The organism is Pseudomonas sp. GOM7 (assembly GCF_026723825.1).
Taxonomy (GTDB): Bacteria; Pseudomonadota; Gammaproteobacteria; order Pseudomonadales; family Pseudomonadaceae; genus Aquipseudomonas.
In genome coordinates, this window is the sequence record NZ_CP113519.1 from 5361590 (window position 1) to 5419260 (window position 57671).

Consider the following 57671-nt stretch of genomic DNA (forward strand, 5'->3'; position numbering starts at 1 on the left):
CACCACCGGCGAAGGCCGGCTTGTAGCCGAAGCGCTTCATCAGCGGGATGGTGAACTGGCCGGTGGTGACCACGTTAGCCACGCCAGAGCCGGTGATGGTGCCCATCAGCGCCGAGGACACCACCGACACCTTGGCCGGGCCGCCCAGCTTGTGGCCGAACAGGCCCATGGCGAAATCGGTGAACAGCTTGATCATCCCGGCCTGCTCGAGGAAGGCGCCAAACAGGATGAACAGGAAGATGTAGGTGGCCGACACGTAGGTCGGTGTGCCGTACAGGCCTTCAGTGCCGAACGATAGCTGGTTGACGATCTGGTCGAGGCCATAACCACGGTGCATCAGGTCGCCCGGCAGGTATTGGCCAAGCAAGCCATAGGCGAGAAACAGCGCGCAGATGATCGGCAGGGCGATGCCCATGACCCGGCGCGCCGCCTCGAATACCAGCACGATCAGGGTCAGGCCAACGATCATGTCGGTGCTGGTCATGTCACCGGAACGCTGGATCAGATCCGCCTCGAAGTACCACTGGTAGAGGGCCGTGGCCATGCCCGCCAGGCCCAGCAGCCAGGCCAGCGGCTGCCACGGCCGGCCCTTGCCGAGCGCGGGGAAACTGATGAACACCAACAGCAGCAAGAAACCAACGTGCACGGCGCGCAACACCTGAGTCGACACCGGGTGAAAGGCGGCGGTGACGATCTGGAAGATGGAAAACAGCAACGCGACTGCAAAGAGTGCCTTGGGCCAGTGAGAAGGGCTGGCGGCCAATTCGTTGTTCTGATCACTCATGGAATGCGAACCTCATGACTACATCGATGCGAGGCAGAGTCGCCAACAAAACCCACCGTCTGTGAGCGACGGTTTTATTCGCGATTCTGCACCGAGCTGAAGAGCCGGCAGGCACAGAGCTTTTACTCCCCTCTCCCATTCATGGGAGAGGGACGGGGGGTGAGGGCAAGCGGCAAAGCACCATCCCCCTCTCCCTAACCCCCTCCCCCAGAGAGGAGAGGGAACAGCTCGTCGTTCTACCGGCAAGCAAGCATTACAGCGCGCCGACTTCCTTGTAGTAACGCTCGGCACCCGGGTGCAGCGGGATCGGCAGGTTCTTGGCGGCGTTTTCCAGCTTGATGTCCTTGGCTGCGGAGTGGGCGTTGCCCAGGCGGTCGAGGTTGTCGAACATCAGCTTGGTCATCTGGTAGGCCACCTCGTCGGACACGCCTTCATGGCTCACCAGGATGTTGGTGATGGCCACGGTGGGCACGTCGGCGTCCTGGCCGTCATAGGTGCCGGCCGGAATGGTGGCAGCCTGGTAGGCGGCGTTGCCGATCTTGGCGGTGACGTCAGCCGGAATCGAAACGAAGTTGATCTTCATGGTCGAGGCCAGATCACGAATGGCCGCCATGCCCAGGCCGGAAGACTGCAGGGTGGCGTCTAGCTGGCGGTTCTTGATCAGCTCCACCGACTCGGCGTAGGGCAGGAACTCGACGGTGCCCATGTCCTTGTAGGTCAGGCCGGCGGCGGCGAAGATGGCGCGGGCGTTGAGTTCGGTACCGGACTTCGGCGCGCCCACGGAGATGCGCTTGCCTTTGAGATCAGCCAGGGTCTTGATGCCGGAATCGGCGCTGGCGACGATCTGGATGTAGTTCGGGTAGGTACCGGCGATGGCGCGGATCTTCTTCAGCGGGGTCTTGAAGCCGGCGTCTTCCACGCCGTTCCAGGCGTCAGCGACCGAATCACCGAGGGCGAAGGCCAGTTCACCACGGCCAGCCTGCAGCAGGTTGAGGTTTTCCACCGAGGCCTTGGTGGCCTGCACCGAGGTCTTGGCGCCGTCGATGCCGGTGCTGTAGAGCTGCGACAGGGCAACGCCGATCGGGTAGTACACGCCGCTGGTACCGCCAGTGAGCACGTTGATGAAGGTGGGCGCGGCGAGCACGGCAGTGCTGGCAGTCAGCGCCGCAGCGGCGGCGAAAAGGCCGAGTTTCTTGGTCAGTCGCATGGAAGTATCTCCGTCGTTGTTATGGCTTTATGCAGAGGTTGACTCTAGACGATGCCCACTGCGGCCTGCGGCAGGCACCATCACACCGCGCAATCAGCGGCGCAGGGTGCAGCGTCGGACAATGGCGGTCGGATGGCAGCCCATGCACGGCAATACGGGCATGGTGCGAGGGGCATGGCAGTTCATGGGCTGACCTCTTGTCGTTCTTATGGTCGCCACGTCGGCATGATGCAGCGCGGCTGACCTGGCTATAGCAGTTGCCGTGCCAGGGCCTGAAATGCCCGAGATAGAGGGGTTTTATCGAAAAACCAAGGGGTCGCTGAGCGGGAAACCGCTTACATTCGTGACAGAGTCGGCAAAAATCCGCTTATCGAGTAACCCGGATGCAATCCGGGAAATCGGTGCGAAACCAGCCCCGGATTGCATCCGGGCTACGACGGGTCGCCAGCCCCTGGGGTGCGCCCGCTACTCCTCGCCGGCGGGCAGATAGTCGCTGCGTGACAGGCCATGGCGCTGCATCTTCTCGTTGAGGGTGCGGCGCGGCAGTTGCAGCATCTCCATCACGGCGGCAATGTTGCCCTGGCACTGCAACAGGGCGTTGTGCAGGCAACGCGCCTCGAAGGCTTCCATCTGCTCGGCCAGCGCCTGAGCGGCGAAACGCTCGTCCGGCGAAGGGCTGGACAGGCCCAGGGCATGACGCTCGGCGGCGTTGATCAGCTCACGCACGTTACCCGGCCAGTCGTGGCCGAGCAGATGGGCCAGCTCGCTGGGCGCCAGCGGCGGCGCCTCGCGGCCATGACGATGCGCCGCTTCCTGGGCAAAGTGCTCGAACAGCAGCGGGATGTCCTCACGGCGTTCGCGCAGCGGCGGAATGTGCAGGGTGGCGACGTTGAGGCGATACACCAGGTCTTCGCGGAAACGCCCGGCCTTGACCTCGTCGAGCAGATCCGGCTTGGCCGCGCTGATCACGCGCAGATCCACCTTGATGCTCTTGTTCGAGCCCAGACGCTCCAGGGTCTTCTCCTGCAGCACGCGCAGCAGCTTGACCTGCTGCGCCAACGGCATGCTCTCCACCTCGTCGAGGAACAGGGTACCGCCGTCGGCATGTTCGATACGGCCGATGCGTCGCGCCTGGGCGCCGGTGAAGGCGCCGCTCTCGTGGCCGAACAGCTCGCTCTCGAAGATGGTCTCGGGAATCGCCGCGCAGTTGAGCGCGGCGAAGGCCTTGCTGGCCCGCGGGCTGAAGTCGTGCAGGCAGCGCGCCACGCGCTCCTTGCCACTGCCGGTTTCCCCCCGGATCAGCACATTGACCGAGGTGCCGGCCAGTTCGAGGATCTGCCGGCGCAGGTTCTCCATCGGGCGCGAGATGCCGATCAACTGGCTCTCGATGCGCCCCTTGTCCGCCACCTGACGACGCAGCTCGCGGTTCTCGCAGACCAGGCGGCGCTTGTCCAACGCCCGGCGCACGCTGTCGAGCAGGCGCTCGGGGGCGAAAGGCTTCTCGATGAAGTCATAGGCGCCATTGCGCAGCGCCTGCACGGCCATGGGCACGTCGCCATGGCCGGTAATGAGGATCACCGGCAGGTCGTGGTCGAGCTGCAGCAGCTTGTCGAGCAGTTGCAGGCCATCGCTGCCGGGCATGCGCACATCGCTGACGACGATACCGGGATAATCCCGATCCACTGCCGCCAGGGCCTCGGCAGCGCTGGCGCAGGTGCGCACGGTGAAGCCGGACAGTTCCAGCCATTGCTGCACCGCCTCGCGAATCGCCACTTCGTCGTCGACCACTATGACCTGATCGCTCATGCCAACTCCTTTTCGAGAATGGCGGGCAGTGTAGCCCGGATGAAATCCACGGGAACAACCGTCGATGCACGCCATATCGTAGGGTGCGCTGCGCGCACCAGTCGCATCGATGGCTGTGGTGCGCACGGTGCACCCTACGGCGCGGCCGGCAGGCGCAGGGTGAAGACCGCGCCCAACTCGCCATTGTGTGCCTCCAGGCTGCCACCCAGATCACGGACGATGCCATAGGACACCGCCAGGCCAAGCCCCAGGCCCTGGCCAACCGGCTTGGTGGTGAAGAAGGGCTCGAAGACGCGGGCCAGTGCCTCTTCAGCAATGCCTCCACCACTGTCCTCGACGCTCAGCATGCAGTCGTCGCCGTCGCGGGCGATGCGTACCAGCAGGATGCGCGGCTCGCATCCGGCCATGGCATCAAGGGCGTTGTGCAACAGGTTGAGGATCACCTGTTCGAGGCGGATGGCATCGCCTAGCACCTGCGCCTCGGCATCGATCCGGCTGCGCAGTTCTACTTGCTCGCTGCGCATGCGCGGCGCCAGCAGTTGCAGGGCCTGCTCCAGCACCTCGGCCAGGCTCAGGCGTTCGCTCAAGCCCGCCGGGCTCTTGCGGGCGAAGGTCTTGAGATGGCTGGTAAGCGCGGCCATGCGTTGCAGCAGGCTGTCGACGCGTTGCAGGCCCTCGCGAACCGCGTCCGCCTTACCGCTGTCGAGCAGCAGGCGCAGGCTGCCGAGCTGCATTTGCAGAGCGGTCAGCGGCTGGTTGATCTCGTGCGCCAGGGCCGCCGACATCTGCCCCAGTGCGGCCATCCTGGCGGCATGCACCAGACCTTCCTGGGCTTCGCGCAGCTCAGAGGTGCGCAGCTCCACCTCGCGCTCCAGGCGCTCGCGGATATCGGCCTGCAAGCGCAGGTTCTTGCGCCGCTGGGCCAGGAACAACAGGAGGAAGGCCAGGGTCGTCCACACCCCGGCAGCAGCCAGACGATAGCTACGCACGCTGTCGGCCAGGCCGGACGGCTCGCTGAGCAGGTGCAGGGTCCAGCCTTCCTCGGGCATCACCAGGCGCTGCCAGAGGTAGTCGTTGTTGCCGTCCGGGCCATTGACCCGCGCCCACTCGGCATCCTCGTCGATGCGCCGATGCAACTGACGGGTCAGCGGTTGCAGCGACTGTTCGGCGTACTTGCGCACCTCCACCAGCTCGGCGCGCGCGGCCTCGTTCAGCGGCTGCAGGGCGCGGAAGCGCCAGGCCGGGCGATTGCTCAGGATCACCACCTGGTAGCTGTCGGCGACCAGCAGCACGCCAGGCTGAGCGACCCATTCACGCTGCAGCTCCTCCAGCTCCAGCTTGACCACCAGCACACCGAGCAGGCGGCCATCGTCGTCACGCACCACATGGGAGAGGAAATAGCCGGGGATGCCGGTGGTCACCCCCACCGCGAAGTAGCGCGCCCCTTCGTTGCGCAGGGCATCCTGGAAATAGGGGCGGAATGCATAGTTGTTGCCGACGAAGCTGCTCCAGTCGCGCCAGTTGCTCGCCACCAGGGTGTCGCCGTGCCGGTCGAGCAGGTACAGCACGGTGGAGCCGGCCGCCGCATTGAGTTGCTCCAGGCGCAGGTTCAGGGCCTGGCGCAACTGCCGGTCATGCGGCGTGCGCAGCAGCGCCCTGATGTCACTGTCCAGCGCCAGCACCTCGGGCACCGAACTGAAGCGCTCGACCAGGGTGCGTATCGACTGCGCATAGAGCTGCAACTGCCCGCGCGCCTCGTCGCTGCGCTCGGCCCAGGTGTGCCGCTCGGCATAGCGCCCGCCCAGCCAGACACTCAGCAGCAAGCCGACGAGGATCGCCAGAACGATGAACGGGACGCGGTAACGTTGGCGTTGCGGGAGGAGCATTGAGCGGCTCGCGGAGTGGGCACGAGCCGCATGTTACTGCATCAGGCGTAAAGGTCGGCGCGCGTCCAGGGCAGATCATGGCTGCCATCCTCGTGTGGCTTCACCGCGAGGATCTGGTGCAGGTTCATCCAGCCATGCTGAAAGCCGTAGGCGCAGCCGGCCAGGTACAGGCGCCAGATGCGCAGGGCTTTTGCCGGCACCCATTGCGTGGCCTTGTCCAGTTGCTGCTCCAGGCCCTGGCTCCAGAGCTGCAAGGTGCGTGCGTAGTGCATGCGCAGGCTCTCGACGTCGACCACCTCCAGCCCGGCCTCGCTGATCGCCTGGGCGATGGTCACCAGATGCGGCAGTTCGCCCTGTGGGAACACGTAGCGGTCGATGAACTCACCGGCGCCACGGCCGACCGGGCGACCATCGGTGAAGCGCGCGGTGATGCCGTGGTTCATCACCAGGCCGCCGGCCTTGACCGCGCCGAACAGGCGCTGGCAATACAGCGCCAGGTTGGCGTGGCCGACATGCTCGAACATGCCGACGCTGACCACCTTGTCGAAGCGGCCATCCTGCGGCAGATCGCGGTAATCCAGCAGCTCCAGGGTCACCCGTTCGCTCAGGCCCTCCTCGGCTACACGCTGCAGGCCCAGCTCCAGTTGCGCCTTGCTCAGGGTGATGCCGTAGACCTCGGCCTCGAACTCGCGCGCGGCGAAACGCGCCAGGCCGCCCCAGCCACAACCGACGTCGAGCAGCTTGTCGCCCGGCTGCAGCCGCAGCTTGCGGCACAGGTGGCGCATCTTCGCCTGCTGAGCCTGGTCGAGGCTTTCCTCACCGGTCTCGAAATAGGCACAGGAGTAAACCATGTCGCGATCCAGCCACAGCCGGTAGAACTCGTTGGACAGGTCATAGTGGTAGCGGATGGCCTCAGCGTCGCTGTGCTTGTCGTGGGCCGTGTGCAGCTCCACCGGCGCGCTTTCGTCACCCAACAGCGCGGTGCTCAGCGCATCGCCCAGCTCAATGGCCGCATCGATGGGGCCTTCCAGCTCCACCCGGCCTTCGACATAGGCCGCGCCCAGGGCATCCAGGCTGGGGTGAGCCAGTTGGCTGACCAGGCTGGGATCCTTGACCACCAGCGTCACCCGAGGTTTCGGCCCCAGATCCACCTGCTTGCCGTCCCACAGTTTCAGACGCAGCGGCAGTCGCAGATCACGAAGTGCGGTAGGCAGTTGCGCGAGCATGGTCATCCCTCCTCCTGGCCAGTGTCATGGAACCTGAAGCAGATGACCGGGCCTGCCTGGCCAGGTTCGATCCCGGCGACTAGCGGCGGCGCAGCAGAGCCACGAAAAACACCCCGCCGATGGCCGCGGTGACGATGCCGATGGGCAGATCTTGCGGCGCCTGCCAGGTGCGCGCCGCCACATCGACCCAGATCAGGAACAACGCCCCCAGCAGCGCCGCCACCGGCAGTACGCGGCGGTGCTCGGCGCCGACCAGGAAACGCGCTACGTGCGGCAGCATCAGGCCGACGAAGCCGATGGCGCCGGACAGCGAGACCAGCACGCCGGTGAGCAACGAAGCCACCACGAACACCAGCAGGCGCACGCGGCGCGGCTCCAGGCCCAGGCTCACCGCGCTCTGCTCGCCGGCCATCAGCGCGTTCAGTGCGCGGCCCAGGCCGAGCAGCACGACCAGTGCCAGCGCCAGGCACAGCGCCGGCAGCCAGAGCAGCTCCCAGCGCGCCAGGCCCAGGCCACCGAGCATCCAGAACAGCACCGAACTGGCCGCATGCGGATTGCCCAGATACAGCAGCAGGTTGCTCGCCGCCATCATCACGAAGGACACCGCCACCCCGGCCAGCAACAGGCGGTCGCTCTCCAGGCGCCCGCCCCGGCTGGCAATGGCCAGCACCAGCAGCATGCTCGTCAACGCGCCGACGAAGGCCGCCAGCGGCAGGCTGAGCAACCCGGCGAACTCGCCCAGGTAGAGCACCACGATCACCGCGCCGAAGGCCGCGCCGGAGCTGACCCCGAGCAGGTGCGGATCGGCCAGCGGGTTACGCGTCACCGCCTGCAACACCGTACCCACCAGCGCCAGCCCGGCGCCCACCAGCGCGCCGAGCAGCACCCGTGGCGCGCGCAGTTGCCAGACGATGCTGTCCTGGCCGCTGTTGATGGGCACCTCGGGCACGATGCCGAACAGGTGCTGGCCAAGGATCGCCCACACCCGCTCGAGCGGCACCTGCGCCGCGCCAAAGGCCAGCGACCAGGCGCAGGACAGCGCCAGCAGCACGGCCAGCCCGAGCAACAACAGGCGATAACGACTCACCGGGCGAAGGCCTCCGGGTGCAGCGCCGCGGCCAGGGTCTCGATGGCGGCGGCGTTATCCAGGCTTGGTGTGACCGCCAGGTAGGGCAGCACCACGAAGCGTTTTTCACGGATCGCGGTGACGCCCTGCAGCGCCGGGTGCTGCAGGAGGAAGTCGCGCTTCTGCGCCGCCGTGCGCTCGCCGTAGTCGACGATCAGGATCACTTCGGGGTCTTCCTCGACCACCGCCTCCCAGCCCACCTTGATCCAACTGCCGGCCACGCCATCCATCACGTTGCGCCCGCCGGACGCCTCGATCAGCGGCTGCGGCATGCCCTGGCGCCCGGCGCTGAAAGGCAGGTCTTCACCGCTGTCGTAGACGAACACCCGCGGGCGCGTCGGCTGCTCGCCCAGGCGTGCCTGCACCGCCGCCACCCGCGCCTGCATGCCCTGCACCAGCGCGTCGGCACGATCCTCGACGGCGAAGATGCGGCCCAGGTTGCGCAAGTCGGTGTAGACATCGTCGAGGCTGGCGACGCGGCCCGGCATGACGTGGGCGCAGGACTCGCTCAGTTCGTACACCGGGATACCGAAGCGCGCCAGGCTGGCCGGCGTGACCTCGCCGCCGATGCGCATGCCGTAGTTCCAGCCGGCAAAGACGAAATCGGTGCCGGCACCCAGCAGGTTTTCCAACGAGGGGTAGCGCGCGGCCAGCTCGGGCAGGCCTTCGAGCTGCGCGCGCATGCTCGCATCGAGGGTCTTCCAGCCGCTGATGCCGGTATAGCCGGCCATGCGCTCCTTCAGGCCAAGGGCCAGGAGCATGGCGGTCATATTGACGTCATGGCTGACCGCGCGTTGCGGCGGCTGGTCGATGCTCACCTGACGGTCGCAGCTAGTGACGGTGACGGCCCAGGCGGGGCTGGCCAGCAGCAGCGACGAGAGCACAAGCGTAGGTAGGAGCGGCTTCAGCCGCGAATGGCACAGACTCATCAGACTATCCAGGTAATACGCGGATAACCCGCCAGTGGATGGGTGTCGACCAGCGCCTGCACACCGAACACCTGCTGCAGCAGCTCGGCGCTGAGCACCTCGGCGGGCGTGCCAACGGCCACCAGGCGGCCCTGATCGATCACACACAGGCGGTCGCAGAAGGCCGCCGCCAGGTTGAGATCGTGAAAGCTGGCCAAGGTCGCCAGCCCCAGCGATTTGATCTGCCGTAGCAGCTCGATCTGGTAGCGCGGGTCGAGGTGATTGGTCGGCTCGTCGAGGATCAGCAGTTGCGGCTGCTGCACCAGGGCGCGGGCGAGCAAGGCGCGCTGCTTCTCGCCGCCGGACAGGCGGGCGAAATCCTGCTGCGCGTGCTCACTCAGGCCCACGCGTGCCAGCGCTTCATCAACCAGGCGTCGATCCTCGCCATCGTCGCCGTCAAACAGCCCCTTGTGTGGCGTGCGGCCCATGGCCGTCACCTCATGTACGCGCAGACCGAAGTCCTGGGGGAATTCCTGCAGCACCACCGCCACGCGCTGCGCGCTCCAGCGCGGCGGACGTTGCCACAGCGCTTCCCCGCCCAGCTCGACGCTGCCGCTGCACGGTCGCTGGAAGCGATAGGCGCAGCGCAGCAGGCTGGTCTTGCCGCTGCCGTTGGGGCCGATCAGGCCGAGCAGTTCACCGTCGCCGATCTCCAGGTCGATGGCCTCGAGCAAGGCGCGCTGGCCGTCCGGCGACCAGGCCAGGTCTCGGATGCGCAAGCGCGGCTCGGGTGCCGCCGTGCGCTGGCTCGGCGGCGTCGAGAACAGACTGAAAGACCAGTCAGAGGTGCTAGTCACTGACACGGAAACTCTCCACGCGCGACGCGCCGGCACAGGCACGCGCGCTTCAAAAGCGGTAATCCGCCGTGACGAACAGCGAACGCGGCGCGCCAAGGAACCATTGCTCGCCGTCACTGCTGGCGCTGGTGGCGTACTGGCGGTCGAACAGGTTATTCAACTCCAGACCCAGGCGCACGTCAGACAGCACCTGCCAGCCGATATTGGCATCGACCACGGTATAACCCGGCACCTTGGCGGTATTGGCCGTATCCACATAACGCGCATCGACGTAGCGCGCGCCAATGCCCGCCTCCACTCCACGGCCGAAATCCTTGTTCAACCACAGGTTGGCCGTACGCTTGGGCACGTCGACCGGGCGATTGCCGCTACGGTCGCCACCGCCCTCGACGAAGTTGTCGTACTCGGCACGGACGAAGGCAGCATTGGCCGACACCTGCCAGCCACGCCCCAGCGCCAGTTCCAGGCTGGCTTCCAGGCCATCGGAGGATTGCTGGCCAATCTGCTCGGTGGGCGCAGTCGGCGTGGCGCGGCTGAGCAGCTTCTCCTTGACGATGTGGTAGGCGGCCAGCGTCCACTCGCCCTGCCCGTCCCAGAACAGTTGCTTGAGGCCGATCTCGGTCTGCTTCGCTTCACTCAGATCGAACTGCTGCTGGCTCGGGTTGAGGGTTAGCAGGTTGCTTATCCCTTCGGTGCTGGTGGCGTACTGGCCATACAGCGACAGTTCCGGGGTCAGGGCGAAGACCAGCCCGGCGCGCCAGTTGTCACCCGTGAGGCTGCGGTCGACGCGGCTGTCGTCGACCAGGTTGCTGCGCTCGAGGTGCACCTGATCGCGGCGCACGCCAGTAACCAGCGCCAGGCGTTCGGTGAGCTGAGTACGGTTCTCGGCGAACAGCGAGAACTGCCGGGCCAGGTTCAGCTCGCGCGGGCGGTAGCTGTCGGTGCTCTGGTAACTGCCGCCGCCGGACTGGCCGAGCGGCACGCTGTCGCTGAAGGTATTGCCGAAGTCATGGTGACGGGCGAAGCGGATATGGTTGTAGTCGACGCCGACCAGGGTGCGGCTATCGAGGCCGAACAGGGCGTGATCGAGGCTGAAGCTCTGGCGGTCGCCGAGCTGCTCCTGGTTGTGCTTGATGCGCCAGAAATCACCGCGCTCGACCCTATCGCCCGGCTGCCAGCGATAGGCCTCGCTGTTGCGCCAGTAGCGCCGGGTCTTGATGTAGTAGAGCTGGTTGTTGGCCGTCAGCGCCTCGTTGATACGCCAGTCAGTCACCAGGCGGGTGATCTGGTCGTTGTAGTGGATATCGGCGTTGGCGACGTTGTAGTTACGCTCGCGCAGGCTCTCGCGGAACTTGCCATCGACCAGCGGCGTGCCGAGGTAGCGCTCCGGGTGCTGCTCGCCCTGGTCATGGGACAGGGTGAAGCTCAGGTCTTCGCTGGCATCCCAGCGCAGTGCGGCGCTCAGCGCCAGGCTGTCGGAGTCGCCGCGGTCGACCCAACCGTTGCTAGCCTGCTGGTTGAGGTTGAAGCGATAGCTCAGCGCGTCGCTCAGCGAGCCGCCGCTGTCCAGCGCGGCCTGGCGGCGGTCGTCGCTGCCGTAGCCGAGGCGCAGGTGATTCTCCACCGGCCCAGCGAACGGTTTTTTCGGCACCACGTTGATCACCGCGCCGGTGGCGCCTTCGCCATATAGCACCGAAGCCGGGCCACGCAGTACGTCGATGCGTGCCACCGACCAGGTGTCCACCGGGAAGGTCACGGTGCCGGCACCCACGTATTGGCGGGTGCCGTCGTAGAGCTGCATGGTCGCCGAGTGGCCGGTGAAGCCACGCGCCGACAGCGCCGTGCCGCCATTGCCGGGGCTACCGATAAAGGTGATGCCGGGGGTGCGGGTAACCGCGTCCTGCACGCTGCGGTTGTTGCGCCCGCGCACTTCGGTGCCGCTCAGGCTGCTGGTGCTGGCCGGGGTTTGCAGGGCCGAAAGTTCCAGGCGCGAACCGCTGGTGGTGGGCGTGCGCAGATCGCTCTCGCCCTCCTCGGCGGCCTTGGCCTGGACATCGAGTTCGGGCAGATCGACAGCCTTGTCGGCCAGAGCCAGGCCGCTGAACAGCAGGGCCAGTGGCCAGGTGCAATGAAGAGCGGGGTTTCGCACGGCAGAGCTTCCGTTGTTGCGCGGGGGATCGAGGCTTGAAATGCAAGTGTTATAACATAACATTATCGATCCCCGCAGCCTGGGATACAGTCGAACGGGGCCCGTGGCCGAACCGGCCAGAAAGGTTTTTTTGATGCGGAAATGGCGCGCCATATTGCTTCCATCGCAAAGAGAAAAGGCACGGCAATCCGATGGAAATGCGCAACAGCAGACAGGAGCGCGAACGCGCCCTACTGGAGTCAACGCCCGCCCACCGCGGGTTGCCAGACATAACGACTCCAGGCCGGTCTCCGGGCTTGCGAGGGTCATGAGCGCATCACCTTCCCATGCGCGGGGCGCACAGTGGCGTATCGATACGGTCGCTCGCTTACCGTTGCGGGGGCAGCGTCGGACTTCAACCGACTTCCCGTTTCACCTTGCGCGCGGCGGCGCAAGACACCTGAAGCGGGGCGGATATGACCACCCGCCTCCGTTCAAGTCAAGGCGCGGGGGCAATTGTGGGTTGGACTCAGACGTAGGGTGGACAACGCGCAGCTTGTCCACCATGGCGGCTAGTTGCCGCCCTGCTCATCGATCCGCAACTCCGGCAATGCCCTGCCCGCCACCAACCGCTCATCGACCAGGCGAATCACCGCCGCCTCGTCCTTGATGCCATACCACTCACCCTGTGGATAAAGGCTCGCGGTCGGCCCCAGGTCGCAGGGGAACTGGCACTGGCTGCGGGTGATATGTACCCCACCCGCGCATTCCAGCTTGCCGGCGGCCTTGAGCCGCTGGCGCAGGGTTTTCCACAGGCCCAGCGCGCCCTTGCGCGTGCAGCGTGGGCCGTTGCACAGCAGCAGGCGCTGCGCATGCGGCGGAATCTGCGACCAGGCGTGGTGCTCAGGCACGGGCGGCACGTCGCTACAGGGCAGATGCGTTTCGCGATGCTCCAGCAGCACGCTGAGGCCATCGAGCCATGCATCTTCCATGGCCGTGCAGACCACGAACACCTGCGCCCCGTCACCGCGCTCGGCGATGCGTTCGCGCAGCCAGTCGCGGTGAGCGGCATCGGCGCGCGGCTCCAGATCCACCACCAGCACGGGCCGTGGCGCATCGATGATGGCCTGCCAGAAACCCTCCTGCTCCGTGTCGTGCAGATGTGCTTCACCCAGCAGCGCGGCGATGCGTGCCTGCAAGCGCTCGGACGTGGCGCCACGCCCCAGGCCGGGGCCGATGAACAGGATGCGGGCGTAGGGGGCTTGGCTCATGAGGGTCTCCAAAAGGGCCGGCAGTCTAGCAGCGCGTGTAGCGTGTAGGGTGGACGTCGCTTTTCACGTCCACCAAAGCGGTGGATCGATAAAGCGCGATCCACCCTACGCGGCTAATTCGACTAGCGCCTCCCACAGGGAATCCAGTTCCGCGAACTGGCGCGTGACCACCGGCAACTCGGGCCGACGCAGCAGCAGCACCGGCAAGCCCAGCTCGCGCGCCACCTGCAGCTTGGGTTCGGTGGAAGCGCTGCCGCTGTTCTTGCTCACCAGCACGTCGCAGCGGATGCGGGCGAACAGCGCGCGTTCCTCGTCCAGGGAGAACGGCCCGCGCGCACCGATGATCTCGGCGCGCGGTGGTGCCGGCTCGGTCTGCAGGCAGCGCACCGTCCAGTGCTGGTGTTCGGGGATCTCGTGCAAGTGCGCCAGCGGCTCGCGCCCGGAGGTGAAGAATGGCCGTTGGAACGGCACCAGCGCGCGGGTCAACTCACCCCAGCCGTCCACCTCGCGCCAGTCGTCATCCGCGCCGGGCTGCCAGCCAGGGCGACGCAGCGCCCAGCAGGGCACGCCCGCCACTTCTGCAGCGCGGGCGGCGTTATGGCTGATCTGTGCGGCGTAGGGGTGGGTCAGATCCAGCAGCAGCTCGATGCCTTCATCGGCGATAAAGGCGGCCAGCCCTTCGGCGCCGCCGAAACCGCCGACGCGCACGCGGCAGGCCAGGTCATCCGGCACGCGTCCCAGACCGGCCAGGCTGTACACCGTCTCCGGCCCCAGCCGACGCGCCAGGCGCAGCGCCTCGGTGGTGCCACCGAGCAACAGGATGCGCACACTCACGGCTTGCGCACCATCAGCAGGGTGATCGGCAGCGCCGCACGCCAGGTGTCGAAGCCGCCCAGAGGCTGCGCCTGCGCCACGCTCAAGCGCAACAGTTCACCACCCTGGCGTTCACGGAAGGCCACCAGCGCCGCCTCGCTCTGAAGGGTCACGGCATTGGCCAGCAGGCGCCCACCCGGCTTGAGCGCGGCCCAGCAGTCATCCAGCACGCCGGGCACGGTAACGCCACCGCCGATAAAGATGGCATCCGGCGCCGGCAGCCCGACCAGCGCCTCGGGCGCATGCCCGGCGACCAGTTGCAGCCCGGGTACGCCAAGGGTGTCGCGGTTATGGCGGATATGCGCCTGGCGCCCTTCATTGGCCTCGATGGCGATGGCGCGGCAGGCCGGGTGCGCGCGCATCCATTCGATGCCGATGGAGCCACAACCGGCGCCGACGTCCCAGAGCAACTGGCCGGGCAGCGGCGCCAGGCGCGCCAGGGTGACCGCGCGCACGTCACGCTTGGTCAGTTGCCCGTCGTGGCGGTAGGCCTCGTCCGGCAGGCCGCAGGTCGGCGGCAGCAGTTGCGCACCGGCGTCGGCCAGGCATTCCACGGCCAGCAGATTGAGGTCGGCGCCGCGCGGCAGGCTCCAGCTTTCGGCCAGGCCCTCGATGCGCCGCTCATCCGGCCCACCGAGGTGTTCCAGCAGGCTCAGGCGACTGGCGCCGAAACCGCGCGCACGCAGTGCTTCAGCGACCTGCGCGGGCGTCTCGCCATCGGCGCTCAATACCAGCAGACGCACGCCGGGAAACAGCTTGCCGTTAAGCGTGGCCAGCGGCCGCCCCACCAGCGACAGCACCTCCACCTCCTGCAGCGGCCAACCCAGGCGCGCCACAGCCAGTGACACAGAAGAAGGAGCCGGCAGCACCAACAGCTCATCGGCCGGCACCTGACGCGCCAGACTGGCGCCGACGCCGTAGAACATCGGGTCGCCACTGGCCAGCACGCAAACCGCCTCACCACGCCGCGTCAGTAGCGGCTCAAGGTCGAAGGGGCTGGGCCAGGTTTCCCGCGCACCGCTGATGCACGGCGGCAGCAGCGCCAGTTGCCGTGGCGCACCGACAATGCGCGTGGCTGCCAGCAGGGCACGGCGCGCGGCCTTGCCGAGGCCGGGATAGCCGTCTTCGCCGATGCCCACCAGGGTCAACCAGGGTTTCATCCGATGTCCTCGCACAGGCCCGACGGAGCGCCTGTCCGCGCTCCGGGCAAAGCGGGCATAATACAGCCTTCGTCGGTGCCCTTGAGTCCATACGACTCAGCAGCGGGCCTAAGAGGGAACACGGTAAAACCGTGGCTGCCCCCGCAACTGTAAACAGCGAGTCTGCCGCAACCGCGCCACTGGATTCCCGGGAAGGCCGCGACGGACCAAGACCTGTCAGCCAGGAGACCTGCCGACGAACGCTGGTCGCGAGTGCCAACATCGGGCGGGGTGTACCGATGCCATGGAATCCCCCCGTGGGTGGATTTCGCTGGTTCGGTCGCCGCGTCGTTAGCCACAGGTGACCCTTTGCCCACATCCGTCCGCCCTTCCGCCTGCCCTGGCCTGCTGCGCATCGTCCCCGCGCTGGATGGCGGCATCTGCCGCATCAAGCTGCCCGGCGGTGTGCTGCGCAGCGCCCAGGCGCGGGCAATTGCCCAGGCGGCACGGCAGTGCGCCAGCGGCGTGCTGGAGCTGACCAATCGCAGCAACCTGCAGATCCGTGGCGTGCTGCCCGGCCAGGAAAGCGCGCTGATCGATGCCCTACTCGGTGCCGGGCTCGGCCCGCGGGTGGCAGCCGCCGATGATGTGCGCAACCTGCTGCTAAGCCCCGCCGCTGGCCTCGACCCGCACATGCGGATGGACGTGCGCCCGCTGGCTGGCCAGTTGCTCGACCTGCTGCAGGACACCCCGGCGCTGCATGCCCTGTCGCCCAAGTTCGCCCTGCAACTGGACGGCGGCGAAGCCCTGGCCATGCGCGAACACCCGCACGACCTATGGCTGGCCGCCGAAGGCGACCAGCATCTGCTGCTGGGTCTGGCCGGTTGCCCTGTCGACCACCCTCTGGCGCGCTTCGAGGCGAGCCAGGCGGTCGAGCTGGTGCGCCAGCTTCTGCTGCTGTTTCTCGAACTGGCCACGCCCGAGCAGTCACGCATGCGCCAGTTACTGGCACAGATCCCGGCCAGCGGGCTGTTGCAACGCCTGCAGACGCGTCTGGATTTTCCCCTGCAGCTAGCACCGACCAATTGGCAGCCTGCCGCGACGATCAGCCGCTCGCCGGCAGGTATTTATCCACAGGCGCAGAGCGGCCTGTGTATGGTCGCCGCTGGCGCGCAACTGGGGCGGCTGCATGCCGAACAACTGCTGGCGCTGGCCCAACTGAGCGAACAACAGGGTGATGGCGAACTGCGCCTGACGCCCTGGCAGGGTGTGCTGCTAGGCAATGTTACGGAGGAAAACTCCGACGAATTGCTGGCCGCACTAGGCGATCTGGGCTTGCTGATTCACGGCGACGAGCCGCTGCTAGGCCTGGTCGCCTGCACCGGCTCGGTCGCCTGCGCACGCGGCCTAGCCGACAGCAAGCACCACGCTCTGCACCTGGCCGAGCTGCTACGCGCAAGCAGCGCCCGCCCACAGGTGCACCTCAGCGCCTGCCCACGCAGTTGCGCCAGCGCCCGCGTGCAGCCCTACACCCTGCTGGCCAGCACGCCCGACCATTACCAGCTCTACCAACGCACGCCCGAGGCGCCCGGTTTCGGCCGCCTGCTGGCGCCGGCCATGACCATCGACGAGGCCGGCGCCTGGCTCGCCCGCCACCACCCCGCAGGAACACCCGATGCTTGATTACATCCGCGACGGCCAGGAAATCTACCGCCGCTCCTTCGCCACCATCCGCGCCGAGGCCAACCTGGCTGGCATCCCCGCCGATCTGGAAAAGCTCGCCGTGCGGGTGATCCACGCCTGCGGCATGGTGGATGTGGTGGAGGATCTGCGCTTCTCCCCCGGCGCGGGCGCCGCTGGCCGCGCCGCCCTGCTGGCCGGCGCGCCGATCCTCTGCGATGCGCGCATGGTCGCCGAGGGCATCACCCGCCCGCGCCTGCCGGCGAACAACCAGGTGATCTGCACCCTGCATGACGCTGGCGTGCCGGAGCTGGCCCGCGAAGTCGGCAACACCCGCTCGGCGGTAGCCCTGGAGCACTGGCGCGAACACCTGGAAGGCAGCGTGGTGGTGATCGGCAATGCCCCTACCGCGCTGTTCTACCTGCTGGAGATGCTCGACGCCGGCGCGCCCAAACCAGCGCTGATCATCGGCATGCCGGTGGGCTTTATCGGCGCGGCGGAATCCAAGGACGCCCTGGCCGCAGACAGCCGCGGCGTGCCCTACGTGATCGTGCGGGGCCGGCGCGGCGGCAGCGCCATGGCGGTGGCGGCGGTCAACGCCCTCGCCTCGGAGGTGGAATGATGGCTGGCCGTCTGCTCGGTCTCGGCGTCGGCCCCGGCGACCCTGAGCTGCTTACCCTCAAGGCCCTGCGCCTGCTCAAAAGCGCGCCAGTGGTGGCCTATTTCGTGGCCAAGGCCAAGCACAACGCCGGCCAGGGCGGTAACGCCTTCGGCATCATCGAGGCGCACCTGGACGCCGCCCAGCAACGTCTGCCGCTGGTCTACCCGGTGACCACCGAAAAGCTCGCCCCGCCGCTGTCCTACGAGGATGTGATCGCCGACTTCTACGACACCTGCGCCGAGCAGATCGCCCGGTTGCTGGATGCCGGCCAGGACGTGGCGGTGATCTGCGAAGGCGATCCGTTCTTCTACGGCTCCTACATGTACCTGCACGACCGCCTGGCCGACCGCTACCAGGTGGAGGTGGTACCGGGCGTGTGCTCCATGCTCGGCTGCGCCTCGGTGCTCGGCACGCCGCTGGTATACCGCAACCAGAGCTTGAGCGTGCTGTCCGGCGTGCTGCCGGAAGAGGAGCTGGAGCAGCGCCTGCGCGATGCCGAGGCAGCCGTGGTGATGAAACTGGGGCGCAACTTCGACAAGGTACGCCGCGTGCTGCGCAAGCTCGGCCTGGATGGCCGCGCCCATTACGTCGAGCGCGCCACCATGGCCAGCCAGAAGATCGTGCCGTTGGATGAGGTGGAGCCGATGGATTCGCCTTATTTCTCTATGATTCTGGTGCCTGGGCAGAAATGGCGGGGCTGAACCCCTAGGGTGGATCGGGGCACGTAGCTGACGCTTCACCCATCCACCGCCACGATGGTGGATGAAAAAAGCGTCATCCACCCTACGCACTGTAGGAGCCGGCTTGCCGGCGATCCATTGCAGGCGCATCGCCCGCAAGTGGGCTCCTACGGAAATACCTCGAAGCTCGTAGCCCGGATGCAATCCGGGAAACCCATTCCCCGGATTGCATCCGGGCTACAGGATTTGCCGCATGAATATCGTCATCCTCGGCGCCAGCGCGCTGGCCACTGCACAACGCCTCAAGGCGCTTTATCCACAGGCGATGATCCATGGTCTGCGCGGGCGCGCTGACGGTGCCGAGCGCCATTACGAGGACTTCGGCGAGCACCTGCGCGCGCTGTATCGCCAAGGCCAGCCGCTGCTGGCGCTGTGCGCCGCCGGCATCGTCATCCGCAGCCTGGCCGCGCTGCTGGCGGAGAAGGGCGCCGAACCGCCGGTGCTGGCCCTGGCCGAGGACGGCAGCGCCGTGGTGCCACTGCTCGGCGGCCTGGCCGGGGTCAATCGCTTGGCCCGCGAGATCGCCGTGCACCTGGGTGTAACACCAGCCATCACCACCAGCGGCGAGCTGCGCTTCGGCACCTGCCTGCTGGAGCCGCCAGCCGGCTATGCCCTGGCCGACCTGCAGCAGGGCAAGCGCTTCGTCAGCGATCTGCTCGGCGGCGAGACGGTGCGCATCGAAGGCCAGGCGCCTTGGCTGGAGGCGGCGCAACTGCCTGTGGACAAGGACGCCAGTCGGGTTATCCATATCACCACACAGGCGCGCCCGGCCCAGGCTGACGAATTGCTGATCCACCCACGCAGCGCCGCCGCACTTGTCGAACGCCCAGGCGCCGATCTGCCGGCACGGCTGCAACAGGCGCTGACCGCCGCCAAGCTGGCGCCCCAGGCGCTGGCCCTGCTGCTCGCGGACAAAGCCTGGATGGCCAATACCGAGCTGCACACCGCAGCAGCCGAGTTGAAACTGCCGCTGCGCTTTATCCACAGCACAACCGAGTTGCCGCCCGAGCACCATGCCGTCGATGGCCTGCGCCTGCTGCTAGGTGAACGACCGCTGGATATCGAGCGCCTCGGCCAGCGCCGGGGCCGCCTCAGTGTGGTCGGCCTCGGCCCAGGCGCTGCCGAGCATATGACCCCCGCCGTGCGCCGCGCCCTGGACGAGGCCGAAGACCTGCTCGGCTACGACACCTACGTGAAGATGGCCGGCCCGCTGCGCGCCGATCAGTGCCTGCACCCCAGCGACAACCGCGAGGAGCTGCAGCGCGCCGCCCATGCCTTCGAGCTGGCCGCCACGGGCCGCCGGGTGGTGATGATCTCCTCCGGCGACCCCGGCGTGTTCGCCATGGCGGCCGCCGTGATGGAGGCGCTGGAAAACCCACAGAACGAAGCCTGGCACGGCGTCGAACTGGAAGTGCTACCGGGCGTCTCCGCCGCCCTGGCCACCGCTGCCAAGGCCGGCGCGCCGTTGGGCCACGACTTCTGCCTGATCTCGCTTTCCGACAACCTCAAGCCCTGGGCAGTGATCGAAAAACGCCTGCAGCACGCCGCCGCCGCCGACCTGGCCATGGCTTTCTACAACCCGATCTCCAAGGCTCGTCCCTGGCAGCTCGGCCGCGCGCTGGAGCTGCTGCGCCAGCACCGCGCACCGCAAACCCTGGTGGTGCTCGGCCGCGATATCGGTCGCCCCGCCGAAGCCCTGCGCAGCCTGACCCTAGGCGAGCTGACCCCGGAGATGGTCGATATGCGCACCCTGGTGATCATCGGCTCCAGCCAGACCCGCCGCTTCCCCCGCGCCGATGGCGGCGAATGGGTCTACACCCCGCGCTGGTATCCGCAGCTTTAGCTTCAACAGCTCACAGGAACCCCCACCATGGCCCTCGAACTCTGGCTCGTCTACTTCGTCGCCACCCTTGGCCTGGCGCTGACGCCCGGCCCCAACAGCCTGCTGGCGCTGACCCACGGCGGGTTGTACGGTGCGCGCATGACACTGGCCACCATCCTCGGCGGCGTGGTCGGTTTCAGCACACTGATCGCCCTGGCCATGTTCGGCCTTGGCGCCCTGCTCAAGGCCGCGCCCAGTGCGCTTATGGCACTCAAGTGGATCGGCGGTGCCTACCTGATCTGGCTGGGCATACAACTGTGGCGCGCCCCGCCGATGAACCTGACGCTGGCCGACAGCGGCGTACGCCCCAGCGCTACCCGTCTGTTTCGCCAGGGCCTGCTGTCGGCATTGTCTAATCCCAAGGTGATCCTGTTCTACGGCGCCTTCCTGCCGCAGTTCGTCGACCCGCAGCGCGGCCTGGCCATGCAGTTCGTGGTAATGGCGGCCACCTTCGCCGTGGTCGAGTTTCTCGTCGAGCTGCTGCTGGCACTGCTGGCCTTCCGCGTGCGGCCCTGGCTGCTGCGCGGTGGCCGCGCCTTCAACCGCAGTTGCGGCGTGCTCTTCGTGCTGATCGGCGTGGCGCTGCCGCTGGCGCGTTGAGCAAGCGCTCGCCCCACCTACTGAGGCAGGTGGCAGACCACGCAGAGCTTGTTGCCATCGAGGTCGCGGAAATAGGCGCCGTAATAATCAGGGTGATAGTGCACACGCAGCCCCGGAGCGCCCTCGCAACGCCCACCCTGGGCGAGCGCCAGCCGGTGGGCCTGATCGACCTGTGCCCGGGTCTGCGCCAGCAGCGCCACCATCTGACCATTACCGGGATGGTGCTCGGTGCCGTCGTAAGGCGTACTGATCAGCAACAGAGGTCGGGGCTCCGGGCTCGACTGCCAGGCCGCCCAGGGCTTGTCCGCGTCGAGAAAACGCAACTCGACACCCAGCAGATCCAACAACGGCTGGTAGAACCTCAGGGCGCGAGGAAAGTCGCTCACACCGATGCAGATATGGGAAAACATGTGGCCCCCTTGCTCCGTTAAACGAAAACGGCAACTGCATCCTGGTCTAGTTCAGACCGGTATCGCAAGCGCCTGGAAAAGAACGAACCTGGCGAGGACGTATCAGCCGCGCCTGCTTCTGCGACCTGGCGCGTTTCCCCCGGGTTTGAGGTCGCTCACGGCAACGTATCCGTCGTCTGCATGGCGTTCAGCCCTGCTACCGCTCCGTAACCTGGCAGGATGCCATCCAACTCAGGGATCAGGAGCCTCGCATGAATGCCATCCACAGCAGTCAGCAGGTGAGCCCGGCCACCTTGCACAAGGTGATCGCCGCCTCCGCCATCGGCAACTTCGTCGAATGGTTCGACTTCGCCGTCTACGGCTTTCTCGCCGTGACCATCGCCTCGCTGTTCTTCCCGCCAGGCAACCCGACCCTGGCACTGCTGCAGACCTTCGCGGTGTTCGCCGTGTCCTTCGCCCTGCGGCCGCTGGGCGGCATCTTCTTCGGCATTCTCGGCGACCGCATCGGGCGCAAGCGCGTGCTGTCGATCACCGTGCTGATGATGGCCGGCTCCACCACGTTGATCGGCCTGCTGCCCACCTACGCCAGCATCGGCCTGATCGCCCCGCTGCTGCTGGCAATGGCGCGCTGCCTGCAGGGCTTCTCCGCCGGTGGCGAGTATGCCGGCGCCTGCGCCTTCGTCATGGAACACGCGCCCACCGAGCGCAAGGCCCGTTATGGCAGCTTCGTACCGGTTTCGACCTTCCTCGCCTTCGCCTCGGCGGCCGGCCTGGTGTTCGGCCTCGATCAATTCATCAGCAGCGAGCAGATGCAGGCCTGGGGCTGGCGCCTGCCCTTTCTGATCGCCGCCCCGCTGGGCCTGGTGGGCCTGTACATGCGCCTGCGCCTGGACGAGTCGCCGGCCTTCAAGGCGATGGCCGCCGAGCCTGCACCGGAGCACTCGCCGCTGGTGGAGACCTTGCGCCAACATGGCGCGACCATCGCCTGCCTGGGCGCATTCATCTCCGCCACGGCGTTGTCGTTCTACATGTTCACTACCTACCTGACCACCTACATGCAGGTGGTTGGCGGTGCCACGCGGCCGACCGCCTTGCTGGCAAGCCTGCTGGCGCTGGTGTTCGCCGGGCTGCTGTGCCCCGTCATCGGGCGCTATTCGGATCACGTCGGCCGTCGCCGTACCATTCTCACCGCCGGGGTGGCGCTGATCGTCGCGGTGTACCCGGCCTTCACCCTGGCCACTTCCGGCGCCCTGCTGCCTTCGGCGCTGGGCGCCATGCTGCTGGCGGTCGGCGCGGTGATCTGCGGCGTGGTCACCGCGGTGCTGCTCTCCGAGCAGTTCCCCACCCGGGTGCGCTACACCGCCTCGGCCTTCACCTACAACCTGGCCTACACGATCTTCGGCGGCACCGCACCGCTGGTGGCCACCTGGCTGATCGAGCAGACCGGCGACCGCATGGCGCCGGCCTATTACCTGATCGTCATCGCGCTGATCGCCCTGGCTGGCGGCCTGGCCCTGCCGGAGTCGTCGAAACGGCCACTGAACTACCGGGCAAGCTGAACATCAGACAGGGCCTGGCCCGATTTCACGCTTGCGGCTCCCGCGCCTTACCCCCCGTTTGCCGGCCACCTCCACCAAGCGCCGGAAGGTGGGGCATTCCAGGTGCGAGGGCGCCGGGCAATCGGCGACATGCCGCAGCGTGTCGCGCAGCGCGCTCAGTTCGCGGATCTGCCGATCGATGGCATCGGCCCTCGCGTGAATCCGCTCGCGTGGCAGCTCCGGCACGCCGTTGGCGCCGAACATGGCGGCGATCTCATCCAGCGAGAAGCCTGCCGACTTGCCCATGACGATCAGCTTCAGTTGCAGCAGCACCTCGGCCGGATACTGACGGCGCAAGCCCACGCGTCCAACCGACTTGATCAGCCCGGTGTCTTCGTAATAACGCAGCGCCGAGGGTTTGAATCCGCTACGTGACGCCACCTCTCCGATATCCAGAAATTTCATGCTTGACCTCAAGCTGGCTTGAAGTTGCAAGCTTCTCACGAACGCTGATTTCGGCAAGAGGGCACGGCAATGAATACGATGAAATCATGGTTATCGAGGCAACCGCAGACCGTCATCACGGCAACCCTGGCCCTGTCGATGCTGCTGGCATCGATCGGCACCAGCATCGCCAACATCGCGCTACCGCAAGTAGCCGAAGCCTTCCCCGCCCCCTTCGCGCAGATCCAGGCCGTGGTGGTGGCCTATCTCGCGACGCTGACGCTAACGGTGGTCGGCGCCGGCCGGCTGGCTGACCGCCACGGCGCGAAGCCCATGCTGGTGCTGGGGCTCGCCCTCTTCGCCGGCTCCTCGCTGTTCTGTGCCCTGGCCCCGCACCTGTGGCTGCTGGTGGCCGCACGGGCGCTGCAAGGCGTTGGCGCGGCCTTTCTGATGACGCTGGCCATGACCCTGATGCGGCAGAACGCGAGCGAGGAAAGTGTCGGCCGGGCCATGGGCCTGCTCGGCACCGTATCAGCTTTGGGAACGGCACTCGGGCCGGCGCTGGGCGGGCTGTTGATCCCTCTGGGAGGATGGCGCGCCCTGTTCTGGGTGCAGGTGCCGCTGGCGCTGCTGGCCCTGATCCTGGCCGTGTCGCGGCTGCCAAACGACCCACGCAGGCACGAGGCCGCGCCGGCCAGCCTCTGGTCGATGCTGAACCGAGAGCTGCTGCCCAATCTGCTGAGCAACCTGCTGGTGGCCACGGTGATGATGACGACGCTGGTGGTCGGCCCCTTCTACCTTGGCTTCGGGCTCGGCCTGACGCCGACACAGGTGGGCTTCGTCATGGCGGTCGGGCCGCTGATCTCGATTTTCAGTGGCGTGCCCAGCGGCCATCTGGTCGATGCCTGGGGCAGCCGCCGCGTGCTCGCCATCGGTATCGGCCTGTTGAGCACAGGGTCGTTGCTGCTGGCGCTGCTGCCCAACGCCATAGGCGTCGCCGGCTACGTTCTGGCGATCATCGTCCTGACACCGGGCTACCAGCTCTTCCAGGCGGCCAACAATACCGCCACGCTCGCACAGGTTCCGCCAGCGCAACGCGGCACGGTCTCCGGCCTGCTCGGCCTGTCACGCAATCTCGGCCTGATCGCCGGCGCAGCAGTGATGGGAGCGGTGTTCGCAGCCGCAGCGGGAACGGATGCATTCGCGCTCGCACCGGCCTCGGCCATGGCGCAGGGGATGCAGCAGACCTTTGCGCTGGCCACCGTGATGATGCTCGGCGCGGCTGGAATCGCGTTCTGCCAGCGCACGGCCATTGCACGCACTCAGTAGGTCTGAACTGGGCCTCTGGTCGTTCGGTTTACATCCTTGCGCCCGATGAAGGCAGCAGCCGCATCTGACTGCCGAACCGGGCGAACCATTGGACATTCTTGCGCCAGCAAGATCGAGCATATCGTCCGGCCGCGTGCAGCAAGCGCGGCCACAGACTATTGTTCTTGTAGCCCCCTAAGTCATCTGTGATGATAACATATAGCCACTACGTCAGCAGACCTCGCCGTGCGCATCCCGCTTCCCACTCCGAGCAACGAGCCGGAACGTCAGGCCCTGATCGATGATTTACGCTGCTTTGAAGGCATCGAAGATCCGGTCTTCGAGCACATCACCTCATTGGGGGCGCATTATTTCAATCTGCCCATCGCCCTGATTTCCATCATCGACGAGAACCGCCAGTGGTTCTGGTCGAGAAAGGGGCTCGAAGTTTGCCAAACGCCACGTGATGACGCCTTTTGCGCCTTCGCCATCCTCGAAGGAGAACTCTTCGAGATCTGCGATGCCACCCTCGATTCCTGCTTCCAGGACAATCCGCTGGTCACCGGAGAGCCCGGTATCCGTTATTACGCCGGCTGCCCCCTGATTACCCAGAACGGCCTGGCCCTAGGTAGCTTCTGCGTGATCGACACCCAACCCAGGCCGCCGATGTCGATGGCTGCACGGGACATGCTCCGGCAACTGGCGGCCATGGTGATGGCGCGCATCGAGGAGCTGCACCGCAGCAACTATATCGACACTCCTAGCGGCCTGTTCAATCGTGAACGCTTCGAGCAGGACGTGCGCAATCACCAGCAACGTCAGAGCAGCACCCTGGTGGTCGCCGCCGATGTCATCGCACCGAGCCTGCTCAACCGTATCGTCAAGGCCCTGGGTTATCCCTTCTCCAACCAGTTGATGGAGGGTATCAAGGAGCGCCTGGACGCACTGCACGGCTCGCCCCTGTACAAACTCAGCCAGACCCGCTTCGGCTTGATCCTCCCAGGTGCCACCGATATCGAACGACTGGCGGCATCCGTGGCACGCCAGTTCGAGCGCCCCATCGACTGCCGAGGCATCCCCATACAGATATCGCCAGGCCTGGGCGTGCGCCATCTGCGGGCAGACGACCGCAACGAAGACTGGCTGCGTCTGCTGATCAGCAGCGCCGACCATGCCCGCGAGAACGGCAAACGCTGGAGCCTCTACGAGCCACTGCAAGATGCGGCGCAGCAACGCGCCCTGCTGCTGCTCACTTCCCTCAGCATGGCGACGGGCCATGGCCAATTGCACCTGGAGTACCAGCCCAAGGCCGAGCTTGCCGGTGGCCAGGTGACCGGGGTCGAAGCACTGCTGCGCTGGGTACACCCGACGCTGGGGCCAATCAGCCCGGCAGAATTCATTCCCTTGGCGGAAAAGACCGCCCTGATGGGCCCCTTGAGCCTCTGGGTGGCTCGCCACACCATCGAGCAGACCGCCATCTGGTGGCAGCAGGGTCTGACCTGGCGCGTGTCCTTCAACGTCTGCGCCGCTGATCTGGAAGACGTCGAGTTCGTCGATCAGCTCATCGCCCTGCTCCAGACCAGCGACCTGCCCGCCGAAGCCATCGAACTGGAGTTCACCGAAAGCGCCCTGATGACCCGCCCCGAGGATGCTCGACGCAACCTGCTGCGTCTACGCGAACTGGGCATCGGCCTGGCCATCGACGACTTCGGTACCGGCTACAGCAACTGGACCTACCTGCGCGAGCTGCCGGCCACCTGCCTGAAACTCGACCGCTCGCTGACCTTCGACCTGCTGTGCGACGAACGCGCGCAATGGGTGGTGCAATCGATCACCCAACTGGCGAAGAAGCTCGGTTACCGCGTCGTCGCCGAAGGGGTGGAAACGGCGCAGATGCAGGACTTACTGCAACACCTGGGTTGCGACGAAATACAGGGCTTCCACCTGGCCCGCCCCATGCGCCCCGAGGCGCTGGCTGACTGGCTCAGGTTGCGCCAACGGCTGCCCGTCCACGCGACCTGAGGGTGCATGCATGGTGGGGTGCGGGTGACGAATTGCCCGGCGCCGTCATCAGACAGGTTCGCCCCAGCCCAACGGATCCCCGCATGCTGCTTCTGTCGCCCACCCCCGCAACCGCCCGCCTCGGCCTGCTGGCCCTGGCTTGCGTGGCCAGCCGCATCAGCCTCGCCGCCGACCCCGTGCAACTCGACCCGCTGCAGATCAGCGGAGTGCAGACGAGCGAAATCGAGGCCGCGCACGAAGCGCTCGAGCAGGTGCCCGGCGCCAGCAACCTGGTGGACATGAGCAAGGTCGAGCAAGGCCGCGTGGCCGGCGTCGCCGACGTGCTGGCCTACCAGCCCGGGGTCTATGCGCAGTCGCCCGGCAACGAAGGCGTGAAGATCAGCGTGCGTGGCTCGGGTATCAACCGTGGCCCCGGCTCGCACGCCTCCGGCACCCATATCCTGCTCGACGGCCTGCCGCTGACCGGCTCCGGCGGCACGCCCTACGAACTGCTGGAGCCGCTGTGGGCAAGTCGCGCCGAGGTGCTGCGTGGCGCCAACGGCTTCGACCGTGGCTCGCTGGCTCTGGGCGGCGCCATCGACTACATCACCCACACCGGCTACACCGCGCCCAAGCTGCAACTGCGCTATGAAACCGGTAGCCATGGCTACCAGAAACGCAACATCGCCTCCGGCCAGGTGCTGGGCGATTTCGACTACTACCTGGCGCTGACCGACAGCTACACCGATGGCTATCAGGATCACTCATCGGGCAAGGGCAAAGGCATCGCCGCCAACTTCGGCTATCGCCTCAATGAGAATCTGGAAACGCGCTTCTACCTGCGCTACCGCGAAACCGAGCACGAAACGCCCGGCCGCCTGACCAAGGCCCAGCTCGAGGACGATCCGCGCCAGGCCGCCGCCGACAACCTGCGCATCGACGCGCACCGCGACCAACCCGGCAGCACCTGGCTGGCGAACAAGACCACCTGGCAGATTGATGACGACTCCACCCTGGTCGCCGGCCTGGCCTACCACCACTACCCCATGGACATCACCGAGACCGCCTATCGCGGCGGCGCCTACCGTATCCGCGTGGACTACAGCGATATCAGCGGCACTCTGAACTACACGCGCCGGCATACCCTGTTTGGGCTCAATAGCAGCACCACCATCGGCCTGCGCAGCACCACCAACCTGCCGAGCAGCAAATCCAGGGAAACTGCGGCGCTGCCGATCACCGTCAACGGCACCCCCTATCCCGCCGGCACCCGGATGCGCGACTACGAGCACCTCGGCTCGGACAACGTGCTGCACCTCAGCAACGACACGGAGCTGGCCCCCGACCTGTGGCTGACCAGCGGCCTGGCGCTTATCTACACCCGCCGCAAAGCCGAAGTGACCTGGCCGGCCACCGACGACAGACTCAGCCAACACACCTGGGACTACGCACCGCGTCTGGGTCTGCGCTATCAGCTCAACCCCGAGGTGCAGCTATTCGGCAATATCAGCCGCTCGGTGGAACCGCCGCATGCCTGGTCGATGCTCTGGAGTTCGCCGCTACGCTTCTCCAGCACCACCACCCAACCCTATGCCGCGCGCCAGCGCGCCGCCATCAGCCTGGACAACCAGACCGCCACCACCTTCGAGGTCGGCGGCCGTGGTGACTCCACGCTGGGCCAATGGGAGCTGACCTACTACTACTCGCAGGTGCGCCACGAACTGCTTACCGTCGAGATCGAGCCCAACGTCTTCGCCGAATCCAACGCCAGCCCCACCGTGCACCAAGGCATCGAAGCCGGCCTGGTCAGCCCGCTGTGGCAAGGCGGCGCGGCCGGTGCCCTGAGCCTGCGCCAGGCCTACACCTTCAGCGACTTCCACTACCGCGACGACGACACCTTCGGCGACAACCGCCTGCCCGGCCTGCCGCGCCACCACTACCAGGCCGAGCTGCGCTACGACCACCCGAGCGGCTTCTACGCCGGCCTCAACAGCCAGTACGCCTCCAAGGTCGCGGTGGATTACGCCAACTCCTACCATGCCGACGCCTACGCCACCTTCGGCGCCACCCTCGGCTACGCCTCGCCGAAAGACGACTGGCAAGCCTGGCTCGACTTGCGCAACCTGACCGACAAACGCTATGCCGCCACCGTGACGCCGGGCTATAACGACAACGGCGCGGACGCAGCGCGCTCCACGCCTGGGGAAGGGTTTGGGGTGTATACAGGGGTTTCTTGGAGTTGGTTGTAAGGCAGGGAGAAAACCGATGAAGAAGTTCCTGTATGCAACGCTGGCATTTTCTTCATTGGCGGCTGGCAACGAACTGCCAGCAGGCATTATCGAGAGTATTCCTGCCGATTATTCGGTATGGGTTTACGAGTCTGGCGAATTGGATGGCGACACGCTGACCGATTACCTCGTCGTTCTGCATAAGCCTGAAGAAACGACGCTGGCCAAAGAGCAGGAAGCACCACCAAGGCCTCTCCTGCTCTTCACCCAAACTGTCGATGGCGCTTACGCGCTGCGTGCTCGCAATGACCAAGTGGTGTTCAAGATAAATGAGGGCGGTCAATGCGACCCGTTTGATGCCGATACCCAGGGGCTAGCCATCAAACATCGGTACTTCACCATCGAAAATGGTGTTGCCTGCGGTCAGCACTGGACGGACTACATCACCTTCCGCTACGACCCGGCCTTAAAGGACTGGGTATTTCACAAACGAATCTTTGAAAACTGGGTTCTGAATGAGAGCCAGGATCCGGATGCCGAAGCGCTGGTTCTCGATGTACACGAAGTCACGACCGCAAAACGCGAAGCTCCCGTTCGGTTCGAGGCTTATCGTCCTTAGCACGTAGGGTGGACAACGCTCTTCTTGTCCACCGTTTCAGCCCTCGGCCCTACGCCATACCTTCTTTACGCAGCAGATAACTATCCATGATCCAGCCATTGCGCTCCCTTGCCTCGGCGCGGGTGGCGGCGATGCGTTCGGCCACTTCATCAAGCGGGCCGGCAACGAGGATTTCATCGGTAGTGCCGACATAGGCGCCCCAGTAAATATGCAGCCCCTGACCGACGAAGCGGCGGTAGGTGTCCTTGGCGTCGAGCATCACCGCCACGCTGTCCACGCCCTGCGGCCAGCCTTCAGCGAGCAGGCGGCCGGTGGTGATTTCCACGGCGCGGCCAATGCTGTTGAGCGGGATGCGGTGGCGCGCGGTCAGCGCCTGCAGGCTGGTAATGCCGGGGATCACGTCATAAGCAAAGTCGCTACGCCGCGCGGCGATGGCCTCGATGATGCGGATACTGCTGTCGTACAGCGACGGGTCGCCCCAGACCATAAAGGCCGCCGTCTCGCCATCGGCCATCTGCTCGTCAATAAGCTGCTCGAACACCGCCTGCTTGTCGCGGTTGAGCTCGTCGACGCTGGCGCGATAGTCGGCGGCTTCGCGTTCGCGCTCCGGTTGCAGGCCTTCGGCGAAGCGCGGCGTGTAGCCTTCTAGAAAGCGCGCACAGATTTCCCGGCGCAGGGCGTTGAGCTTGTGCTTGGCCGCACCCTTGTCCATCAGGAAGATCACGTCGCTACGGCGCAGCGCCTTGATCGCCTGGTAGGTGATGTAGTCCGGGTCGCCGGCACCGATTCCGACCAGCAGCAGGGTTTTCATGGGGTTCTCCAGGTGCGCCCTGGCACGCCGGGCGCCAGGTCGTCGATATGGTGGTAGTCGGCCTGTAACGCCTGCGCCAGCTGGCGGGCACGGCCCAGGCGGATGGGCGCACGCTCGGTGTCGAGCAGCAGGCTCGGACATGGCAGCGGCAGCAACGCAGGCAGATCACGCAGGCGGCCATCGGTCAGGATCAGCAGGCGCTGGCGTTCGTTCGGTTTCAGACGCTGACGGCGCAGCAGCCAATCGCCGGCCTGTTGCAGGGCATCGAGCAGCGGCGTACCACCACCAGCGCCCAATTCGTGCAGCCAGCGATGCAGCTCGGCGCTGGCCTTGCGCCCCTGCCACAGCCATTGCGCTTCGCGGCCACCGGCCTGCAGCACGGCCAGGCACGCGCGCTGGCGATAGGCGCTGTCGAAGACTTCATCGAGCACGCCCTTGGCACGACTCAATGCACCGTGGCGACGGGTCGAGGCGGAGGCATCGACCAGCACCAACCACAGCTCGTCGGCCTGCTGACTGCGCGGGCGCAGCACCAATTGTTCGCGGCGTTGCGGCCGGCCCTGGCGCAGAGTGGCCGCCCAGTCGATACGACCTTGCGAGCCGCTGCGGGCGGCGCCACGCAGGCCGCCGCCGAGTCGTCCGGGCCGGTTACGGGCATCCGCGCCTGTGGCTGTGCGCGGGCGGATGCTCAGGGCTTTTTTGGCCAGCGCGGCGGCACGCGCCGCTCGCCCATGGCCTGTGGCTGCGCCGGCAGCTCGCCCCACTGGCCTTCGCCCTGACTTTGTTCCTGCGCCGGCTGCGGCGCCTGGCGCTGCTCGGGCGGCGTGGCAGCCGGCGGCTGTTGCTGGCGACGACGGTGGCGCAGGACGAAGTCCTCCACCGCGTCGATATCCACAGGCTCGATGCCTACCGCGCCACGCCAGGCCGCATGAGCACGGGCGGCGCGCAGCCAGACCAGATCGGCGCGCAGGCCATCGACGCCGGCAGCGAAGCAGCGCTGGCTGATCTCGCCCAGCACCGCGTCATCCAGCGGGATATCGGCCAGGCGCTGGCGGGCATTGCGGCAGCGCTCGGCGAGAGCTTCCTGCTCGCTCTGCCAGCGTTGCAGGAAGGCTGTGGGATCGGCATCGAAGGCCAGGCGTCGGCGGACGATCTCGGCGCGCTCGGCCGGCTGCGGCTGGCCATCGAGGGCCAGGTTGAGGCCGAAACGGTCGAGCAGTTGCGGGCGCAGCTCGCCCTCCTCGGCATTCATGGTGCCAATCAGCACGAAGCGCGCGGCATGCCGATGGGAGATGCCGTCACGCTCGACATGGTTGACCCCGCTGGCAGCGGCATCGAGCAGCAGATCGACCAGATGGTCGGGCAACAGGTTGACCTCATCGACATAGAGCACGCCGCCGTCGGCACGGGCTAGCAGGCCGGGGGAAAACTGCGCGCGGCCTTCACCCAGCGCCGCGTCCAGATCCAGGGTACCGACGATACGCTCCTCACTGGCACCCAACGGCAGGGTGACGAAGCGCCCGCCCTCCAGCAGACCAGCCAGGCCACGGGCCAGTGTGGACTTGGCCATGCCACGCGGGCCTTCGATCAGCACGCCGCCGACGGCCGGATCGATGGCCGCCAGGCATAGCGCCAGCTTCAGCGAATCAGCGCCGACTACGGCGGCGAGGGGGAAGTGATGTTCGATCATGAAGGCATTCACGGGCGGCAAAGATCGGCATTGTAGACCAGAGCCCTCGGGCGTTTCACAACGCCTCGTGCAACCAGCCACTGGCCGTCCACTGCAACCTGTCGGTCAACGCCAGCGTGTCGAGAAAGGCACTATCGTGGGAAATCACCAGCAACGCCCCTCGATACGCCCGCAGAAAACGCTCCAGCTCAAGACGCGAGTCGAGATCGATATGGTTGTCCGGCTCGTCCAAAAGCAACAATTGCGGCGGCGGATCGCTCGCCAGCACACCCGCCAGTGCCACCTTCAGACGCTGACCACCGCTAAGCCTGGAGCTGGGCAGCAACGCCGCCTCGGCATCCACACCCAGGTGCACCAGACGTGTGCGCAACAGACTCTCGGCGCTACCCGGCGCCAACCGCTGCAGATGTTCCAGGGCCGACGCCTGCGCATCCAGCCCATGCAGATGCTGGTCGAGCAAGGCCCAGGGCACCTCGATTCGGCACTGACCCGCCAGCGGCGTCAGGCGACCGGCAAGCACCGCCAGCAGGCTGGACTTGCCACAGCCATTGGGCCCGAGCACGGCAACCCGGCGCGAGCCGAACAGCTCGAAATCCGGCAACGGCGCCGTACCAAACGGCAGACGCAGATCACGCCAGTAGAGCACCCGGCGCCCTGACGGCAGGTGCTCGGTCTGTCCATGCAGGATCACTGGCTGTTCTTCTACCACTGCTGCGGCGGCTTCCTGCACCTGCTTATCGAGCTGCTGGCGACGCGCTTCCAGGCGTTTGGCAGTGCGCCCGGCGCTGCTTTCACTGCGGCCCTTCTGCATGTCGAGCAGGATTTTCGCCTGGTTGCTGTCCTTGCCCTGGCGACGCCCACTGGCACTGCGCTGCTGCTGGCGTTCCTGCTGCTGGCGCAATTCACGCTCGCCACGCTTGCGCTCGACACGAGCGCTGTCCAGCATCTGCCGCGCGGCCTCGCGCTCCTGCTCGCGGCTCGCCTGGTAAAAGGCATAGCCACCGCCATAGCTGCGCAAGCCGGCCGCTGACAGCTCGACGATGCGCTGCATGCCGGCCAGCAGCTCACGGTCATGGCTGATCAGCACCAGGCCGCCGCGCCAACTCGCCAGGCGCTGGCCCAGACGCTTACGGCTGGGCAGATCGAGGTGGTTGCCAGGCTCGTCGAGAATCAGTAGATCAGCCTCCGCCAGCAAGGCCCCGAGCAGGGCAACGCGACTGCACTCGCCACCACTCAATTGCATCGCAGGTGTCTGCGGGTCGAGATGACCAAGGCCTTCTTCCTGCAGCGCACGTTGCAGCCGCTCGATCACATCCCACTGGCCATCGAGGCACTCGATGTCATCGGCTCGCGGCTCACCGGCCATGACCCGCTGCAAGGCATCGAACCACGGCGCACATCCCGCCAGGTCGACGACCCTGGCGCCGGGCGCAGCCACGATACGTTGCGGCAGATAGGCGATGCGCCCCTGGCGCAGAATGCGCCCATCACTGGGCTGCAGCTCACCAGCCAGCAAACGGCCGAGGATGCTTTTACCAACGCCATTGCGCCCCACCAGGCCGGTGTGGCGGTTATCGAAAACGTCGCTGAGCCCGTCGAACAGCATGACGCCATCGGCAAAGCGGAAAGAAACGCGCTCGAGCGCGATATGCGGGGAATCGGTCATCCATGCCTCCAGGCAATGCCGTGAATACGCGCGGACTGAGGCCGCGATCGATCACTGGTCGTGCGAACACGACGGCATTACTGACGCATTGGACGAGACTCCGGAAAAGACATGAGCGTCCAGGGTAAAAGCCAGGGAAGGTGGAGACAAGTGCATTAGGCTCACCCGGTTCTGTGGGAGGGGCTTCAGCCGCGAGTTTTTCGCCGCTAAAGCGCCTCCCACGGCATCCCCTGAAACCGTAGGGTGAGTTAGCGGCGCAAAGCGCAAATCTTAAAGCCACGCCAGAAAGTCGCGCGCCGCGTAACCCACCGGGCGATGCATGGCGTGGCACCTATGGTGGGTTACGCCGCACTCAGTTCGGTGAGCCGGCCAGACACTGCGACAGGCGGCTGACCCTCCCTACGAACTCGGCGGTGCCGGATGACCCCCTCTCCCCCAGCCCCTCTCCCATAAATGGGAGAGGGGCTCGCATCAGCTTTCCTCGCTATCGAGCAGCAGATTCTCCAGTGCCTCGCGGTATTCGCCAGGGTTCTCCCACAGGCCACGCTGCTGGGCTTCCAGCAAACGTTCGAGGATGTCGTTGAGCGCGCCAGGGTTGTGCTGCTGGATAAAGTCGCGGGTGTCCTTGTCCAGCAAATAGGCATCGGTGAGCAGCGCGTATTGGTGGTCGTCGACCAGCTCGCTGGTGGCGTCGAAGGCGAACAGGTAGTCGATGGTCGCGGCCAGCTCGAAAGCGCCCTTGTAGCCGTGACGCTTCATGCCCGCGATCCACTTGGGATTGGCAGCACGGGCGCGCACCACGCGGTTAAGCTCTTCCTTGAGGCTGCGAATACGCGGGATATCCGGCTGACTGTTGTCGCCAAAGTAGCTGGCCACCTTGAGCCCGCGCAGGGTTTCCACCGCCGCCAGCATGCCGCCCTGGAACTGGTAGTAATCGTTGGAATCGAGGATGTCGTGCTCGCGGTTGTCCTGGTTATGCAGCACCGCCTGCATCTGCTCCAGGCGCTCGACGAAGCGCTGTCGCGCCGGCGCGCCCTCCGCGCCGCTGCCGTAGGCGTAGCCACCCCAGTTCAGATACACCTCGGCCAGATCCGCGCGGCTCTGCCATAGGCGTTCCTCGATGGCGTTCTGCACCCCGGCGCCATAAGCCCCTGGTTTGGCGCCGAACACCCGCCAGCCGGCCTGCCGGCGCGCTTCGGCTTCATCCAGGCCGCCGTCCTCGAGCGCCAGCGATTCGCGCCAGACCCGCGCCGACAGCGGGTTCATGTCTTCCGGCTCGTCCAGCTCGATCACCGCTTGCACGGCCTCGTCGAACAGGCGAATCAGGTTGCTGAAGGCATCGCGGAAGAAGCCCGACACGCGCAGGGTGACGTCCACCCGTGGGCGACCGAGTTGTTCCAGCGGCAGCACCTCGAAACGCTCGACGCGCTGGCTGCCCGGCTGCCATACCGGGCGCACGCCCATCAGCGCCAGCGCCTGGGCGATATCGTCGCCGCCGGTGCGCATGGTCGCCGTGCCCCATACCGACAGGCCGAGCTGGCGCAGGTGATCGCCCTCGTCCTGCAGGTGGCGCTCCAGCAGGCGATCCGCTGCCTGCACGCCGAGGCGCCAGGCAGTGGGCGTGGGCAGGTGGCGCACGTCGACAGTGAAGAAGTTGCGCCCGGTGGGCAGTACATCGAGGCGCCCGCGACTGGGCGCGCCACTCGGCCCAGCAGGCACGAAACGCCCTTGCAGCGCCGCCAGCAGGCCGCCCATTTCGGCATCGCCGCATGCATCAAGCAAGGGCGCGATATGTTCGGCCAGGCCGTCTAGGATAAGTGCCACCTCGGCGCCAAAGGCGCCGATGCGCTCACCACCGAGACGCTGCTCGATCAGCCTTAGCGCCAGCAGTTCCAGACGCTCGCGGGTATCGCCGACGCTGCGCCACAGGCTGTTATCCACAGCCTGCAACGCCTGTGGACGCAGCCCTTCCCAAGGCTGGCCCATAGCACAATCTAGCGGATCTAGGCCCAGTTCCAGGCCACGGGCCAGCGCGCGCAGCAGGCTGGCATTGGCGCCCTGGCCATCGCCACGGGGGATGCGCAGCAGCGCCAGCAGGGTGTCACGGCGCAGTTGCCCGGCCGGCGACTCGCCGAATACGTGCAGGCCATCGCGGATCTGCGATTCCTTGAGGTCACAGAGGTAGGCGTCGAGCTGCGGCAGCCAGCTATCGCCGTCATCGTTGAGTTGCAGGCCCAGTTCGCGGTCGAGGCTGGCCTCGCGCACCTTGGCCAGAATCTCGCCGCGCAGCTCCACGGCGCGGCGCTGGTCGAGCTGGCTGGCGTCGTAATACTCGTCGGCCAGGCGCTCCAGATCGCGCAACGGGCCGTAGCTCTCGGCACGGGTCAAAGGCGGCATCAGGTGGTCGATGATCACCGCCTGGGTGCGGCGCTTGGCCTGCGCGCCCTCGCCCGGATCGTTGACGATAAAGGGATAGACGTTGGGCAGCGGGCCGATCAGCGCCTGCGGCCAGCAGCCTTCGGAGAGGCCGACGCTCTTGCCCGGCAGCCATTCCAGGTTGCCGTGCTTGCCGACGTGGATCAGCGCATCGGCGGCGAAGGCCGTGCGCAGCCAGGCATAGAAGGCGATATAGCCGTGCGGCGGCACCAGATCCGGGTCGTGATACACCGCCGCAGGGTCGAGCTGGTAGCCACGTGCAGGTTGGATACCAACGAAGGTCAGGCCGAAACGTAGGCCGGCAACCATCATCCGCCCGCTGCGGAACATGGGATCGTTCTGCGGCTCGCCCCAGCGCTCGCGCACGGCCTGCTGATTGGCCGGCGGCAGGCTGTGGAAAAACGCCAGGTAGTCGTCCAGTGCCAGGCTTTGCGCACAGGGACGTGAATCCAGGCCGTCGAGATCGTTGGTGACGCCACCGAGCAGGCTGTGGACAAGTGCGGTGCCGCCGTCTGGCAAGTTATCCACAGGGTACCCCTGAGCCTGCAGGGCGCGGAGGATATTCAGCGCAGCAGCCGGCGTATCCAAGCCGACGCCGTTGCCGATGCGGCCATCGCGGGTCGGGTAGTTGGCCAGGATCAAGCCTATTCGCTTCTGATCGTTGCTTTTGATCGCCAACTGGCACCAATTATGCGCCAGTTCGGCGACGTAGGCCATACCCGACTCATGCGCCTGATAGCACACCACGTCGCACTGGCTGCGTTCGCTGCGCCAGGCCAGCCCCTTGAAGCTGATGGCAGTGCCGATCAGCCGGCCATCCAATTCGGGCAATACCACGTGCATGGCCAGATCGCGCGAGCCCAGGCCCTGGGCGCTGGTCTGCCATTGCGCCTGGTTGTCCAGCGAGCAGATGGCCTGCAGTACCGGGATATCACGGCGGAACACCCGCGCCTGCGGCGCCTCGGGGTTGGACAGTGCGAAGCCGGTGGTGTTGATGATCAGTGCGGCGCAGGTTTCGTCCAGCCAGGCTTGTACCTGATCCAGGCAGGCCGGCTCCTTGAGGCTAGCCACGGCAATCGGCAGCGGGTTGAGGCCCTGACCAAGCAGGTGCTCGCAGAAGGTCTCGACGAAGGCGGTGTTCGCCGACTGCACATGGTTGCGGTAGAACAGCAGCGCCACAACAGGCGCAGCCGGCTGCCACTGCGCCTGCCAGTCAGCCAGCGCCGCCAGGCTACGCTGGGGGTGATAAAGACCGACACGTGGCAACGGCTGCGGCTCCTGCCAAGGGTCATCGCGGCCCAGCCAACGGCTGCCGATGCAGCGAAATAGCTGGCGGGCATTGTCCAAGCCGCCCTGGCGCAGGTACTGCCAGAGGCGCTGGCTGTCTTCTTCAGCAACGTTGCCGAGGGCATTCAGCTCCGGGTCGGGCTTGTCGTCGCCCGGCACCATGATCACCGTGGCGCCCCGCCCCCCCAGCTCCACCAGGCGCTCGACGCCATAGCGCCAATAGCTCACCCCGCCATGCACCGAGATCAGGATGACCCTGGCATGCTGCAGCACCTGTTCGACGTAGTAGTCCACCGAGGCGTTGTTGCTCAGTTGCGCCGGGCTGGCCAGGCGCAGACTGGGGTAGTCGTCCGGCAGTTGCCGGGCGGCTTCGGCCAACAGCGACAGGTGCGAATCTCCTGTGCACAGGATCACCAGTTCGGCCGGGGTCTGGCCGAGGTCGGCGATGCTGTCGGCCGGCAACTGGGCGCCGGGCTGGGTGCGCAGGAGGTGCATTTAAGCGAGCCGCAAGCTGCAAGCCGCAAGCTGCAAGTGGAAGCAAACGCTGCACGCAGTAGTGCTTACTTGCGGCTTGCAGCTCGCCACTTGCCGCTTCATCAAACCGCCGCCTTCAGCTCGGCCTCGATGGCCGCGCGGTCGAGCTGCTGGCCGATCACCACCAGGCGGCTCAAGCGTGGCTCGTCGGCCTGCCAGGCACGGTCGAAATGGCGGTCGAAGCGCTGACCGACACCCTGCACCAGCAGGCGCATGGGTTTGCCGGGGATCGCTGCGAAGCCTTTCACCCGCAGAATGCCGTATTTCGCCACTGCGTCCTTCAGCGCAGCCAACAGGCGTGCCTCCTCGGCTTCCGGTAGTTCCACGTGGAACGAGTCGAATTCCTCATGATCGTGGTCTTCGTCTTCATCGTCGTGGTGGGTGCGGCGGTTGTCGATATGCAGCTCGGTTTCGCTGTTCAGGCCCAGCAGCACGCTGATCGGCAGATCACCACCATGCGCCTCGATCACCTTCACCGCTGGCGGCAGCTCCTCGGCCACCTCGGCGCGCACGGCAGCCAGTGCCTCGGCATCGATCAGATCGGCCTTGTTGAGAATCACCAGGTCGGCGCTGGCCAGTTGGTCGGCGAACAGTTCGTGCAGCGGCGACTCATGGTCGAGGTTGGGGTCGAGCTTGCGCTGCTCGTCCACCTGATCGGGGAAGGCAGCGAAGGTACCGGCGGCAACGGCCGGGCTGTCGACCACGGTGATCACCGCATCGACCGTGCAAGCATTGCGGATTTCCGGCCAGTTGAAGGCCTGCACCAGCGGTTTTGGCAGGGCCAGGCCGCTAGTCTCGATGAGGATATGGTCGAGGTCGCCACGGCGCGCCACCAGCTCGCGCATCACCGGGAAGAACTCTTCCTGCACGGTGCAGCACAGGCAACCGTTGGCCAGCTCGAAGACGCGGCCGTTGGCCTCTTCCTCGCTGCAGCCGATGGAGCACTGCTTGAGGATCTCGCCATCGATGCCCAGCTCGCCGAACTCATTGACGATAACCGCGATGCGGCGGCCGCCGGCATTGGCCAGCAGGTGGCGCAGCAGGGTGGTCTTACCGGCACCGAGAAATCCGGTGACGATGGTGACGGGCAGTTTGGCGAGGGTTTTCATGAAGGATCCCGTGGCGTCGATAAGTTCGGCGGACGGGTACGCGCAGGCGGGCACGCAGGAGCGTGCTGGCCGCATCGGATCACCCCGTCCGAGCAGATGGCTGGTCAGTCGAGGCAGGTCTCCTGGCTCACGGCTTGCGCGGCGCGCATCCCTTCACCTTCCCGCCGGTTGGCAGTGGTCTAACGAAGGGCATAACCGTTCACAGTTGCGGGGGCAGCCAGGGCATCGACCCTGCTCCCTCTTAGCTCCCCGACCGCTGGCCGGGAAGAACCTCGAAAACAAGAAGGCTACGCAGGCCGCGACGGCCGGTCAATCGCGGTTGACCATCCGCAGGTGCCATGATGAGCTACGCCACCGCTCAAACCAAATGCCGCTCATGTTGCCAACCGCTGATCGCTCATCCACCTCACCGATACAGGTCGTCGCTGGATTGGGGTGTCGCCGTGGCTGTAGCCTGGACGAGCTACTCGACCTGCTTATCCACAGCCTGGCTCGGCATGGACTGACGGCGGACAACCTGGCGGGCCTGGCCAGCATCGCCCACAAGCGCGACGAAGCCGGCCTGCACGCCCTGGCTGAACACCTGGGACTTGAGCTGTCTTTCTTCTCGCCCGAGCAACTAAGCGCCTACCTGGCAAAGACAGGCGGCAACCCCCTCAGCCAAGCCACCACTGGCAGCCCAGCCGTAGCCGAGCCCTGCGCACTGGCGTTGGCAGCGCGCATGGGCATATCGCCCTGCCAGCTCGGCGAGAAAACCCGCAGCGCCAGCGCCACCTGTGCGCTGGCCACCTTCACCGATACGAGCATCTAGCTGTGGACTACTTCGAGAACGTGATCAAGACCTTGCTTGAGGGCGAAGGATATTGGGTGCGCCAATCCTTCAAGGTCAATCTCACCAAGGAAGAGAAAAGGGAAGTTGGCAAACACTCTATCCCTCGCCCCGAAATCGATCTACTGGCTTACAAGCCAAACGAAAACAGGTTGCTGGCCTTTGAAGCAAAGTCCTTTCTGGACTCGCCCGGCGTCAGGCTCTCATGCCTCAGCGAAAGCCATGATGTTCCTGAGGGCAAATACAAGTTATTTACCTGCGAGAATTACAGAAAGATCGTTTTTCAACGACTCAAGCAAGACCTGATTGACTGCGGAATGGGTAATGCCAGCACCGAGATCGTTTTAGGGCTTGCTGCCGGCAAGGTCTATCAGTCGAAGAACTCCGAAATCAAAGAACTGTTTTCCCGCAACGGCTGGCTGTTCTGGTCACCGGAGGACATCCGTAACAAAGTGATCGATCTCGCTAAGCGCGGCTACGAAAACGAGCCAGCCATCATCACTGCCAAAATTCTGATGCGCCAACCGTGAAAAGCCATGAACTCCTTGAGCACAATACATGACCGTCTACTTTATCGGCGCCGGCCCCGGCGACCCCGAGCTGATCACCGTCAAGGGCCAGCGGCTTATCCACAAATGCCCAGTCATCCTCTATGCAGGGTCGCTGGTTCCCGAAGCCGTGTTACAGGGCCACAGCGCCGAACAGGTGGTGAACACCGCCGAACTGAATCTGGGCGAGATCATCACACTACTGCATGAGGCCCATAAGCGCGGCCAGGACGTCGCCCGCGTGCACTCCGGCGACCCGTCGCTGTACGGCGCCATAGGCGAGCAGATTCGCGAACTGCGTGCGCTGGGTATTCCCTTCGAGATCATCCCCGGCGTCACCGCCACCGCCGCCTGTGCGGCGCTGCTGGAATCAGAGCTGACCCTGCCCGGCATCGCCCAGACCGTGATCCTCACCCGCTACGGCACCACCTCGCCCATGCCCCAGGGCGAGCAATTGCAGGATCTGGCCCAGCACCGCGCGACCCTGGCCATCCACCTGGGGGTGCGCCATCTGCCGGCCATAGTCGACGAACTGCTGCCGCACTATGGCGCCGACTGCCCCATCGCGGTTATCCACAGGGCGAGCTGGCCGGATCAGGACTGGGTGTTGGGCACACTCGCCGATATCGAGGAAAAGGTCGCCGCCAAGGACTTTCGCCGCACGGCGTTGATCCTGGTCGGGCGCGTGCTGGATCCAGGTGCCTTCGCGGAATCTGCACTGTATGACGCAGCGCATCGGCACCTCTACCGTCCCGGCACTGATTGAACCTTGGCGAGAAACCGCACAAAGCGCTGAAAACCTTTAATGGCAAGGCTTTCAGAACTTTATCAACAGGATAGGAAGCGACTTATCCAAGAACCCTGTGGATATTGGACAAGCCGGCGATCACTTTCTGTACAACTGGCTGTAAAGCCCTATTTGCAAGGGCTTCAGCCAACTGTCACGATGATATCCACAGCTTGATCCACGCCAACTGTGAGCAACTGCTCAGAGCTGTACTTCCACCCGCTTGATACCCAAGCCGCGCAGCTCGACCATCAACGCATCCAGACTGGTGAAGGTCTGCACCTGCTCGGCATCATCCACAAGAAAGAAACTGCGCCCGGCATCCTTGTTGAAGAACACGATCCATTCGCTGATATTGGCCGGGTTGACCATGACCTGGGTGTGGAACACCACGCCATCGGCCAACCGCTTGATTACGTCTTCGCGCTTCACTCGACAGTCACACTCTTGGCCAGGTTGCGCGGCTGGTCGACGTCGGTGCCCTTGAGCACCGCGACGTAGTACGACAGCAATTGCAGCGGCACGGTGTAGAGGATCGGCGCGAGCAAGTCGTGGATATGCGGCATGGCCACCACATGGGTGCCCTCGCCGTTGCTCATACCGGCCTGCTGGTCGGCGAAGACGATCAGCTCGCCGCCACGGGCCCGCACTTCCTGCAGGTTGGACTTGAGCTTTTCCAGCAGCTCGTTGTTCGGCGCCACGGTGACCACCGGCATATCGGCATCCACCAGGGCCAGCGGGCCGTGCTTGAGCTCACCGGCCGGGTAGGCCTCGGCGTGGATGTAGGAGATTTCCTTGAGCTTGAGCGCCCCTTCCATGGCCACCGGGTACTGCGCGCCACGGCCAAGGAACAGGCTGTGGTGCTTCTCGGCGAACAGCTCGGAAATCTTCTCCACGGTCTTGTCCATGGCCAGGGCTTCGCCCAGGCGGGTCGGCAGGCGGCGCAGCTCTTCCACCAGCTCGGCGCTCAGCGCCTTGTCCAGAGTGCCGTGCACCTGGCCGAGAGCCAGGGTCAGCAGCATCAGGCCGACCAGCTGGGTGGTGAAAGCCTTGGTGGAAGCCACGCCGATTTCCGGGCCGGCCTGGGTCAGCAGGCACAGGTCGGATTCGCGCACCAGCGAGCTGGTGCCAACATTGCAGATCACCAGGCTAGCCAGGTAGCCGCCCTGCCCAGGCGCCTTCTCCTTGGCGTTGCGCAGCGCGGCCAGGGTGTCGGCGGTTTCGCCGGACTGCGAGACACTGACGAACAGGGTATCCGGCTGCACCACCACCTTGCGGTAGCGGAATTCGCTGGCCACCTCGACCTGGCAGGGAATGCCGGCCAGCTCTTCCAGCCAGTAACGGGCGACCATACCGGCGTGGTAGCTGGTGCCGCAGGCGACGATCTGCACGTTCCTGACCTTGGCGAACAGCTCGGCGGCCTGCGGGCCGAAGGCCTGCACCAGCACATGATCGCTGCCCAGACGGCCTTCCAGGGTGCGCTGCACAACCTTGGGCTGCTCGTGGATTTCCTTGAGCATGAAGTGGCGGTATTCGCCCTTGTCGGCGGCCTCGGCACCTTCGTGGTACTGCACGGCTTCGCGCTGTACCAGCTGACCGGCGGCATCCCAGATCTGCACGCCGTCGCGACGGATCTCGGCGATATCGCCTTCTTCCAGGTACATGAAGCGATCGGTGACCTGGCGCAGGGCCAACTGGTCGGAAGCGAGGAAGTTCTCGCCCAAGCCCAGACCGATCACCAGCGGGCTGCCGCTGCGCGCGGCGAGCAGGCGATCCGGCTGCTTGGCACTGATCACCGCCAGGCCATAGGCGCCGTGTAGTTCCGGGATGGCGGCCTTGAGCGCGGCGGTGAGGTCGCCGAGCTGCTGCAGTTTGTGCTCGAGCAGGTGGACGATAGTTTCGGTGTCGGTATCGGAGGTGAAGACGTAACCCAGGCCCTTGAGGCGCTCGCGCAATTCCTCGTGGTTCTCGATGATGCCATTGTGCACCACGGCCAGCTCGTGCCCGGAGAAGTGTGGATGGGCATTGCGCTCGCTGGGCGCGCCATGGGTGGCCCAGCGGGTGTGGGCGATGCCCAGACGCCCGGCCAGCGGTTCGGCCTGCAGCGCAGCCTGCAGCTCGCTGACCTTGCCGACGCGGCGGCGGCGGTCGAGTATGCCCTGCTCGGTCAGCAGCGCCACGCCGGCGCTGTCATAGCCGCGGTATTCCAGGCGCTTGAGGCCTTCGACCAGAACCGGGGTGATATTGCGCTCTGCGATGGCGCCTACGATTCCGCACATGGTGCTCTCCTTTTAGTTTTCCAGCGGCGCGAGGATTAGCTGGATGCCGCGCGCGCGTATCTGTTCGGCCGCCTGGGTATCCAGGCGCTCGTCGGTGATCAGGGTATGGACGCTGCCCCAGGGCAGCTCCAGATTGGGGATACGGCGGCCGATCTTGTCGCTCTCGACCATGACGATGACTTCGCGGGCGACTTCGGCCATCACTCGCGACAGGCCGAGCAGTTCGTTGAAGGTGGTGGTGCCACGCTCCAGGTCGATGCCGTCGGCACCGATGAACAATTGGTCGAAGTCGTAAGAGCGCAGCACCTGCTCGGCCACCTGGCCCTGGAAGGACTCGGAATGCGGATCCCAGGTGCCACCGGTCATCAGCAGCACCGGCTCATGCTCGAGTTCGCGCAGGGCGTTGGCCACACCCAGCGAGTTGGTCATCACCACCAGGCCGGGCTTGTAGCCGAGCTGCGGAATCATGGCGGCCGTGGTGGTGCCGCTGTCGATGATGATGCGTGCATGCTCGCGGATGCGCGCCACGCCAGCGCGGGCGATGGCCTGCTTGTGCGGGGAGATGGGCTGGGTCGGCTCGCCGATCAGTTCCTGCGGTACTGGCACGGCGCCACCATAGCGACGCAACAGCAGACCGTTCTTTTCCAATGCGGCAAGATCCTTGCGGATGGTCACTTCGCTGGTGGCGAAGTGCTGCGCCAGGGCGTCCACGCTCACTTCGCCCTGCTCGGCGAGCAAGGCGAGAATGGTGTGGCGACGTTGCGGCGTGTTGCGCTTCGACATCTTTAAGTTTCGATCCGAAAGATAATGGAGCGAATCAAAACATAAAAGAGCTGCAAGCTGCAAGACGGATGGCGACCCTTAAGCTGCAAAAACGTGCGCGAAGCTCAATCCCGGGGCAAGCTTTTACTTGCCGCTTGTGGCTTGAAGCTTGTGGCTGCCTTTTCAGTTAAGCGTCAGTTTGACCCCGAAACCGACCAGGCACAGCCCCGCCAGCTTCTCAAGGCCACGCGCGATACGCGGATTGGCGCGCATGCGCTCGGCGAGAAAGTGCGTCAGCAGCACGATCAGCAGGCCGTAGAGGAAGGTCAGCGCCATGATGGTCATGGCCATGAAACCGAACGTAACCAGGCCCTGATGGCGCTCTGGGTCGATGAACAGCGGAAAGAAGGCCATGTAGAAGATGATGGCCTTGGGGTTGAAGACGGTGATCACCAGGGTTTGCCACAGGTATTGGCGCGGCTTGATCTCCAACGTCGGCGCCGCCCCCGGCTTGGCCAGCAGCATGCGCAGGCCCAGGTAGACCAGATAGGCCGCCCCCAGCCATTGCACCAGATGGAAAGCCGCAGGATAGGCCTTTAGCAGCGCGGCGACCCCGGCCACTGCCAGCCACAGCAGCACCTGGTCGCCGAAGATGATGCCGAAGGTGGAGGCCAGCCCACCGCGAATGCCGCCCTTGCCGGTGGACAGGATCAACGCCAGGTTACCCGGCCCTGGAATGGCCAGCAGGATGATGAAGGCCACCACGAAGGCGGCGTAATCCGTCACACCGAACATGAATTGAGCCTCAAGCTACAAGCTACAAGCTACAAGCTACTCAGAGCTTGGCCATACATACCTAACTACAATCACAGCCACCGCACCCGTGTCTTTCTTCTTGCAGCTTATGGCTTGCGGCTTGTAGCTGCTTTGGTCGGCCGCTTCCAGCCTTCGATATTGCGCTGCTTGGCGCGCCCCACCGCCAGCGTGTCCGCCGGCACGTCACTGGTGATCACCGAACCTGCGCCCGTGGTGACGCGGTCGCCGAGGTTGACCGGTGCCACCAGCGCGCTGTTGGAGCCGATGAATACGTCCTCGCCCATCACGGTGCGGAATTTGTTGGCACCGTCGTAGTTGCAGGTGATGGTGCCGGCACCGATGTTGGTACGGGCGCCGATCTCGGCATCGCCCAGGTAGCTCAGGTGGCCGGCCTTGGCGCCCTCGCCCATGACCGCGTTCTTCAGCTCGACGAAGTTACCCACATGGGCCTTGGCACCCAGCTTGGTGCCGGGGCGCAGACGAGCGAACGGGCCGCAGTCGGCGCCCTCGCCCATTTCGGCGCCATCCAGATGGCTGTTGGCCTTGACGATGGCGCCCTTGCGCAACACCGAGTCCTTGATCACGCAGTTCGGGCCGATCTGCACATCGTCCTCGATCACCACCTTGCCTTCGAGAATGACGTTGATGTCGATGGTCACGTCGCGGCCAACACTGACCTCACCACGCACGTCGAAACGATGCGGGTCACGCAAGGTGACGCCCTGGGCCATCAGGCGGCGGGCCATACGCTGCTGGTAATGGCATTCCAGTTGGGCAAGCTGGATGCGGTCATTGGCACCCAGCACTTCCATCTCGTCGACCGCACGTTCGGTGGCCACGATCAGGCCATCGGCTACCGCCATGGCGATGACGTCGGTCAGGTAGTACTCGCCCTGGGCATTGCTGTTGGACAGGCGGCCCAGCCAGTCGGCCAGACGCTTGCCCGGCACGGCGAGGATGCCGGTGTTGCCTTCACGGATCTGCCGCTGGGGCTCGCTGGCATCCTTGTGCTCGACGATGGCCTGCACCACACCCTCGGCGTCACGCACGATGCGACCGTAGCCGGTGGGGTCGGCCAGCTCGACGGTGAGCAGGCCTAGCTGATCGTCACTGACCAGAGCCAGCAGGCGCTCGAGGGTCGCGGTCTCGATCAGCGGCACGTCGCCGTAGAGGATCAGTACGCGCTCGGCACTCAGGTGCGGCAGCGCCTGGGCCACGGCATGGCCGGTACCCAGTTGCTCGGCCTGGATGACGAAATTCAGGTCATCAGCCGCCAACCGCTCACGCACCTTGTCAGCGCCATGACCGATCACCACCTGGATGCTCTGCGGCTGCAAGCTGCGTGCGGTATCGATGACATGACCGAGCATGGGCTTCTCGGCTACCGGGTGCAGAACCTTGGGCAGGGAGGAACGCATGCGGGTGCCTTGGCCGGCAGCGAGAATGACGATATCGAGCGACATGAACGAGGATTCCTTGGCGACCACCGGCACACGGGGTGCCAGCACGATCAAATGGCAGAAAAAGAAAAAGGGTAGCCAAGGCTACCCTTTCTCGAACCACGGTTGAAGCAGGCAGCCTTAGCCGCCGAACTTCTTGCGCAGTTGCTGGACGGTACGCAGCTGGGCTGCGACTTCGGCCAGGTGAGCGGCGGCGGAACTGTAGTTGAACTCAGAACCCTGCTCGCTCAGCGCTTTCTCGGCGGCCTTGAGGGCCTCCTGAGCAGCGGCTTCGTCGATGTCGGCGGCGCGTTGCACGGTGTCGGCGAGAACCTTGACCATGTTCGGCTGCACTTCGAGGAAACCACCGGAGATGTAGAACACCTCGGCTTCGCCACCCTGCTTGATCAGGCGGATCGGACCCGGTTTCAGGTCGGTGATCAGCGGCGCGTGGCCCGGAGCGATACCCAGATCACCCAGGTTGCCGTGCGCAATCACCATCTCCACCAGGCCGGAGAAGATCTCCGCTTCCGCGCTGACGATATCGCAATGGACTGTCATAGCCATACGCTTGCCTCAGGTTACAGGCTGTGGACAACCGCAGTTATCCACAAACCTGATGCGCCCGTTGCCAGGCGCATGGGTGATTACAGTTTCTTCGCTTTCTCGATGGCTTCGTCGATGCTGCCGACCATGTAGAACGCCTGCTCCGGCAGGTGGTCGTAGTCGCCCTTGAGGATGCCGCTGAAGCCAGCGATGGTGTCCTTGAGGGAAACGTACTTGCCTGGCGAGCCGGTGAAGACTTCGGCCACGAAGAACGGCTGGGACAGGAAGCGCTGGATCTTACGCGCACGGGATACTAGCTGCTTGTCCGCTTCGGACAGCTCGTCCATACCCAGAATGGCGATGATGTCCTTCAGTTCCTTGTAACGCTGCAGCACGTACTGAACGCCACGAGCGGTCTCGTAGTGTTCGTTGCCGATGACGTTCGGATCCAGCTGACGGCTGGTGGAGTCCAGCGGGTCAACGGCCGGGTAGATACCCAGGGAAGCGATGTCACGGCTCAGTACGACGGTGGCGTCCAAGTGGGCGAAGGTGGTCGCCGGGCTCGGGTCGGTCAGGTCGTCCGCGGGAACGTAGACGGCCTGGATCGAGGTGATCGAGCCTTTCTTGGTGGAGGTGATGCGCTCCTGCAGAACGCCCATCTCTTCGGCCAGGGTCGGCTGGTAACCTACTGCCGACGGCATACGGCCGAGCAGTGCGGATACTTCGGTACCGGCCAGGGTGTAACGGTAGATGTTGTCGACGAACAACAGTACGTCACGGCCTTCGTCACGGAACTTCTCGGCCATGGTCAGGCCGGTCAGGGCGACGCGCAGACGGTTGCCTGGTGGCTCGTTCATCTGACCGTAGACCAGGGCTACCTTGTCGAGAACGTTGGAATCCTTCATCTCGTGGTAGAAGTCGTTACCCTCACGAGTACGCTCACCCACACCGGCGAACACGGAATAACCGCTGTGCTCGATGGCGATGTTACGGATCAGTTCCATCATGTTCACGGTCTTGCCGACACCGGCACCACCGAACAGACCAACTTTACCGCCCTTGGCGAACGGGCAGACCAGGTCGATAACCTTGATGCCGGTTTCCAGCAGATCGTTGCCGCCGGCTTGCTCGGCATAGCTCGGTGCAGCGCGGTGGATTTCCCACTGCTCTTCTTCACCGATGGGGCCGGCTTCGTCGATCGGGTTGCCCAGCACGTCCATGATCCGGCCCAGGGTCGCTTTACCGACCGGTACCGAGATGGCCTTGTGGGTACGAGTGATGTCCAGACCGCGCTTGAGGCCTTCGGTCGAACCCATCGCAATGGTACGCACCACGCCGTCGCCCAGCTGCTGCTGAACTTCCAGAGTGGTTTCGGCGCCGACTACTTTCAGCGCCTCGTATACGGCTGGCACCTGATCACGCGGGAATTCCACGTCGATAACGGCGCCGATGATTTGAACGATACGTCCGCTACTCATCTTTGGTTCCTCAGAATATTTGAACCGTTCTTAAACCGCGGCAGCGCCGCCGACGATTTCCGAAATCTCTTGGGTGATCGCTGCCTGACGCGCCTTGTTGTAGATCAGCTGCAGGTCTTTGATGAGCTGGCCAGCGTTATCGGTGGCGTTCTTCATCGCGATCATCCGCGCAGCCTGCTCGGCCGCGTTGTTCTCGACCACTGCCTGGTACACCTGGGATTCGACGTAGCGAACCATCAGGCCATCGAGCAGTTCCTTGGCATCGGGCTCGTACAGATAGTCCCAGTGATGCTTGAGGTCTTGATCCGGATCGGCCACCAGGGGAACCAATTGCTCCACTGTAGGCTTCTGCGTCATGGTATTGATGAACTTGTTCGAGACCACGGACAGACGGTCGATACGCCCCTCGAGGTAAGCGTCGAGCATGACCTTGACACTACCGATCAGGTCGTTGATCGACGGCTCTTCACCGAGGTGGCTGATCGCAGCGACGACATTGCCACCAAAGTTGCGGAAGAATGCCGCACCTTTGGAGCCAATCACGCAGAGATCGATCTCCACGCCTTGCTCGCGATCTTTCGCCATGTCCTTGACCAGGGCCTTGAACAGGTTGGTGTTCAAGCCACCGCACAGACCACGGTCACTGCTCACCACCACATAACCAGCGCGCTTAACTTCGCGCTCGATCATGAAGGGATGACGGTATTCCGGGTTGGCGTTGGCCAGATGACCAATCACCTGGCGGATACGCTCCGCGTAGGGACGGCTAGCTGCCATGCGCTGTTGAGCCTTGCGCATCTTGCTGACCGCCACTTTTTCCATGGCGCTGGTGATCTTCTGCGTGCTTTTGATGCTCGCAATCTTGCTGCGAATCTCTTTTGCGCCTGCCATTTCACACCTATCGGGTTAGCAGGCGGGCGTCTCGCGACGCCCGCTGCGGCTTACCAGGTTTGGGTGGCTTTGAACTTCTCGATACCGGCTTTGATGGCGGCGTCGATTTCGTCGTTGAAGTCACCTTTCACGTTGATCTTGGCCATCAGATCGGCCAGCTCACGGTTGAAGTAGCCCAGCAGGGCTGCCTCGAAGGCGCCAACTTTGTTCACTTCCACGTCGGTCAGGAAGCCGCGCTCGGCAGCGTACAGGGACACGGACATGTCGGCGATCGACATGGGCGCGTACTGCTTCTGCTTCATCAGTTCGGTGACACGTTGACCGTGCTCGAGCTGCTTGCGGGTGGCTTCGTCCAGGTCAGAGGCGAACTGGGCGAAGGCCGCCAGTTCACGGTACTGAGCCAGAGCGGTACGGATACCACCGGAGAGCTTCTTGATGATCTTGGTCTGAGCGGCACCACCCACGCGGGATACCGAGATACCGGCGTTGACGGCCGGACGGATACCCGAGTTGAACATGGCTGATTCCAGGAAGATCTGACCGTCGGTAATGGAGATCACGTTGGTCGGAACGAACGCGGAAACGTCGCCAGCCTGGGTTTCGATGATCGGCAGAGCGGTCAGCGAACCGGTCTTGCCAGTCACGGCGCCATTGGTGAACTTCTCGACGTACTCCTCGGAAACGCGGGAAGCGCGCTCCAGCAGGCGGCTGTGGAGATAGAACACGTCGCCCGGGTAGGCTTCACGGCCTGGCGGACGGCGCAGCAGCAGGGAGATCTGGCGGTAAGCCACGGCCTGCTTGGACAGGTCGTCGTACACGATCAGGGCGTCTTCACCGCGGTCGCGGAAGTATTCACCCATGGTGCAACCGGCGTAGGGCGCCAGGAACTGCAGGGCGGCGGATTCGGAAGCGGAAGCGGCGACCACGATGGTGTTGGCCAGCGCACCGGTCTCTTCCAGCTTGCGCACGACGTTGGCGATGGTCGATTGCTTCTGACCGATAGCCACGTACACGCACTTAATGCCGCTGTTCTTCTGGTTGATGATGGCGTCGACGGCCAGAGCAGTCTTACCGATCTGACGGTCACCGATGATCAGCTCGCGCTGGCCACGGCCTACCGGGATCATGGCATCGACCGACTTGTAACCGGTCTGTACCGGCTGGTCGACCGACTTACGCCAGATCACGCCCGGCGCAACCTTTTCAACGGCGTCAGTGGCCTGCGCGTTGATCGGGCCTTTGCCGTCGATCGGGTTACCCAGTGCGTCGACCACGCGACCCAGCAGTTCCGGACCAACCGGAACTTCCAGGATGCGACCGGTGCACTTGGCGCTCATGCCTTCGGCCAGGCTGGTGTATGCACCCAGCACGACTGCACCCACGGAGTCTTGCTCCAGGTTCAGCGCCATACCGTAGACGCCGTCCGGGAACTCGATCATTTCGCCGTACATGACGTCGGCCAGACCGTAGATGCGCACGATGCCGTCGGAAACGGAGACGATGGTGCCTTCGTTGCGGGCTTGGGAGGCGACGTCGAGTTTCTCGATGCGCCCCTTGATGATTTCACTAATTTCGGAAGGATTGAGTTGCTGCATAGCTCTGCTGCCCCTTCAAACTCAAGATTTCAATGCTTCGGCCAGTTTCGCGAGCTTGCCGCGAACAGAGCCATCGATTACCAGGTCGCCGGCGCGGATCAGTACACCACCGATCAGGGTGGCATCTTCCGCGGCGTGCAGACGCACTTCTCGGCCGAGCCGTGCACTGAGAACCTTGGCGAGTTTGTCTTGCTGTTCATCGCTCAATGCGAAGGCACTGGTGACATCCACGTCGATCGACTTCTCCTGCTCGGCCTTGTACAGCTCGAACAGGGCGAAGATGTCCGGCAACAGGGCCAGACGATCGTTCTCGGCGATAACGCGGATGAAGTTCTGTGCCTGGGCGTCGAACTTGTCACCACACACCTCGTTGAAGGTGGTGGCCTTTTCTGTACTCGTCAGACGCGGGGCCTTGAGCACGCGCTGCATGGTGTCGTCGAGCGACACTGCCGCAGCCAGGCCGAGCATGGCTGACCAATTGGCCAGTTGCTGGTGGGCCTGGGCGTGCTCGAAGGCAGCCTTAGCGTAAGGTCGGGCCAGCGTGGTCAGTTCTGCCATGATCGCGCCCTCGCTTAAATTTCGGCTGCCAGTTTGTTAACCAGCTCCGCATGCGCGTTTTGGTCGATGGATGCGCCCAGGATCTTCTCCGCACCGCTGACTGCCAGGCTACCCACTTGGGCACGCAGGGCGTCCTTGATGCTGTTGATTTCCTGTTCGATCTCGGCCTGAGCCTGAGCCTTCACGCGGTCAGCTTCGACACGGGCCTGATCACGGGCTTCGTCGACGATCTGAGCAGCACGCTTATTGGCTTGCTCGATGATTTCGGCAGCCTGCCCTTTGGCTTCGCGCAGTTGCTGGGCCACTTTCTCGTGGGCCAGCTCCAGATCACGAGCCGCGCGGTTGGCAGCGTCCAAGCCGTCTGCGATCTTCTTCTGACGTTCCTGCAGAGCCGTAATGACCGGAGGCCACACGTACTTCATGCAGAACAGCACGAAGATGAAGAAGGCAACGGACTGGCCTATCAGGGTTGCATTAATGTTCACGCCAACACCTCGCTCGTTCGTTGTCCGTCACACCAATTCACTCGAAAACGAGTGAATCAGCCTGCGATTTGACCAACGAAGGGGTTCGCGAAGGTGAAGAACAGTGCGATACCAACACCGATCATGGTCACGGCGTCCAGCAGACCGGCGACGATGAACATCTTGACCTGCAGCATGGGAACCATTTCCGGTTGACGCGCAGCGCCTTCCAGGAACTTGCCACCCAGCAGACCGAAACCGATGGCGGTACCCAGGGCACCCAGGCCGATCAGCAGTGCAACGGCGATAGCGGTCAAACCAACTACAGTTTCCATTTTTCCTCCCGACTTACAGTCGTATTGGTTAGGTTTTTGTTGAAGCGGTAAAGCGAAATCGTTTGTTTACAACATCCTTCATGCCCACAGGCAGTGAAGGTTTGTCCTGGCCGGCACCGCCTGAGCGGTACCGAGGAACCTCACAGACAGCCTTAGTGGCTGTCTTCGTGCGCCATCGAGAGATAGACGATGGTCAGCATCATGAAGATGAATGCCTGCAGCACGATGATCAGGATGTGGAAGATGGCCCAGGCTAGCTGCAGCACACCGCCCAGACCGCCCAACAGCAGACCGCCGCTGTACATGATGGCGATCAGGATGAAGATCAGCTCGCCGGCATACAGGTTGCCGAACAGTCGCAGTGCCAGGGAAACCGGTTTGGCGATCAGGGTGACGAACTCGAGCAGGAAGTTCACCGGAACCAACAGGATCTTCACGGCGATGTTGTTCGAGCTGAACGGATGCAGGGTCAGTTCGCCGAGGAAGCCGCCAACACCCTTGACCTTGATGCTGTAGAACAGGATCAGAGCGAATACCGACAGGGCCAGGCCCAGAGTGGCGTTCGGGTCGGTGGTTGGTACCACGCGGAAATACAGGTGCGGGTCGCCCATGATGGTGGCAGCCAGCATCGGCAGCCAGTCAACTGGCAGCAGGTCCATGAAGTTCATCAGGAAGACCCAGACGAAGATGGTCAGGGCCAGCGGAGCGATCAGCGGGTTACGCCCGTGGAAAGTGTCCTTGACGCTGCCATCGACGAACTCGACCAGCACTTCGACGAAGTTCTGCAGGCCACCCGGCTGGTCGGAAGTCGCTTTGCGCGCCGCCAGACGGAACAGAAGGATGAAGATCAGGCCGAGAACCACCGACACCGCCAGGGTGTCTACGTGGAAGGCCCAGAAGCCCATTTCTTTGGCTTCCTGTGCGGTGTGGGCGAAACTCCAGCCATTCACCGGATGCTGACCATAGGTCAGGTTCGTCAGGTGGTGCTGGATGTAACCCGAAGCGGTATCTGCTGCCATTATTTGCCCCGAACGCTTTAAGGTCTTGAAAATTTCGTTATCAGCAGCGGTGCGAACCAGCTGACCATCAGGGTCAACAGGTAGACACCGAACAACATCGGTGCCTCCAGCGGTTTCACACCCGCAAACGCCAGTGCAAAGAGCACGAACGTCAGAATCAGTTTTCCTGCCTCGCCCGCATAAAAAGAACGGACGATTTCCCGCGCTGCCCGCGCTCCACTGAATCGGAACGCCTTGTGGGCGAAATACAGATTCGGCAACCAGGCGATCAGTCCGCCCAACAACGCCGAGTATCCGGCGACGCTTCCACGCCATTGCCAGCACACCGCAGCGGCCAGCAGCAGGACGATGAGTTGGGCCACCAGCACCGGAAAGACCGGTAGACGATGGAAGGGCAGGCGCTTTGGCATGCGGCGTTCCATCAACGGATGTCCTCGTCTATCGACCGCTTTAAATCAATGAATTGGCATAAAAAGTGCCAACAAAATTGCGCGCAGAGTATAGGGGGCCTATCCCCCCCATTCAACCGTCGGGTAGTGTTTTCCGACCGTGCGCTACAAGACCAGATGTGGCGAATTGTTTCAGCGGATATGAGCGAGAACGCCCTGCAATTCATCGAGGGAGTTGTAGCGAATGACCAACTGGCCCTTGCCCTTGGCCCCGTGTTTTATCTGCACTGGCGAGCCCAGACGCTCTGCCAGGCGCTCTTCGAGGCGGCTGATGTCCGGGTCGGGCTTGGCCTTGGTCGGGGCCGGTTTGGCACTCAGCCACTGGCGCACCAGGGCTTCGGTCTGACGCACGGTGAGGCCACGTGCGACAACATGTCGCGCGGCCTCGACCTGCTGTTCGAGGGGTAAACCGAGCAAGGCACGGGCATGGCCCATCTCCAGATCGCCATGGGCGAGCAGGGTCTTGATCTCCTCCGGCAGGGCGATCAGGCGCAGCAGGTTGGTGATGGTGACGCGGGACTTGCCGACGGCATCGGCGACCTGCTGCTGGGTCAGCTCGAACTCTTGCTGCAGTCGCTGCAGGGCGACGGCTTCCTCGATGGGGTTGAGATCCTCGCGCTGGATGTTCTCGATCAGCGCCATGGCGATGGCGGCTTCGTCCGGCAGTTCACGCACCATGGCCGGGATCTTGTCCTGGCCGGCCAGTTGGCTGGCCCGCCAGCGCCGCTCACCGGCGACGATCTCGAAGCGGCCGCCACCGATGGGGCGCAGCACGATGGGCTGCATCACGCCCTGGGCGCGGATGGAAGCAGCGAGTTCTTCCAGGGCGGTCTGATCCATGTCGCGGCGCGGCTGATACTTGCCGCGCTGGATCAGCTCCAATGGCACGTATTGCAGCTCACGGGTGTCGACCTGGGCGGCCTCTTCCTGCAATGTGCTGACGGTATTGCCGCCAAGCAGGGCGTCCAGGCCTCGGCCCAGACCTCGTTTCTTCGCAGCCATGCGGATGTTCCTTAAGCGGTAGCGGTTTTCGCGGCGGCGCGCTGACGGCGCACCAGCTCGCCGGCCAAGGCCAGGTAGGCGATGGCCCCACGGGATTGTTTGTCGTAGACCAGCGCCGGCATGCCGAAGCTCGGCGCTTCGGCCAGGCGCACGTTGCGCGGGATTACGGCGTCGTACAGCTTGTCGCCGAAGTGTTCCTTGAGCTGGGCACTGACATCGTTGGTCAGGCTGATGCGCGGGTCGTACATGGTACGCAGCAGGCCTTCGATCTGCAGCTTGGGATTGAGCAACTGGGCGATGCGCTGGATGCTGTTGACCAGGTCGGAAAGGCCTTCGAGCGCGTAGTACTCGCACTGCATGGGGATGATCACGCCATCGGCGGCTACCAGAGCGTTGATGGTCAGCATGCTCAGTGAAGGCGGGCAGTCGATGAGGATGTAGTCGTAGTTCTCGCGGATCGGCGCCAGGGCGTAACGCAGGCGGCTTTCCTTCATTTTCATTTCCAGCAGGGCGACTTCGGCGGCGGTAAGGTCGCGGTTGGCCGGCAGCAACTGGTAGCCGCCATGCTCGGAGAACTGCATGGCCTGGCTCAGGTCGCATTCGCCGATCAACACGTCATAGATCGAGTGCTCCAGGGCATGCTTGTCGATGCCGCTGCCCATCGTGGCGTTGCCCTGTGGGTCGAGGTCGATCAGCAGCACGCGGCGCTTGGTCGCCACCAGTGAAGCAGCCAGGTTGATGCACGTCGTGGTTTTGCCCACGCCGCCTTTCTGATTGGCGACCGCGAATACCTTGGCCATCTTCTTTCCCCCTAGACCGAGCGACGCAGTATCAACAGATGGCGTTGGCCTTGGCAACCGGGAACCCGCAATACATGCGTGGCACTGAGACGGAAGTCCGCCGGCAGGGCCTGCAGCTCGTCATCCGGGTGCACGCCCTTCATCGCCAGCCAGTGAGTGTCGGCGCTGCCGAGGTGGCGCGTCCAGTCGCTGAAATCTTGCAGGCTGCTGAAGGCGCGCGAGCTGATGCCGTCGAACGGTCGCTCGGGGCGATAGGCTTCGACCCGGCTGTGAACAACTTCGAGATTGGTCAGTTTCAGCTCCAGCTTCACCTGCACCAGAAAGCGGGTCTTCTTGCCGTTGGAATCGAGCAGGGTGAAATGGCGCTCGGGGAACATGATCGCCAGCGGAATGCCAGGCATGCCGCCACCGCTACCGACGTCCAGCCAGTTGTCCCCACGCTCGGCGACGAAGGGCACCACCGACAGGCTGTCGAGCAGATGGCGCGACACCATCTCGTCGGGGTCGCGCACGGCGGTGAGGTTGTAGGCCTTGTTCCACTTGATCAGCAGACCCAGGTAGGCGAGCAGTTGTTCCTGCTGCTGGGCGCTGAGCTCTATACCGAGTTCGCGGGCACCCTGCAGCAATTCTTCGGCGTGACGCTGGCTGACCGACATCAGGCGCTCTGCTCCAGCTTCTGCCCGGCGCTACGCTTCTTCAGATGAATCAGCAACAGGGAAATTGCCGCTGGCGTGACGCCGGGGATACGTCCGGCCTGGCCGAGGGTGGCCGGGCGGGTGTTGCCCAGCTTGAACTGGATTTCCTTGGACAGGCCGGAAATGGCCGCGTAGTCCAGATCATCCGGCAGCTTGGTGTCCTCACTGGCCCGTAGCTTGGCGATCTCGTCCTGCTGACGGTCGATGTAGCCGGCGTACTTGGTCTTGATCTCTACCTGCTCGGCCACCTGGTTATCCACAGGTGGGGCCTCGGTCACTTCGGCCAGAGTGGCATAGTCGATCTCCGGACGAGCCAGCAGATTGAGCAGGTTGTATTCATGGGCCAGCGGCGTGCCGAAGCGCGCGGCGATGGCATCGCCCTGCGACGTGCCCGGACGCACCCAAGTGCTCTTCAGGCGCTGTTCTTCCTGCACGATACCTTCGCGCTTGGCCTCGAATGCCGCCCAACGCTCGTCGTCCACCAGGCCCAGCTCGCGGCCCTTCTCGGTCAGGCGCAGGTCGGCATTGTCCTCGCGCAGGATCAGCCGGTATTCGGCTCGCGAAGTGAACATGCGGTACGGCTCTTGGGTGCCCAGGGTGATCAGGTCGTCCACCAGCACGCCGATGTAGGCCTCGTCGCGACGCGGGCACCAGGCCTCCTTGCCCTGGGCGCGCAGGGCGGCGTTGCAGCCGGCCAGCAGGCCTTGGGCACCGGCTTCTTCGTAGCCGGTGGTACCGTTGATCTGCCCGGCGAAGAACAGCCCGCCGATGACCTTGGTTTCCAGGCTGTACTTGAGGTCGCGCGGGTCGAAGTAGTCGTACTCGATGGCGTAGCCCGGGCGCATGATATGCGCGTTCTCCATGCCACGAATGCTGCGCACCATCTGTAGCTGCACGTCGAAAGGCAGCGAGGTGGAGATGCCGTTGGGGTACAGCTCGTGGGTGGTCAGGCCTTCCGGCTCGATGAACACCTGGTGGCTGTCCTTGTCGGCGAAACGATGGATCTTGTCCTCGATCGATGGGCAGTAACGCGGGCCGACGCCTTCGATCATCCCCGAGTACATCGGCGACCGGTCGAGATTGGCGGCGATGATCTCGTGGGTACGGGCGTTGGTGTGGGTGATCCAGCAACTGATCTGCTGCGGCTGGTGCTCACGCTTGCCGAGGAAGGACATCAGCGGCGTAGGTGTATCTCCCGGTTGCTCGGTCATCACCGAGAAATCCACGGAGCGGCCATCGATACGCGGCGGGGTGCCGGTCTTCAGCCGGCCAACGCGCAGCGGCAGCTCGCGCAGGCGGTGCGCCAGGGCGATGGAAGGTGGATCACCGGCACGACCACCGGAGTAGTTCTGCAGGCCGATGTGGATAAGTCCACCGAGGAAGGTGCCTGTGGTCAACACCACGGAATCCGCATGGAATCTGAGCCCCATCTGGGTGACCACGCCTTTGACCTGGGCGTTTTCCACAATCAGGTCATCGGCTGCCTGTTGAAAAATCCACAGGTTGGCCTGGTTTTCCAGAATC

Annotated in this window: 51 protein-coding genes and 3 riboswitches (2 of these 54 running past the window's edge); of the genes, 13 read left to right on the forward strand and 38 right to left on the reverse strand. The window is 64.7% G+C overall.

Translation table 11 applies throughout. From position 1 onward, the window contains the following. The 12 genes from OU800_RS23830 to cbiE all read right to left on the reverse strand — a co-directional run. Positions 1-784, reverse strand: the start of a protein-coding gene (locus tag OU800_RS23830) for a TRAP transporter permease (RefSeq protein ID WP_268180050.1). 1244 nt of this gene lie to the left of the window's left edge; only the first 784 of its 2028 coding nucleotides appear in the window; the start codon lies at positions 782-784; the stop codon falls past the left edge of the window. A 253-nt stretch (positions 785-1037) separates the two neighbouring features. Next, entirely contained in the window at positions 1038-1991 is a 954-nt protein-coding gene (locus tag OU800_RS23835) for a TAXI family TRAP transporter solute-binding subunit (RefSeq protein WP_268180052.1), read from the reverse strand. A 465-nt stretch (positions 1992-2456) separates the two neighbouring features. Then, positions 2457-3797 carry a sigma-54-dependent transcriptional regulator gene (locus OU800_RS23840; RefSeq protein ID WP_268180054.1) on the reverse strand — a complete coding sequence of 447 codons (1341 nt, stop codon included), beginning with the start codon at positions 3795-3797 and terminating at the stop codon, positions 2457-2459. A 134-nt stretch (positions 3798-3931) separates the two neighbouring features. After that, positions 3932-5683 carry a sensor histidine kinase gene (locus tag OU800_RS23845; RefSeq protein ID WP_268180055.1) on the reverse strand — a complete coding sequence of 584 codons (1752 nt, stop codon included), beginning with the start codon at positions 5681-5683 and terminating at the stop codon, positions 3932-3934. A gap of 41 nt (positions 5684-5724) precedes the next feature. Next, positions 5725-6909, reverse strand: a complete 1185-nt coding sequence (gene cfaB, locus OU800_RS23850; protein WP_268180056.1) for a C17 cyclopropane fatty acid synthase CfaB — start codon at positions 6907-6909, stop codon at positions 5725-5727. Positions 6910-6988: 79 nt separating this feature from the next. Then, on the reverse strand, positions 6989-7996 hold the full coding sequence (locus OU800_RS23855) for a FecCD family ABC transporter permease (protein ID WP_268180057.1): 1008 nt from the start codon (positions 7994-7996) through the stop codon (positions 6989-6991). Then, on the reverse strand, positions 7993-8964 hold the full coding sequence (locus tag OU800_RS23860; protein ID WP_268180058.1) for an ABC transporter substrate-binding protein: 972 nt from the start codon (positions 8962-8964) through the stop codon (positions 7993-7995). The genes OU800_RS23855 and OU800_RS23860 overlap by 4 nt, the downstream gene beginning before the upstream one ends. Continuing rightward, the gene (locus OU800_RS23865) at positions 8964-9722 is read right to left on the reverse strand and encodes an ABC transporter ATP-binding protein (RefSeq protein ID WP_268184428.1); all 759 of its coding nucleotides are present in this window, start codon (positions 9720-9722) and stop codon (positions 8964-8966) included. The genes OU800_RS23860 and OU800_RS23865 overlap by 1 nt, the downstream gene beginning before the upstream one ends. Positions 9723-9849: 127 nt before the next feature. Next, entirely contained in the window at positions 9850-11949 is a 2100-nt protein-coding gene (locus tag OU800_RS23870) for a TonB-dependent receptor (RefSeq protein ID WP_268180060.1), read from the reverse strand. A gap of 264 nt (positions 11950-12213) precedes the next feature. Then, positions 12214-12407: riboswitch (cobalamin riboswitch) on the reverse strand. Positions 12408-12500: 93 nt separating this feature from the next. After that, positions 12501-13199 (reverse strand): (2Fe-2S) ferredoxin domain-containing protein, encoded by a 699-nt coding sequence (locus OU800_RS23875; protein WP_268180061.1) that lies wholly within the window; start codon positions 13197-13199, stop codon positions 12501-12503. A gap of 105 nt (positions 13200-13304) precedes the next feature. Next, positions 13305-14033 carry a cobalt-precorrin-6A reductase gene (locus OU800_RS23880; RefSeq protein WP_268180063.1) on the reverse strand — a complete coding sequence of 243 codons (729 nt, stop codon included), beginning with the start codon at positions 14031-14033 and terminating at the stop codon, positions 13305-13307. After that, the gene (gene cbiE / locus OU800_RS23885; protein ID WP_268180065.1) at positions 14030-15232 is read right to left on the reverse strand and encodes a precorrin-6y C5,15-methyltransferase (decarboxylating) subunit CbiE; all 1203 of its coding nucleotides are present in this window, start codon (positions 15230-15232) and stop codon (positions 14030-14032) included. The genes OU800_RS23880 and cbiE overlap by 4 nt, the downstream gene beginning before the upstream one ends. Before the next feature lie 56 nt (positions 15233-15288). Then, positions 15289-15483, forward strand: a riboswitch (cobalamin riboswitch). 97 nt (positions 15484-15580) lie between these two features. On the opposite strand from cbiE, the gene cobG reads away from it, so the two are divergent. The 5 genes from cobG (at position 15581) to OU800_RS23910 (ending at position 20774) form a co-directional block, all read left to right on the forward strand. Continuing rightward, entirely contained in the window at positions 15581-16894 is a 1314-nt protein-coding gene (cobG, locus tag OU800_RS23890) for a precorrin-3B synthase (protein WP_268180067.1), read from the forward strand. Beyond that, positions 16887-17513: a precorrin-8X methylmutase gene (locus OU800_RS23895; protein WP_268180069.1), complete on the forward strand. Its 627-nt coding sequence runs from the start codon at positions 16887-16889 to the stop codon at positions 17511-17513. The genes cobG and OU800_RS23895 overlap by 8 nt, the downstream gene beginning before the upstream one ends. Next, on the forward strand, positions 17510-18253 hold the full coding sequence (locus OU800_RS23900) for a precorrin-2 C(20)-methyltransferase (protein ID WP_268180070.1): 744 nt from the start codon (positions 17510-17512) through the stop codon (positions 18251-18253). Before OU800_RS23895 ends, OU800_RS23900 begins: the two co-directional genes overlap by 4 nt. A 232-nt stretch (positions 18254-18485) precedes the next feature. After that, positions 18486-20135, forward strand: a complete 1650-nt coding sequence (gene cobJ, locus OU800_RS23905) for a precorrin-3B C(17)-methyltransferase (RefSeq protein ID WP_268180071.1) — start codon at positions 18486-18488, stop codon at positions 20133-20135. A gap of 27 nt (positions 20136-20162) precedes the next feature. Continuing rightward, positions 20163-20774, forward strand: a complete 612-nt coding sequence (locus OU800_RS23910; RefSeq protein ID WP_268180072.1) for a LysE family translocator — start codon at positions 20163-20165, stop codon at positions 20772-20774. A 17-nt stretch (positions 20775-20791) separates the two neighbouring features. Here OU800_RS23910 and OU800_RS23915 read toward each other — a convergent pair whose 3' ends face one another. Then, positions 20792-21184 (reverse strand): VOC family protein, encoded by a 393-nt coding sequence (locus OU800_RS23915; RefSeq protein ID WP_268180074.1) that lies wholly within the window; start codon positions 21182-21184, stop codon positions 20792-20794. Between the two features lie 251 nt (positions 21185-21435). Here OU800_RS23915 and OU800_RS23920 point away from each other — a divergent pair, with 251 nt between their 5' ends. Beyond that, on the forward strand, positions 21436-22743 hold the full coding sequence (locus tag OU800_RS23920) for an MFS transporter (RefSeq protein WP_268180076.1): 1308 nt from the start codon (positions 21436-21438) through the stop codon (positions 22741-22743). 3 nt (positions 22744-22746) lie between these two features. On the opposite strand, the gene OU800_RS23925 is transcribed toward OU800_RS23920, so the two are convergent. Then, positions 22747-23187 (reverse strand): helix-turn-helix domain-containing protein, encoded by a 441-nt coding sequence (locus OU800_RS23925; protein ID WP_268180078.1) that lies wholly within the window; start codon positions 23185-23187, stop codon positions 22747-22749. Positions 23188-23256: 69 nt separating this feature from the next. Here OU800_RS23925 and OU800_RS23930 point away from each other — a divergent pair, with 69 nt between their 5' ends. From OU800_RS23930 to OU800_RS23945, 4 genes are all read left to right on the forward strand, one after another. After that, positions 23257-24495, forward strand: a complete 1239-nt coding sequence (locus tag OU800_RS23930; protein WP_268180080.1) for an MFS transporter — start codon at positions 23257-23259, stop codon at positions 24493-24495. 225 nt (positions 24496-24720) lie between these two features. Then, on the forward strand, positions 24721-26496 hold the full coding sequence (locus tag OU800_RS23935; protein WP_268180082.1) for a bifunctional diguanylate cyclase/phosphodiesterase: 1776 nt from the start codon (positions 24721-24723) through the stop codon (positions 26494-26496). 83 nt (positions 26497-26579) lie between these two features. Continuing rightward, the gene (locus OU800_RS23940) at positions 26580-28724 is read left to right on the forward strand and encodes a TonB-dependent receptor family protein (RefSeq protein WP_268180084.1); all 2145 of its coding nucleotides are present in this window, start codon (positions 26580-26582) and stop codon (positions 28722-28724) included. A gap of 16 nt (positions 28725-28740) precedes the next feature. Next, positions 28741-29322, forward strand: a complete 582-nt coding sequence (locus OU800_RS23945; RefSeq protein ID WP_268180086.1) for a hypothetical protein — start codon at positions 28741-28743, stop codon at positions 29320-29322. A gap of 49 nt (positions 29323-29371) precedes the next feature. Here OU800_RS23945 and cobF read toward each other — a convergent pair whose 3' ends face one another. The 6 genes from cobF to cobW form a co-directional block, all read right to left on the reverse strand. Next, positions 29372-30133, reverse strand: a complete 762-nt coding sequence (gene cobF / locus OU800_RS23950; RefSeq protein ID WP_268180088.1) for a precorrin-6A synthase (deacetylating) — start codon at positions 30131-30133, stop codon at positions 29372-29374. After that, positions 30130-30897, reverse strand: coding sequence for a vWA domain-containing protein (locus OU800_RS23955; RefSeq protein WP_268180090.1), 768 nt, complete (start codon positions 30895-30897; stop codon positions 30130-30132). Before OU800_RS23955 ends, cobF begins: the two co-directional genes overlap by 4 nt. Next, positions 30822-31823 carry an ATP-binding protein gene (locus OU800_RS23960; RefSeq protein WP_268180092.1) on the reverse strand — a complete coding sequence of 334 codons (1002 nt, stop codon included), beginning with the start codon at positions 31821-31823 and terminating at the stop codon, positions 30822-30824. Before OU800_RS23960 ends, OU800_RS23955 begins: the two co-directional genes overlap by 76 nt. Positions 31824-31878: 55 nt before the next feature. After that, positions 31879-33489, reverse strand: a complete 1611-nt coding sequence (locus OU800_RS23965; RefSeq protein ID WP_268180094.1) for an ATP-binding cassette domain-containing protein — start codon at positions 33487-33489, stop codon at positions 31879-31881. Positions 33490-33960: 471 nt separating this feature from the next. Next, a complete protein-coding gene (cobN, locus tag OU800_RS23970) occupies positions 33961-37707 on the reverse strand; it encodes a cobaltochelatase subunit CobN (RefSeq protein WP_268180096.1) in 3747 nt (1248 codons plus the stop codon). Positions 37708-37808: 101 nt separating this feature from the next. Then, a complete protein-coding gene (cobW, locus tag OU800_RS23975; protein ID WP_268180098.1) occupies positions 37809-38855 on the reverse strand; it encodes a cobalamin biosynthesis protein CobW in 1047 nt (348 codons plus the stop codon). Positions 38856-38950: 95 nt separating this feature from the next. Continuing rightward, positions 38951-39145, reverse strand: a riboswitch (cobalamin riboswitch). Between the two features lie 86 nt (positions 39146-39231). On the opposite strand from cobW, the gene OU800_RS23980 reads away from it, so the two are divergent. The 3 genes from OU800_RS23980 to cobM are packed head-to-tail and all read left to right on the forward strand — an operon-like array spanning position 39232 to position 40998. Beyond that, complete coding sequence (locus OU800_RS23980; RefSeq protein WP_268180100.1) at positions 39232-39666, forward strand: cobalamin biosynthesis protein; 435 nt, start codon at positions 39232-39234, stop codon at positions 39664-39666. Between the two features lie 2 nt (positions 39667-39668). After that, complete coding sequence (locus OU800_RS23985) at positions 39669-40214, forward strand: hypothetical protein (RefSeq protein ID WP_268180102.1); 546 nt, start codon at positions 39669-39671, stop codon at positions 40212-40214. Between the two features lie 28 nt (positions 40215-40242). Further along, a complete protein-coding gene (gene cobM, locus OU800_RS23990) occupies positions 40243-40998 on the forward strand; it encodes a precorrin-4 C(11)-methyltransferase (protein ID WP_268180104.1) in 756 nt (251 codons plus the stop codon). A gap of 222 nt (positions 40999-41220) precedes the next feature. On the opposite strand, the gene OU800_RS23995 is transcribed toward cobM, so the two are convergent. From OU800_RS23995 to mnmG, 18 genes are all read right to left on the reverse strand, one after another. Next, positions 41221-41451 (reverse strand): hypothetical protein, encoded by a 231-nt coding sequence (locus OU800_RS23995; protein ID WP_268180106.1) that lies wholly within the window; start codon positions 41449-41451, stop codon positions 41221-41223. Beyond that, a complete protein-coding gene (glmS, locus tag OU800_RS24000; RefSeq protein ID WP_268180108.1) occupies positions 41448-43298 on the reverse strand; it encodes a glutamine--fructose-6-phosphate transaminase (isomerizing) in 1851 nt (616 codons plus the stop codon). The genes OU800_RS23995 and glmS overlap by 4 nt, the downstream gene beginning before the upstream one ends. Before the next feature lie 12 nt (positions 43299-43310). Next, positions 43311-44081 (reverse strand): DeoR/GlpR family DNA-binding transcription regulator, encoded by a 771-nt coding sequence (locus tag OU800_RS24005; protein ID WP_268180110.1) that lies wholly within the window; start codon positions 44079-44081, stop codon positions 43311-43313. Between the two features lie 162 nt (positions 44082-44243). After that, a complete protein-coding gene (locus tag OU800_RS24010; RefSeq protein WP_268180112.1) occupies positions 44244-44855 on the reverse strand; it encodes a LysE family transporter in 612 nt (203 codons plus the stop codon). Between the two features lie 107 nt (positions 44856-44962). Next, positions 44963-46339 (reverse strand): bifunctional UDP-N-acetylglucosamine diphosphorylase/glucosamine-1-phosphate N-acetyltransferase GlmU, encoded by a 1377-nt coding sequence (gene glmU, locus OU800_RS24015; RefSeq protein WP_268180113.1) that lies wholly within the window; start codon positions 46337-46339, stop codon positions 44963-44965. A gap of 117 nt (positions 46340-46456) precedes the next feature. Then, positions 46457-46882 (reverse strand): F0F1 ATP synthase subunit epsilon, encoded by a 426-nt coding sequence (locus tag OU800_RS24020; protein ID WP_037000971.1) that lies wholly within the window; start codon positions 46880-46882, stop codon positions 46457-46459. A gap of 80 nt (positions 46883-46962) precedes the next feature. Then, entirely contained in the window at positions 46963-48339 is a 1377-nt protein-coding gene (atpD, locus tag OU800_RS24025; protein ID WP_268180114.1) for a F0F1 ATP synthase subunit beta, read from the reverse strand. Positions 48340-48369: 30 nt separating this feature from the next. Beyond that, on the reverse strand, positions 48370-49230 hold the full coding sequence (atpG, locus tag OU800_RS24030; RefSeq protein WP_268180116.1) for a F0F1 ATP synthase subunit gamma: 861 nt from the start codon (positions 49228-49230) through the stop codon (positions 48370-48372). A 50-nt stretch (positions 49231-49280) separates the two neighbouring features. Further along, positions 49281-50825, reverse strand: coding sequence for a F0F1 ATP synthase subunit alpha (gene atpA, locus OU800_RS24035; protein WP_268180118.1), 1545 nt, complete (start codon positions 50823-50825; stop codon positions 49281-49283). 21 nt (positions 50826-50846) lie between these two features. After that, on the reverse strand, positions 50847-51383 hold the full coding sequence (locus tag OU800_RS24040) for a F0F1 ATP synthase subunit delta (protein ID WP_013717980.1): 537 nt from the start codon (positions 51381-51383) through the stop codon (positions 50847-50849). A gap of 14 nt (positions 51384-51397) precedes the next feature. Then, positions 51398-51868 carry a F0F1 ATP synthase subunit B gene (locus OU800_RS24045; RefSeq protein ID WP_268180122.1) on the reverse strand — a complete coding sequence of 157 codons (471 nt, stop codon included), beginning with the start codon at positions 51866-51868 and terminating at the stop codon, positions 51398-51400. A 56-nt stretch (positions 51869-51924) separates the two neighbouring features. Then, positions 51925-52182: a F0F1 ATP synthase subunit C gene (gene atpE / locus OU800_RS24050; protein WP_003097235.1), complete on the reverse strand. Its 258-nt coding sequence runs from the start codon at positions 52180-52182 to the stop codon at positions 51925-51927. Positions 52183-52334: 152 nt separating this feature from the next. Then, the gene (atpB, locus tag OU800_RS24055; protein WP_268180124.1) at positions 52335-53201 is read right to left on the reverse strand and encodes a F0F1 ATP synthase subunit A; all 867 of its coding nucleotides are present in this window, start codon (positions 53199-53201) and stop codon (positions 52335-52337) included. Between the two features lie 17 nt (positions 53202-53218). Then, a complete protein-coding gene (locus tag OU800_RS24060; RefSeq protein ID WP_442964728.1) occupies positions 53219-53623 on the reverse strand; it encodes a F0F1 ATP synthase subunit I in 405 nt (134 codons plus the stop codon). Between the two features lie 159 nt (positions 53624-53782). After that, a complete protein-coding gene (locus OU800_RS24065; protein WP_268180126.1) occupies positions 53783-54652 on the reverse strand; it encodes a ParB/RepB/Spo0J family partition protein in 870 nt (289 codons plus the stop codon). A gap of 11 nt (positions 54653-54663) precedes the next feature. Further along, a complete protein-coding gene (locus OU800_RS24070) occupies positions 54664-55452 on the reverse strand; it encodes a ParA family protein (protein ID WP_268180128.1) in 789 nt (262 codons plus the stop codon). Between the two features lie 11 nt (positions 55453-55463). Then, positions 55464-56108, reverse strand: a complete 645-nt coding sequence (gene rsmG / locus OU800_RS24075) for a 16S rRNA (guanine(527)-N(7))-methyltransferase RsmG (RefSeq protein ID WP_442964729.1) — start codon at positions 56106-56108, stop codon at positions 55464-55466. Then, on the reverse strand, positions 56108-57671 hold the 3' portion of the coding sequence (gene mnmG / locus OU800_RS24080) for a tRNA uridine-5-carboxymethylaminomethyl(34) synthesis enzyme MnmG (RefSeq protein WP_268180130.1). The gene runs 329 nt beyond the window's last position; the window shows 1564 of its 1893 coding nt (coding positions 330-1893); its start codon lies beyond the right edge, outside the window; its stop codon occupies positions 56108-56110. Before mnmG ends, rsmG begins: the two co-directional genes overlap by 1 nt.

What these genes read in the sequence shown, in the direction of transcription:
- atpG (WP_268180116.1), bottom strand. Translation starts at nt 49,230, where the DNA reads ATGGCAGGCGCAAAAGAGATTCGCAGCAAGATTGCGAGCATCAAAAGC.
- cobN (WP_268180096.1), bottom strand. Translation starts at nt 37,707, where the DNA reads ATGCACCTCCTGCGCACCCAGCCCGGCGCCCAGTTGCCGGCCGACAGC.
- OU800_RS24060 (WP_442964728.1), bottom strand. Translation starts at nt 53,623, where the DNA reads ATGGAACGCCGCATGCCAAAGCGCCTGCCCTTCCATCGTCTACCGGTC.
- cbiE (WP_268180065.1), bottom strand. Translation starts at nt 15,232, where the DNA reads ATGAAACCCTGGTTGACCCTGGTGGGCATCGGCGAAGACGGCTATCCC.
- rsmG (WP_442964729.1), bottom strand. Translation starts at nt 56,108, where the DNA reads ATGTCGGTCAGCCAGCGTCACGCCGAAGAATTGCTGCAGGGTGCCCGC.
- OU800_RS23900 (WP_268180070.1), top strand. Translation starts at nt 17,510, where the DNA reads ATGATGGCTGGCCGTCTGCTCGGTCTCGGCGTCGGCCCCGGCGACCCT.
- OU800_RS23930 (WP_268180080.1), top strand. Translation starts at nt 23,257, where the DNA reads ATGAATACGATGAAATCATGGTTATCGAGGCAACCGCAGACCGTCATC.
- OU800_RS24040 (WP_013717980.1), bottom strand. Translation starts at nt 51,383, where the DNA reads ATGGCAGAACTGACCACGCTGGCCCGACCTTACGCTAAGGCTGCCTTC.
- OU800_RS23875 (WP_268180061.1), bottom strand. Translation starts at nt 13,199, where the DNA reads ATGAGCCAAGCCCCCTACGCCCGCATCCTGTTCATCGGCCCCGGCCTG.
- OU800_RS23925 (WP_268180078.1), bottom strand. Translation starts at nt 23,187, where the DNA reads ATGAAATTTCTGGATATCGGAGAGGTGGCGTCACGTAGCGGATTCAAA.
- cobJ (WP_268180071.1), top strand. Translation starts at nt 18,486, where the DNA reads ATGAATATCGTCATCCTCGGCGCCAGCGCGCTGGCCACTGCACAACGC.
- cobF (WP_268180088.1), bottom strand. Translation starts at nt 30,133, where the DNA reads ATGAAAACCCTGCTGCTGGTCGGAATCGGTGCCGGCGACCCGGACTAC.
- glmU (WP_268180113.1), bottom strand. Translation starts at nt 46,339, where the DNA reads ATGTCGCTCGATATCGTCATTCTCGCTGCCGGCCAAGGCACCCGCATG.
- atpA (WP_268180118.1), bottom strand. Translation starts at nt 50,825, where the DNA reads ATGCAGCAACTCAATCCTTCCGAAATTAGTGAAATCATCAAGGGGCGC.
- OU800_RS24010 (WP_268180112.1), bottom strand. Translation starts at nt 44,855, where the DNA reads ATGTTCGGTGTGACGGATTACGCCGCCTTCGTGGTGGCCTTCATCATC.
- OU800_RS24020 (WP_037000971.1), bottom strand. Translation starts at nt 46,882, where the DNA reads ATGGCTATGACAGTCCATTGCGATATCGTCAGCGCGGAAGCGGAGATC.
- OU800_RS23860 (WP_268180058.1), bottom strand. Translation starts at nt 8,964, where the DNA reads ATGAGTCTGTGCCATTCGCGGCTGAAGCCGCTCCTACCTACGCTTGTG.
- OU800_RS23910 (WP_268180072.1), top strand. Translation starts at nt 20,163, where the DNA reads ATGGCCCTCGAACTCTGGCTCGTCTACTTCGTCGCCACCCTTGGCCTG.
- OU800_RS23960 (WP_268180092.1), bottom strand. Translation starts at nt 31,823, where the DNA reads ATGATCGAACATCACTTCCCCCTCGCCGCCGTAGTCGGCGCTGATTCG.
- cfaB (WP_268180056.1), bottom strand. Translation starts at nt 6,909, where the DNA reads ATGCTCGCGCAACTGCCTACCGCACTTCGTGATCTGCGACTGCCGCTG.
- cobW (WP_268180098.1), bottom strand. Translation starts at nt 38,855, where the DNA reads ATGAAAACCCTCGCCAAACTGCCCGTCACCATCGTCACCGGATTTCTC.
- OU800_RS23945 (WP_268180086.1), top strand. Translation starts at nt 28,741, where the DNA reads ATGAAGAAGTTCCTGTATGCAACGCTGGCATTTTCTTCATTGGCGGCT.
- OU800_RS23965 (WP_268180094.1), bottom strand. Translation starts at nt 33,489, where the DNA reads ATGACCGATTCCCCGCATATCGCGCTCGAGCGCGTTTCTTTCCGCTTT.
- OU800_RS23845 (WP_268180055.1), bottom strand. Translation starts at nt 5,683, where the DNA reads ATGCTCCTCCCGCAACGCCAACGTTACCGCGTCCCGTTCATCGTTCTG.
- OU800_RS24070 (WP_268180128.1), bottom strand. Translation starts at nt 55,452, where the DNA reads ATGGCCAAGGTATTCGCGGTCGCCAATCAGAAAGGCGGCGTGGGCAAA.
- OU800_RS24005 (WP_268180110.1), bottom strand. Translation starts at nt 44,081, where the DNA reads ATGTCGAAGCGCAACACGCCGCAACGTCGCCACACCATTCTCGCCTTG.
- cobM (WP_268180104.1), top strand. Translation starts at nt 40,243, where the DNA reads ATGACCGTCTACTTTATCGGCGCCGGCCCCGGCGACCCCGAGCTGATC.
- OU800_RS24065 (WP_268180126.1), bottom strand. Translation starts at nt 54,652, where the DNA reads ATGGCTGCGAAGAAACGAGGTCTGGGCCGAGGCCTGGACGCCCTGCTT.
- OU800_RS23835 (WP_268180052.1), bottom strand. Translation starts at nt 1,991, where the DNA reads ATGCGACTGACCAAGAAACTCGGCCTTTTCGCCGCCGCTGCGGCGCTG.
- OU800_RS23915 (WP_268180074.1), bottom strand. Translation starts at nt 21,184, where the DNA reads ATGTTTTCCCATATCTGCATCGGTGTGAGCGACTTTCCTCGCGCCCTG.
- OU800_RS23895 (WP_268180069.1), top strand. Translation starts at nt 16,887, where the DNA reads ATGCTTGATTACATCCGCGACGGCCAGGAAATCTACCGCCGCTCCTTC.
- OU800_RS23840 (WP_268180054.1), bottom strand. Translation starts at nt 3,797, where the DNA reads ATGAGCGATCAGGTCATAGTGGTCGACGACGAAGTGGCGATTCGCGAG.
- OU800_RS23920 (WP_268180076.1), top strand. Translation starts at nt 21,436, where the DNA reads ATGAATGCCATCCACAGCAGTCAGCAGGTGAGCCCGGCCACCTTGCAC.
- atpD (WP_268180114.1), bottom strand. Translation starts at nt 48,339, where the DNA reads ATGAGTAGCGGACGTATCGTTCAAATCATCGGCGCCGTTATCGACGTG.
- OU800_RS23980 (WP_268180100.1), top strand. Translation starts at nt 39,232, where the DNA reads ATGTTGCCAACCGCTGATCGCTCATCCACCTCACCGATACAGGTCGTC.
- OU800_RS23940 (WP_268180084.1), top strand. Translation starts at nt 26,580, where the DNA reads ATGCTGCTTCTGTCGCCCACCCCCGCAACCGCCCGCCTCGGCCTGCTG.
- glmS (WP_268180108.1), bottom strand. Translation starts at nt 43,298, where the DNA reads ATGTGCGGAATCGTAGGCGCCATCGCAGAGCGCAATATCACCCCGGTT.
- atpB (WP_268180124.1), bottom strand. Translation starts at nt 53,201, where the DNA reads ATGGCAGCAGATACCGCTTCGGGTTACATCCAGCACCACCTGACGAAC.
- atpE (WP_003097235.1), bottom strand. Translation starts at nt 52,182, where the DNA reads ATGGAAACTGTAGTTGGTTTGACCGCTATCGCCGTTGCACTGCTGATC.